Source organism: Actinoplanes sp. 13 (genome assembly GCF_056134165.1).
This window is the reverse complement of record NZ_JBVYOQ010000044.1, coordinates 1-56199: the sequence shown is the minus strand read 5'-3', so window position 1 is coordinate 56199 and position 56199 is coordinate 1. Positions and strand designations below refer to the sequence as shown.

The window sequence follows — 56199 nt, the reverse complement described above, 5'->3', positions numbered from 1 at the left end:
CGATCTCCCGCGCCGACCCGGTCAGCGCCGCCACCTCGGTGATCGCGCCGGCCGCGGAAGTGGAGATCGCCGAGATCTCGGTGACCGCCCCGGACGCCGCAGTGGTGATGGCTGAGATGTCGTTGACCGCCCCGGACGCCGAGGCGGTGATCCCGGCGACCTCGCTGATCGCCTCGGAGGCGGCCGCGGTGATCGCGGAGACCTCGGTGATCGCGGTGGTCGCCGCGGTGGTGATGGTCGTCACCTCGGCGACGGCCGACGCCGCGTCCCCGACCACCACGCCGGCCGCCTCGGCCGTCATCGAGGTGCGCCGGACCAGGTCGCCGGCGGACGCCGAGATGGAGCTCGCCTCCTCGACGGTGAGCGCCGCCGCAGTCGCGATGGCACGGGCCTCGGCGACCGTCGTCTCGGCCGCGGACGCCACCGCGGAAACCCGCTTGATCAAGTCCTCGGCCTGGGCGACGGCCAGGTTGACCCGGTTGATCAGCAGTTCGGCCTGCCCGATCAGGCCCACCGCGCGGACCGGCACGGTGGCGGCGGCCGCCGCCGTCTCGATCACCCGCCCGGCCGCCTCCCGGGTCAGGTCCACCGCCGCGGCGGGCACGGCCAGCGCGGCACGGGAGAGTCGGACGGCTTGGGTCAGCAGGAAGGCCATACCTCCATCATGCGCCCGGTCCGCACACATTTCCTGGTCACTCACCGTGCGCATAGCACAGCCGTCGGTCGAAAGTCTGAATTCCACGGCATTCCGGTCACCATCGGCGGGCGCCGACACGGCAGTATGCATGGGTGCGACGTACCCGGAATCTGATCCTCGCGATTGCCGCCGTGGGCATCCTCGGTGGTTCGATCCTCGTGGCCAAGGGGATGACCGACGACGCCTCGGGCAGCGGGACCGTGTTCACGGCCGGTTCCGCACAGACGTCTCAGCAGGCCTCGCCGGCCCCGACCGGCCCCAGCCCGGAAGAGCTGGCCGCGCGGGAGCGGACCAAGCGGGTGAAGGCCCTCGACGCGGCGCTGAAGAAGTACGCGGCGAGCCGGCCCGAGTTCTCCGTCGCGGTGTTCGACCGCAAGACCGGTCAGACCTATGCGTTCCGGGGCAACGAGCGTTACGAGACCGCGAGCGTGGTCAAGGTGCAGGTGCTGGCCTGTCTGCTGCTCGAGGCGCAGGACGAGGACCGCAGGCTCACCGCGAACGAGCGGGCACTGGCCGACAAGATGATCAGGTACAGCGACAACGACTCCACCACGTCGCTGTTCAGCAGCCTCGGCCGGGCGGGCGCGATCTCGGCCTGCAACAAGCGGCTCGGCCTGACCCAGACCCGGGTGAACAGCGCGTGGGGTCTCACCCAGACCACGGTGAAGGACCAGGTGAAGCTGCTCAATCAGCTGGTCGACGACCGGAGCAGACTGAGCAAGGCCTCCCGGGCGTACGCGGCGGAGCTGATGGGCACCGTCGCGCAGGACCAGGACTGGGGTGTCCCGGCGGCGGCGAAGACCGGCGAGGAGGCGACCGTGAAGAACGGCTGGCTTCAGCGCTCGACCGAGAACAATCTCTGGATCATCAACACGGTCGGCCGGATCACCGGCGGTGACACGGACGTGTCGGTGGCGGTGCTCTCACACACCAACCAGACGATGGACGGTGGGATCGCGATGGTGGAGAAGGTCGCCGAGCTCACCCGGACGCACCTGAAGTACTGACCGCCGCCCGGCGCTTGTTCCACCAGGACAGCGCCTGGTTGACGATCAGGATCACAACGATCGCGGCGATCACGCCCTGCCACGGCTTCGGGAAGATCGAGCCGCCGAGCAGCCCGATCCCGGCGTAAACGCAGGACCACAGCGCGCACGCCGGGAGGTTGGCGACCACGAAGGTGCGCCACGGCAGCCCGGCGAACGCGGCCGCCAGCAGGACCGGCACCCGCCCGCCCGGGATCAGCCGGGACACCAGCAGCACCGAGACCTGCTTCTGCTTCAGCCGCTCCCGGACCGCGCCGAGGTGCTCCTCGTCGCGCAGCCAGCGCAGCCGGCGGGCCAGCTGCTCGCCGCCGACCCGGCACAGCGCGTACATCACCAGGTCGCCGGCGTATGCCCCGGCCGCGCCGGCGGCCACCACGAACCCGATGGTGTACGGATGCTCGTGGAACGCCAGGGCTGCCGCCCCGCTGACCGCCGCGCCGGTCGGCACGATCGGCACGACGGCGCCGAAGGCCACGACCAGCAGAAGCCAGCCGAGGGTGGCCAGTTCGTCGGTCACGCCGGTGGTCCCACGGTGAGCGACTCACCGTGCGCCAGCACCCGGACCCGGGTGTCCGGCGAGAGCCGGGCGGCGTGCTCGGCGAACCGGATACCGGGCTCGGAGAACATGTACCGCCGGACCCGGCCCATGCCGATCGGCCAGAGCGTGCCGTAGTGCACCGGCACCGCCAGCGAGGACTTCACCCGGCGCAGCGCCTCGGCGCCGTCCTCCGGGCCGAGATGGCCGTGCGCCTTCAGGGTGGGACCCCACCCGCCGACCGGGATCAGTGCCAGGTCCAGCGGGCCGAGCTCGCTCATCCCGTCGAACAGCCCGGTGTCGCCGGCGTACCACGTGCGGGAGGCGCCCTCCACGACGAACCCGATGGCGTCCGCCCGTTCCCGCGACCAGGGCCCGCGATTGCCGTCATGTGCGGCGGGGACGGCGCGTACGCGTACCCCCGAGATGTTCGTCTCCTCGCCCGGCGCCAGCTCGACGCAGCGCTCAGCCACGGCCTTGCCGAGGGCTCTGACCGTGAATGATCGCGCTCCGCGCGGCACCACCAGCAGCGGCTCGCCGGGCACCGCCTTGATCGAGCCGACGTGGAAGTGGTCGGCGTGCAGGTGCGAGAGCAGGATCGCGTCGGGCGCGCCGGGCAGCTCCGGTGCGGGACCGGCCATCCGGCGCAGATGTGCCAGGCGTCCCACCAGCAACGGGTCGGTGAGCAGGGTGACGCCGGAGTCGGCGAGCCAGATCGTGCTGTGTCCCCACCAGGTGACCGAGGTCGTGCTCACCGGTCAACGGTACCGAGCTTGCGCACCGCGCGACCGCAGAGACGCGCGTAGAGGTGCTGGAGAAGAACCGCGCCGGGGCCGCCGAGCCGCATCAGTGTGCCGGCCGGGCGGCTGAACGCGGTGACCGAGAACCACACCTGGTCCCGGTCGTCGAGCTCGACCAGGAAGGCCTCCTCGCCTTTCGCCGGGTGGCCCGCGCGTGTGCCGTACCCGAATCCGATCCGCTCGGTCTCCTCGGCGACCCAGACCACCTCGCAGGGGGCGCGCAACGGCCCGAGCCCGACGGTGACCCGCGTGCCGGGCGCCGCCCGATGATCGGCGGTGATCCGCGCGCCGGTGGCCCGGTGCATCCGGAAGGTGAGGATCGCCTCGCCGGCCCGGGCCAGCACCTCCCGGCCGGCGCCGATCCGGGTGCGGTAACGGAGGTGGCGGTAGCCGGCCGGCAGGGGCCCGGTACGGGTGAATCCCACTTCGGGGTACGTCAGTTCGGTCACTCGGCAAGTGTGCACTTCGCCGCTCCGGCACTTTCCCGGGTCGCCTGGCCGGGCGGCCTCCGGCACACTGAGTCACGTGACAGGACCGCGCTCCGCCATCGTGTTCAATCCCGCCAAGGTGCCCGATCTCGATCAGCTGCGCGAGATCGTCGGCGAGGGCCTGGCCAAGGCGGGATGGCCGGCGCCGCAGTGGTACGAGACGACGCCGCAGGACCCGGGCCGCGGTCAGGCCCGCCAGGCGATGAAGGACGGCGCCGAGCTGGTCTTCGCGTGCGGCGGCGACGGCACCGTGACCTCGGTGGTCACCGCGCTGGCCGGCACCGACGTGGCGCTCGCCGTGCTGCCCGCCGGCACCGGCAACCTGCTCGCCGCCAACCTCGGGCTGGGCACCGACCCGGCGACCGGCCTGCAGGTGGCGCTGGACGGTGGGCGGCGGCGCATCGACGTCGGTGTGATCGAGGACCGGTGCTTCGTGGTGATGGCCGGGATGGGGTTCGACGCCCAGATGCTGGAGGACACCTCCGAGACGGCGAAGAAGCACATCGGCTGGCTGGCCTACGTCGGCGGTGCCGCCAAGAACCTGCTGGACCGCCCGATGCGGGTCCGGATCCGGCTGGACGGCGGCCCGCCGATGCCGCGCCGGCCGCGCTCGGTGATCGTCGGCAACGTGGGCCGGCTGCAGGGCGGGGTGCGCCTGCTCAGCAAGGCCGAGCCGTCCGACGGCAAACTCAACGTGGCGATCCTCAGCCCGGCGAATCTGGCGCACTGGGCGGCCCTCGCCTGGGCCGTGGTGCGCAAGCAGGACCGGGTGCCGCTGATGGAGACCTACACCGCGGAGCGCGTGGAGATCTACAGCAACCGGGCGCAGCCGCGCCAGCTCGACGGTGACCTGATCGCGCCGGGCAAGGCCATGCGGATCTCCGTCCGGCCGCGGGCGCTGCTGCTCTGCGTGCCGCAGCCGGACTCCGACCCCGACCTGAAGCACGACATCGACGCCGTCGAGGAACGCGCGGAGCACCTGAGTGAGTGACCGAAGGGAGCTCACCATCGAGCACAGCGTCACTCCTCATGCCGAAGCGAAGCGCCGCGGAGCGTCGGCATGAGTAGTACTGAACGGGTCCCCGAGACCGTGATGATGCCGGGGGACACCCTCTCGGCCGACGACGCCTGGCTCGCGCTGCGGCACTACGGCCGCTGGCCGCTGCTGCACGACGCGTTCGTCCGCTTCCGGTACGGCGACGGCTTCAGCCACGCCCGCGCCTTCGCCCTGCAGCTGTGCCTCGCGATCGTGCCGTTCCTGATCGCGCTCTCCGGTCTCGCCACCGACCTGGGCGTCGAGGAGGGCGGGCAGATCGTCGCCGACACCGTGATCGCGCTGACCCCGGGCGCCAGCCAGGACGTGGTCCGGGACCTGCTGATGGAGGACGAGCGGACCGAGGAGGCGGGTGAGGTCGCGCTGGCCCTGGGCATGATCACCGGCCTGTTCGCGCTGACCACCGCGATGGCCCAGATCGAGCGCGGCGCCAACCGCATCTACGGCGTGGAGCGCGACCGGCCGGCTCTGCAGAAATACGTCCGTGCCGCCACCCTGGCGATCGTCGCCGGCCTGCCCGCGCTGTTCGGCTTCCTGATCCTGGTGGCCGGTCGTGCGACCGGGGATTCGGCGCAGAAGCACTGGGAGCTCAGCCACGAGGTGCGGGTCGGCTGGGACGTGGTGCGCTGGCCGCTCAGCCTCGCCCTGATCGTGTTCGCGGTCGGGCTGCTCTTCCGCTACTCGGTGCGCCGCCGGCAGCCCGCCCTCTCCTGGCTGCTGTTCGGCGCGGTGGTCTCCACCGTCCTGTGGTGGCTGGCCAGCCTGTCCCTCGCCGGGTACGTCCGGTTCAGCGACAGCTTCGGCGCCACCTACGGCGCGCTCACCGCGATCATGGCCCTGCTGATCTGGGCCAACCTCACCGGCATCGCGCTCTTCCTGGGTCTCGCCTTCGCCGCCCAGCTGGAGGCCCGCCGGGTCGGGGCCCCGCCCGCCAAGGAGGACCACTGGGAACCCCGGCCGGACATCCCCGCTCCGCGTGAGCCCGGTGTACCGGCCGAACCGTCCGGGTAAGAACGGCGCACCCCCCGACGCATGGGAGCAACCGTGACGACCGATGACAACCGTGTGGTGGAACGTACCGGCTGGGCGCCGGTCCGGCACTTCGCCGGGCGCAGCGTGCTGGGCCTGCTGGTGGTGGCCGCGATCGGCCTCACCTTCGGCGTGCTTCTGCTGCTCGTCCGCTTCCGCTGGCAGCCGCTGCAGGACCTGGACCGTTCGGTGGCCGACGGCCTGAACAGCTGGGCGTCCGGCTCCGACGTCGTGGTCGGCGTGCTGAAACAGATCTCGTCGTTCGGCGGGCGCGGCTTCATGATCCCGCTGGTCGCGCTGCTCGTCGCGCTGCTGCTGATCCGCCGCCGGCCCCGCCCGGCCATCTACATGGTGGTCACCGGTGCCGGCGCGCTGCTGCTCGACCCCTCGCTGAAAGCCCTGATCGGCCGGCTGCGCCCGGTCGTCGAGGTGCCGGTGGCGCAGGCGCCCGGCAACAGCTTCCCGAGCGGGCACGCGCTCGGCTCGATGGTCGTCTACGGCATGATCGTGCTGGTCTTCCTGGCCGCGATCCGGCGCCGGTGGCGGCCGGTGTTCATCGGCACGGCGGTCGTGCTGGTCGCGGCGGTTGGGTTCACCCGGATGGCCCTGGGCGTGCACTTCCTCTCCGACGTGATCGGCGGCTGGCTGCTCGGGCTGGCGTGGATCAGTGTCACGGCGTACGCGTTCCGCATCTGGCGCCGCGAAGCGGGCCACACCACCCCGCCGCTCACCGAGGGCCTGGAACCGGAGTCCGGCCCGGACCTGCGGATCGCACCCGCCGAGGGCCCCGTCCTGCCGCATCCGTGGGCCAAGGGCGCCGAGATCCTGGTCGGCTGGGTGCTGGTGTTCGGCCTGCTCTACGTCGTCGGTTACTCCGTCACCCGCTGGACCCCGCCGTTCGACGTCGCGGTCGTGGAGTGGCTGCAGAGCTTCCGCACCGCCTCCCTCGACGACCTGAGCCACTTCTGGAGCAAGGCCGGCGACACCCACACCATCCTCGCCGTCTCGCTGGTCTTCTGCGCGCTCGCGCTGGCGTTCTGGCGGCAGTGGCGCCCGGTCGTCTTCCTCGCCCTCACGATGGTCGGCGAACTGACCCTGTTCCTCTGCGCCTCGGCCGCCGTCGGCCGCCCCCGCCCGCCGGTCGAGCAGATGGACGGCCAGATGCCGACCTCCTCGTTCCCGTCCGGCCACATCGCCGCGACCATGTGCCTCTGGGCCGCCATCGCGATCATCACGATGGCCCGGATCCGGCAGCCGTGGCGCTGGGTCTTCCCGGCCCTGGCCGTCCTCATGCCGCTCGGCGTCGCGCTCTCCCGGATGTACCGCGGGATGCACCACCCCACCGACTTCATGGGCGCCGCCCTGCTCACCGCGACCTGGCTGACCATCCTGTGGTTCACCGTCCGCCCGAACGCCCACGCCGAGACGGCCTCCGAGGCCGCCGCCGAGGCGGAGGCCGTGACCGAGAAGGAAGCGCCGCGCCGTCTGGAGACCATCGGGTGACCCTGCGGCTGATGACCTGGAACATCCGCAACGGCGGCGGCGACCGCCTCCCGGCGATCACCGAGGTGATCGCCGGGGAGCGCCCGGACATCCTGTTCCTCCAGGAACTGCGCGGCTTCCACCGCCGCATGCCCGACTTCGCCGCGGCAGTGGGCATGACGCCGCACCTGGCGCGCTCCGCCCTCGGCCAGCCGGTCGCCGTGCTGATCCGACCCCCGCTGCGCTTCCTGCGCCGCACCAGCGTCACCTGGCGCCTCCATCACGCCGCGGCGGTCGCCCGGGTCGCCCTCCCTTCCCCCACCTCATCCATGCCTGACGTGGCTTCTTCTGCGACGTCCGGGGGAGTCTCGCTGACCTTGATCAGCACGCATCTCAACCCGCACAACCCGCACCGCCGGGCCCGGGAGGCCCGCTGGCTCGCCGCCCGTTACTTCGGCGACCGAGCCGTCATCGCCGGCGACCTCAACGGCCTGGACCCGCACACCGACCACACCGACACCCTGGCCGGGATGGCCTCCCTCTACCGCCAACGCCACCTGCTCCGCGACGGCGGTGGCGCCGACACCAGGGCGATAGCCGCCTTCGAAGCCGCCGGCTTCACCGACCTCGCCCGCACAGCCGGCACCGGCGACCTCCGCTCCGTACCCACCCGCGGCCTGGTCGGCAAGGAGTTCGGCCGCACCCGCCTGGACTACGTCTTCGCCGGCCCTGCCCTCGCCCTGTCGGCCGCCAACCTGCACGTGGTCCGCGGCGGCGCGGCGGATTCGGCCTCCGACCATTACCCGGTCCGCGTCGATCTCGCCCTTTGAGCAGACCTTGGTGGTACGCCCGATCACAGTCCCGTCAGAGCCGCGCGAGGCAGGCGGGCGGTCGCGCCCGTGCCGCGACCGCCGGGCTGAGCTGCCCACTCACCCTGGGCCGCGACCGCCGGGCCGAGTTGCCCACTCACCCAGGTCCCGCCGCTGCTGGAGCACCGCCGCGGCGCCGCTCCCGGTGGGACTCTGGCCGGCCGGCACTCACGCATGTTCCGCGGCGAAGGATCATGTTTGTGTGCCGCCGGTGGCGGCGGGCTGCCACTCACGCATGCTCCCGGAGCGCTTTGCGTGCGTGAGTGCCGGCCGGGCGTGACGGTGGGTGGAGGTGCGGCGGGCGCGGGGCTCCGGGACGCCGCATACTCGCGGCATGACGCTCGAGTTCCCGTCCCCGATGTCGCCGGCGGCCGATCGTGCCCACGTGTTCGTGAACTATCTGGACTTCTTCCGCGAGACCCTGCTCGAGAAGGTGGCCGCGCTGCCGGAGAAGGAGCTTCGCGAGAGCCGGCTCCCGTCCGGCTGGACGCCGCTGGAGCTGGTCAAGCACCTGCGCTGGGTCGAGCTCCGCTGGATCGAGTGGGGCTTCGAGGGCCGGCCGGTCCCGGAGCCCTGGGGTGACCGGCGCGACGACCGCTGGTACGTCGCGCCCGACGAGACGCCGGCCGGGCTGGCCGGGGAGCTGCGGGCGCAGGGCCGGCACACCACCGAGGTTCTCACCGGCAGCGATCTGGCCGCGATCGGCAAGCCGGGCCCGCGCTGGGACGGCGCCGCGCCGCCGCCGCTGGAGCGGATCTGTTTCCACCTGCTGCAGGAGTACGCCCGGCACGCCGGACACCTCGACATTCTCGCGGAGCTGGCAGGCGGCCCGACCGGCGAGTGACACACCACGATTCCGGCGAGCGGTGACCGGGCGGCCGCTGCGGCGGCTGGACGACAGCTGCGGCGGCTGACATCGGCGGCCGATCCCGCCCGCGTCGGCGGCCGGAGCGCCGGCCGGGCGGCGACAGCAGCGCTTCGCCGCGGGGCGGGCTCCACGGAGCGCCGGTGAGCGGCGCCGGGAGCGACAGAACGCCGGCGGTTACAGGGTCAGGTCGGCGATTACGCGGTCGCGTCCGCTGCGCTTGGCGGCGTACAGATTGCGGTCGGCCTGGGAGAGCAGCGCGGTAAGACCTTCCGGCCCGTCCGGGGTGGTGCTGGTGATGCCGATGCTGGCGGTCACCGGCAGGCTGCCGGTGATCGGCTGCCAGCTGTGCCCCCGGATCCGCTGCCGGAGCCGGTCGCAGCGCAGCGCCGCCTCCCGGGCGTCCAGGCCGGGGAAGGCCAGCAGGAATTCCTCGCCGCCCATCCGCGCCGCGACGGCCGGGCCGGTGGCGGTCTCCTCCAGCAGTTCGGCGACGTGCTGGAGCACGGTGTCGCCGGTGGAGTGGGAGAGCGTGTCGTTGATCCGCTTGAAGTGGTCCAGGTCGATGATCGCCAGGGCGAACGGCCGGTGCTCGGCCGTGGTCTCGGCGAGCAGGGCCGGGATCCGCTCGTTGATGTAGCGGCGGTTGTAGAGCCCGGTCAACGCGTCCCGGTGGGCCATCTCGCGGAAGTGTTCGCTGTCCCGGCGGGCCTCGGTGGCCTCGAAGACGGCCTGCATGGCCCGGGCGCGGGCGTCGCGCTGGGCGGAGTGCTGCGCGGTGGCGGCGGCGTGGAAGGCGCGGTGCTCCTCGTACGCCTCCGCGTACCGCCCGGTGGCGGCGTAGAGCGCGGCCTGCTCCTCCCGCACGCGGGCGCCGACCGCGGCCAGTTCCCGGTCGGCGCAGACCTGACGGCACATGTCGAGAGCGTCCTGGGCGGCGTCGAACCGGTTGTCCAGCCGGCGGGCCAGGGCGAGGGTGAGCAGGCACTCGGCCACCGCGTCGCCCTCGAAGGCGACGACCCGGGCGTCCAGCACCGGGGCGAGGGTCTCCTCGACGGCGGCGTACCGGCCGCTCATCATCTCGACGCGGGCAATGGTGTCGAGCTGGTTGGCGCCGATCGGGGTGCCCTGGCGGGCGTGCACGTCCCGCATCTGGTCGACCAGGTCCCGCGCGGTGGGTTCGTCGCCGATCTCGAACGCGCTGTACGCCAGGTTGTTGAGCACCAGCATGACCACTTCGTGGTCGCCGGCGGTCGCGGCCAGGGCGAGCGCCTCCCGGGCGTGCCGTTCGCCGTCCTGGGCGGCGCCGGCCTCCTCCATGGCCACCGACAGTGACATCAGGTGCCGGGCGCGGATCGTCGGTGACACGTCGTCGGGCAGTATCGCCACGCTCTGCACAGCGTGGGTGAGCGCGTCGGAGAAGTCACCGACCGCGCGATAGAAGATGGAGAGTTCCCGGTGTGCCCGGGCCAGGACGTACGGCGCGTGGTTCTCCTCGGCCCAGGCGCGCACCCGCAGGGCGAGTTGTCCGGCCTCGCCGGTGCGGCCGTCGCGCAACAGGGAGCCGGCGCGCACCAGCACCGCCCGCTGGACCAGGTCCGGGGCGCCGAGTTCCGCGGCGCGCTGCTGCAGTTCGGCGGAGGGCAGGAGCAGGCTCCGGAACTGCGAGAGGGGCCGGGTCTCGAGCTCCGCGATCGCGGCTTCGAGGGCCTCGGCTTCCGGACACAGCCCGGTGGGGACACAGCTCGCCGTCTCCGTCGTCACTGTCCCTACTTCCTGTAGTGGCCGTGACGCTTCAGCGTGTGGCTCGTCGGTAGCGGCACGGGTCGGGCCGGGTTGCGATGTGGTTGCCTCCGCACTCATCGGCGGGTGCAGACCGGAGCTGAGGTCGCGATGCGATTCGGCGCGTATTCGACCGCCACCGTGAAGCAGTAGTCGAGTTGTTCGTTGAGGCTGTAGACGACGAAGTCGGCCGCGCCGGACGGCAGCTCCTGGAACTTGCGGGGTGGGTCACCGGTGCGCCCGCCGGAGATCAGCACCGCCCCGTCGGCGCCGCGGGGGTACGCCCATTGCAACGTGACGTTGCCGCCGTCGTCACGGAGCCGGACGTTCTGTGGCGCTCCGGGGTCACCGGCGGCGGTGGGTGACGCCGCGGTGGTGGCCGGCGCGGACGGCGGCGCCGCGGCGGCGGTCGGCGCCCCGGTCGGCGGCCCGGTCGACCCGCCCGCGTCGGGCAGCGTCACGATCACCACTGCTGCCGCGGCGGCCACTCCGCCCGCCAGCAGCGCGGCCAGCAGCAGCGGGTTCGTGCCGCGCCGCTTCTCCGGCTGTTCGGTGCGCACCGGCAGCCGCCGGGAGTTGGGCGGGTCCGCCAGCGTGCTGGCCCGTGCCTTGCCGACCGGCTCAGTGCCGTAGTCGGGCGCGCGGTGCCCGGGCAGCGGCGGCGGGGTGTCCGCGCGCGCGTGCCGGCCGGTCAGGTCACCGGGCAGCCGGTGCACGTCGCTCAGATAGAGCGGCTGCTGATAAACGGTGCCGTTGGGGTCGGTAGGGCGGTTGTCCGGCGGCGGCATGTCCGGGTCGGACACCGAGCCGGGTGGGTAGACGGTGCCGTTCGGGTCGGTGGGCCGGTCGTCCGGCGGAGGCTGGCCCGGGGCCTCCGCCGGAAACGGCACGGGGCGGGCGGGCCCCGGGTCCGGAACGGTGGGACGGCGGGGGAACGGGCGGAACGGGGTGTCGCCGGTCGGCTCGCGGTTGCCGCAGGTGTGCCGGCCGGACGGCTTGGTGGCGACCAGCTTGGCGGTCTGCAGCGCCAGCGGGTGGTCCGGCGGCAGATGCCGGGCGGCCAACTCCTGGGCCAGGGCCAGGTGCTCGCCGGCCTCGGCGTCGCGGCCGCACTCGCGTTCCATCGCGCCGAGTCGCGCCAGCATCTTGATGCCGGCCGGGGCCGCGTCCCCGTAGACGTCGCGGTGGTGCCGCCAGGCGCGGGCCAGCCGGGCCCGGGCCGTGGCGCAGTGGCCCGCGGCGTGTTCGGCGGTGGCCAGGTCGGCGTCGGCGGCCAGAACCCGGGGCGAGTCGGGTCCGTCCACCCGGGCCAGTTCGGCGACCAGGCCGTGATAGACCAGCGCGGCCCGCCCGTGCTGGCCGATGCGCTGCAGGACGGCCGCGTGGGTGGCCGCGGCGGCGATGGTCCGCTCGTCCTGCGGACCGTGCAGGCGTTCCTCCGCGGCGTGCGCGAAGGCGGCCCACAGGCGGGCGGACTCCGGGTCGCCGAGTGCGATGAGGACACGGGCGAACAGCGCGGCGGCGACCGCGAGATCAGCGGTCGCGCGGCGGGGGTCGGAGTCCGCCGCGCGCAGCACGTCGTCGAGAACGTCTCGTGCGCCCACGAGATCGCCGGCCGACGTCAACGTCTGCGCCTGGGCGGTCAGTTCAGCGAGCGGAGGAGCCATGTGTCTCATAGTGCTCGGCTGAATACCGTAGGTACAAGTTTTCCGTGACGAACAGGACAGGGTAGAACTGCGGTATGTCCCCGATCGGCACGGTCAAACGCGAGCTCCTGGTCCGCCATCTGCAGGCGTGGACGGCGGGCGCGCTGCACCGTGCCCGCCGGGCGATCTATGTGCACGGTTATGCCGACGCGGACGGCGGTGCGGCCGCCGAGGCGGCGGTCCGGGTGCTGGCCGATCTGCCGGACCTGGCCCGGGGCCGGGAACTGTCCATGGTGGCGCTCGGCGACGACCTGACGGCGGTGATCCCGCGTCTGACCGCGGCGCGGCAGGAGACGGGCACGGCGGCCGGGCTCGCGGTGCTGCCGATCGGCGGAGGGACGGACGAGCGGCTTCCGGTGGCCCTGCGGGCGGCCGGTGCTTCACGCGTACCCATGCTCGCGTTTCTTGATGCGACGGCCGCGAGTGAGCCGCCGGCCGTGCCCGCCGTCGCGGCTGTCGCGGCCGGGAAGCCGGCGGAGGTGCTGCTGGCGCTGCCGCCCGGCACGCCGGTGGATCCCTATCGGGGCGCGGGATTTCCGCTGGTCACGGCGGCGGAGCTGGCGATCGGGCCGGAGCCCGGCGAGGTGGTGGCTTTCGCCACCACCTCCGCGAAGAGCCTGGAGAGCTTCAAGGAGGCACTCTGGGCGGTCGACGAGTTCGCGGGGGTACGCCTACGCGATCCCGCCGATCCGGAGCGGCACCTGATCGACATCTCGCTCCGCCCGCACCCGGGTCCGCTGCGTCGTGAGCTGCTCGCCCACCTGGCCACGGTCGGCACCGCGACGGTGACGCAGTTGCGGACGTTCGCGTTGACCGACACTGTCTATCGCGCGGCGGACGCGACCCGGGTGCTGCACACGCTCGTCGACTCCGGCGCGGTGAAGCGGCGTCCGGAGCACGGGCGGCTCGGCGGTGACGTCGAGATCAGCCTATGAACGGGAGCGGGACTTGTCCTGCTTCCAGGAGACCGGGCCGGGCAGGTCGTACCGGTGCGCGCGGGTCTTGGAGTTCCAGGACCAGCGACCGATCTTGAAAGTCCACGAGGAGTAACCGTTCTCCGTGAAGTTCAGGATCAGCGGGCCGAACTTCTTGCGACTGCGGAACACGAGGCCCATCGGAACGTCTCCCATCTCGTTGCTTGATGGGCCGACGATTCCCGATCGCTTCGATTCACAAACGTCAGCGTGGCTGCCAAGCGTCCGGGCGGGTGGTCAGCTTGCGCACGTGGGCCGGCATCCGGCCGCTGATCAGCTCGGCCAGGCTCACCTCGTCGACCACCTCGCGGACCGCCGCGCGCACCGCCACCCACAGGTTCGGCAGATTTTCGGCCGCACCCGCGTACTGCGTCTCCTCGGGGCGCAGGCCGCGCACGCCGGCGAGGGGTCCGTCCACTGCGCGCAGGATCTGGCCGATCGTCACGTCGCGTGGTGGGTGCGACAGCGTGTAACCGCCCTCGGCGCCGCGCTGGGCCCGCACCACCCCGGCCCGGCGCAGGTCGGCGAGCACCGCCTCGAGGAACTTGCGGGGCATTTCCTGGTCCTGGGCAATGGCCTGGGCGGACATCAGTGCGGGGTAGGCCTGCGCCAGACTGAGGGAGGCCCGGACCGCGTAGTCGCCGCGCGCGGAGATTTGCACGTGCCTATCATGCCTCCCCGGCGCACCCCCTGATGCACATACCCCAGGGTTTTGTGGGAATTACGCTCAGTCCGGGGCCGGTCGCTGTGCGGGAATCCCACTCGGACGGTCGCCGGTGAAGCCGGACCGGAACTGGCCAGGGCTGAGACCGGTCTCGCGGTGGAAGAACCGGCCGAAGTTGGTCGGCTCGCCGAAACCGAGACTGCGGCCCACCTCGGCGACCGAGAGCGGGGTCGCCGCCAGCAGCCGTCGCGCCTGCAGGGCGACCCGGTCGTCGACCACCTGCTTCGCCGTCCGCCCGGTGATGGCCAGGCTCGCGCGGGTCAGGGTGCGGACCGAGCAGCCGAGCTCGGCCGCGTAGTCCTCGACCCGCCGGGTGTGCGGGTAACCCTCCTCCAGCCGGCGGCGGAACCGCTCGAACGTGCGACCCTCCACATGGCCGGGTGGCGGCGTGCCCGGATCGAGCAGGGCGACGCGCAACAGCAGCGCGGCCAGCTCGTGCCGGAGCAGGGCCGCGGCGGCCGGGCCGGGCGGGCCGGCGGCGTCGCGCGCCAGATGCTCGAAGGTGACCCGGAAGATCGCCGGCTCGGGGAGCGGGATCGGGGTCCGTGCCGGGCCGCCCGGATCGTCCGGCGCCAGGCCGGGCAACTCGTCCGGGCCGAAGAGGCCGGGCCGGAAGGTGACGGTCAGGGGGCGCTCGCCGTCGCGATCGGCCCCCGTGCCGGTGAAGCGGACCGCCTGGCCCGGGCGGAGCCAGAGCAGCGAGCCCGGCTCACAGTGGTGCGGGGCGAAATCGATCTCGGCATGCAGCGCCCCGGCCGCGGTCAGGACGAGCGCGTGGGCCTCCAGAAGCGCGGTGGGCGCGCCGGCGGCGACCGGAAGGGAACAGCTTCCGATGCCCGCCCCGTCGGACGTGACAGGGGAGGTCGCGGGCGTCGTGAGATGAGTAAGTACTCGCATCGCTGCTGAAAGTAACCGTCGACGACCATCAACGCGACCACTAGCGCACTTACTGAGCTTTTTGTCCGTTTTCCGGCTCGGTATTCGCTATACCTCCGATTCCCATTGCTTTTCGGAGATCACTTGCTTATCCGGATAAAGGGCGACCCGCCCGGACCGGCAGTGTCCGCGCGGGTCGCCCCTGAATCAGGTGATACTGCGGTTGCTCGCCTAACGGCCGGCCAGCAACCGGTTGACCGCCGCGTCGACGTCCAGGTGGTCGGATTCCCGCCCCCGCGGCACCACCACATAGGTGCGCCTCAGGAATCGGACCAGGACGCTGCGGGGTACCTCGAACAGCGCGTTGCCGTCGGGTGACGACAAGGCCAGGGCGACGAAGTCGCCGCGCGGCGTGGCCCAGGGCCACACCCGCACGTCGCCGATCCCGGCCGGCTCATCGAGCCCGGTGACGAGCAGCTCCCGCGCAAAGGACCAGCTCACGGCTTCCCCACCGGCTGATTCTGCGTGGAACAACACGTGCACCGCATAAGGGTCGGCTGGGTCGTAGCGCAGACTGGCGCGCACCGGCAGTGCCGTCGCGTCTGGTGCTACGAGCCGCAGCGAGGTTTCGACCTCGACGGTCGTTGGACGAATGGTACTCATGGACGAACTCCCCCCGGCACCGCTGCGAGGCTGGTGAACCCCGCGTTTCCCATACTCAGGTGATCCCTGTCGTTACGCTCCGCCATACGCTGATCTCACCCAGTAGTGGGAAGACGGTTCCGAAAACGCCACCGCACAGGACGCAATGCGATATCTTGTCCCGTTCTGCCCAGGTACTCGGTTCCGCCCGGCGTCGGGTGGTCCAGCAGTTGACTTACTCCGGTAACGTCCATTCCTCCCGGGCGGTGACGGGGCTCCGGGACACTGGGGGATGAAATGGGTGTAAAAACGGACGACGGGGTTACGAACGTGCGTGTGCTCGACCGTATCCGCGCCAACCCCACCGGGCGCCTCGCCCTGAAGATCGGCATCGGCGTCTTCGGTGGCCTGGTGGTGGCGATCGGCATCGTGCTGATCCCGTTCCCCGGCCCCGGCTGGGCGATCGTGATCCTCGGCCTGGCCATCCTGGCCATCGAATTCGTGTGGGCCAAGAACCTGCTCCACTTCACCAAACGCCACGTACAGAACTGGACCCACTGGGTCGGCCGGCAGAGCCTCGGCCTGCGAGCTGTCATCGGCATCGTCGGGATGATCTTCATCAGCGCGGTGGTCTGGACGGCGGTCTACCTCAGCATGGACGTCAACCTGGTGACCTGGGGGCTGAATCTGCTGGAGAAGTGGTTCTGACCCCTGGTTCGCAAACCGGTGGCGGCGTCCGGTAGAGTCTGGATCCGTTGAGGGCGATTAGCTCAGCGGGAGAGCGCTCCGTTCACACCGGAGAGGTCACTGGTTCGATCCCAGTATCGCCCACGAGTCGGAGGCGGTTGGTGTCAGCGGAAAGCGCTGACCTGGCCGCCTCGTCCTTTTAGCGCGACTTCGTCGCGCGGAGCGGGGGCTTCGCCACCCGCACCCCCTCTGCCGAAGTCCTTCTGGGTGAGTGGTCCCTGTGAAGGTGCCTCGACGGCTTGTCTGGTGGAGGCTCGCTACGCGCGCCTCTCTGACGGCTCTTTCTTCCTGTGCCCCGTCTGAGGGCTGGTGATTGGTGTTCGCGGGTTTGCTTTCAGGGCTTCCTTCGGGTTCCTGGTCTCTGTGAAGGTGGGGGTCTCTCAGGTTGGGCGGGGCGTGTCCGATGGGGGGTGAGCGGAGGCTCGGGGTGGCCGGGTGACGGGGTAGTGGGGGATGGGGCGATGGGGGCTGCCGGTGATGGTCCGCGGTGGGCCATGGGGCGGGTGCCGTTCGTTCCGGGGATGATCGGCTACGCGGCGGTCATGTGGTTGCTGATGGGCTGGTTCCACGAGCACCGGACGATGCTCGGGTCGCCGCTGGTGGTGACCGTCATGTTGGCGCTGTTCCTGGCGGGTAGCCATGAGCGGTGGCAGCGGTTCCTCGGGGGCGGGCGGACGGACAATCGCATCGCGCTGCGCCTGGCGGTGGCCAACGGTGGCGCCGCTCTGATCGTCACTTATGCGGGCTGGAGCTTCCTGACGCCGGTGTGGGCAGTCCTGATCTCGTCGATGCACATCGGCTGGTCGGGCCCGAGGACCGGGCGCGTGGCGGCGGTCGTCACGACGGTCGCCACCGTGCTGAGCCAGGTGGCGGTTCATGCCGGTGTCGCTCCGACGATCATCGCGCCGGTCTACTCCGACGGCGCCGCGATCTGGGGGCTGCTGCTCGCGCTCACCTCGGTGAACAACATCGCGGTGTCGGCGGCTCGGGGGGAGGCTGCCACCGCGAGGCTGCATCAGGCGGAGGCGCGGTTCCGGGCACTGGTGGAGAAGTCGTCAGACGTCGTCACGGTGCTGGATCCTGACGGCCGGATGCTTTCGGTCAGTCCGGCGGTCCGGCATGTCACGGGATGGGATCCCGACGAGATGCTCGGCGCGGACCGGCTGGCGTACGTGCACCCGGAGGACGAGCCCGCGGCCCGGGCCGCGCTCAGAAAGGTGGTGGCCGCGGAGGAGGGCGCGCAGGTGCGGTTCGAGGCCCGGTCCCGGCACGCCGACGGCACCTGGCAGTGGTATGAGACGACCATGCGCAACCTGCTGGGGGAGCCGGCTGTCCAGGGGATCGTCTGCAACGAGCGGGACGTCACCGAGCGCCGCCGGCACCAGGACGAACTTGCGCATGCGGCGGCCCACGACGGCTTGACCGGGCTGCCCAACCGCACGGAGATGTTCCGGCGCCTGACGGCGGCGCTGCCCCACGCGGGCGCGGACCGGCTCACGGCGCTGCTCTTCATCGACCTGGACGGGTTCAAGAAGGTCAACGACACCTACGGGCATGCGATCGGTGACGCGTTGCTGGTCGCGGCCGCGGAACGGCTCTGTGCGCAGCTCGGCCCGGCGGACGTGCTGTGCCGGCTGGGCGGGGACGAGTTCGCCGCGATCCTGTGCGGCGTACCGGACCTACCGGCCGTCGAGGACCGGGTGGCCGCGTTGACCGTGGCCATGCGCCGGCCCTTCCCGCTCAGCGGGCTGTCCGTGCGGGTGGGCGCCAGCATCGGTGCGGCCACGGCCGACGCCGAAGCCGATGCCGCCACCCTGCTGGAGCGTGCCGACCGGGCGATGTACGCGGTGAAGCACGGCCTGCACGCCCACTGAACGGCCAGGCGGCCGCTGCGCCTGGACGCTCCGGTGATCAGGCGCCCTCGGCGGTCCGGGCGAAGTCGTCAAGGATGCGCTTCCAGCCGGCGGAGTACCCGCCGCGCACGGCGGTTGCGGTGGCCAGTTCCTCGGCGGACAGCCGGTCCCAGCCGCGATGCTCGACCGCCACCTTGGTGAGGGACGGGGTCACCGCGGTGAAGGAGAGTTCCACCTCGGTCGTGGTCGGCAGCGCCGTCCAGGTCATGGCGAACCGGTCCGGCGGCTGCCAGGTGATGACCTCGCCCCAGCTGTGCCGGGTGCCGTCGCTCCAGGTCTCGTAGACCTGGCCGCCGAGCCGGCGCTCGAAGGTCACGGCGGCGACCTTGTCCTGGCCGAGGGAGAACGGGCGGGTGGGCCACCAGACGCCGATGTCGCGGACGAAGACCTCGAAGGTGTGCGCCTGGTCGCTGCGGACCAGCGTCGACTGCCGGATGGGCGGGCGCGTCAACGGCCGGATGTTGTCGGTCACGTCAGTTTCCCCGAGGTCAGGCGACGTCCGTGGAGACGTCTGGTTCACCGTCCGCCCGGTCGGCCTCGACCAGGCGTCGCCCCACGTCGAGGGCGTCACTCCACATGGTGTCCAGGAACTCGCGCAGGCCGGCGAGGCCCTCCGGCCGGGCCCGGTAGAGCCGCCGGGTCCCGGCCCGTCGTTCGTTCACCAGCCCGGCGTCCTTCAGCACGGTCAGGTGCTGGCTGATCGCGGTACGAGTCACGTCGAACGCCGCGGCGATCTCGCCGGCCGCCAGCTCGTCGGCGGCGACCAGGCGCAGGATCGCCCGGCGGCGGGGTTCGGCCAACGCCCGGAGGATGTCGTCGACCCGCGACTCGTCCTCGAGCATCAGCTCACCCCCAGAGACCCACCGGGTTGCCGTCCGGATCGGCGAACACCGCGAACTGACCGTAGTCGCCGGGCAGCGGGGTGGGTTCGACCAGGGTGGCCCCGCCCAGCTCGGTGGCCCGCTTCAGGGCCTGCTCCAGGTCCTCCACCTGCACATAGATCTTCACGCCGGCGTCGTCCGGGCCCTGCGCCGGCCCGATCCCGCCGCCGATCGCGGAGTCGCCGGCGCCGGTGTCGACCAGGGCGTACCCGTCCTCGTCGGGCTGCGCCGACCAGCCGAACAGGTCGCAGTAGAAGGTGCGTGCCCGCACGGCGTCGGCACTGGTGATCTCGAAGAACGCTACCGGACGGCCCATTGCCGTCTCCTCCCGTCGAGGGTTGCCCGGCCGTCCGGCCGGGCAGCCAATAGGTTAGTTATCGCTAACGTTAGTGTCAACTGACAAAAGAGGTCCGAAAGAAGCCCGTCCGGGGACGGGCTGCGGGTGGGGTTACCGGTTACCGGGCTGCCAGCGCCTCGACGCCGCTGATCAGCAGGTCGACATGGAACGCGTAATAGCGGTCGACATCAGGCTCCACCAGGTAGGAAGCGGCCAACTCGATCATCATCGGGTAGCGGTCGGCCGGCATCGCCTCGAACTGCAGCCGCTTCTGCCGGCGCCACTCCGGCTCCTGTTCGGCCGACATCCCCGGCGGGCATCCGGGCTGGCCGCTGACCATGCCGATGCAGCCGTTCAAGAGGTACGTCGCGACCCAGAACCCCTCCTCGACGGTGAAGCCCGCGTCGCAGAGCAGGGTCAGGGTGTCGTTGGTAGCCCGGTTGAAGCTCTCCGTCTGCATCTTGTCGACCGCGTGCAGCAGGCCGGGCAGTGACGGGTGCTCGCGCAGGACGCCCACCACGGTTCCGATGAGCGTGCGGAGCCGGTCCTGCCAGGAGTCGCCGGTGTCCTGATCGGCACGGACGCCCGACAGCGCGTGGTCGACCATGCCGAGGAGCAGCTCGTCCTTGTTCTTGAAGTGCCAGTAGAGGGCCATCGGTGTGACGCCCTGCTCCTTGGCGAGCCGGCGGATGGTGACGGCCTCCAGGCCCTCGGCGTCGGCAAGGCGGAGGGCGCAGCCGGCCACCGTCGCTCTGGTCAGTCGTTCTTGCGTCACTTGACAACCATACAACGTACAGGTCTCATGTACGAGGTACATGTACGCCGTACAAGTACCTCGTATAGGGGGATTGATGGGAAACAACCGGCGGTGGTGGGCGCTCGTGGCGGTGGCGCTCGGCACCTTCATGACCTACCTCGACAACAACGTCGTCAACGTGGCGCTGCCGAGCATCCAGCGCGATCTGGGCCTGACTATCGCCGGCCTGGAATGGATCACCAGCGCGTACATCCTGGTGTTCGCCGGCCTGTTGCTGGCCGGTGGCCGCGTCGCCGACGTCCTGGGCACCCGGCTCGCGTTCCTGTCCGGCCTGGCGATCTTCACGGTGGCGTCGGTGGCGGCCGGCCTGGCCGACGGTCAGGGGTTGCTGATCGGCGCACGGGCGGCGCAGGGCGTCGGCGCGGCGCTGCTGGCCCCGGCCTCCCTGGCGCTGTTGCAACAGCTCTTCCCGGATCCGAAGGAGCGCGGCGCGGCCATCGGCGTCTGGGGTGGCGTCGGTGCGCTGGCGCTCGCGGTCGGGCCGTTCACCGGCGGGGTGCTGAGTGAGCACGTCTCCTGGGGCTGGATCTTCCTGATCAACCTGCCGATCGGCGTGGCGACACTGGTGCTGACGCTGATCAGCGTGCCGCCCGGGGCGGCACGGACCGCGTCGGGGCTCGGCCGTGCCCTGCGGCGCCTCGACCCGGCCGGACTTGTCACGTCGTCGCTGTCGCTGTTCGCGTTGACCTTCGCGCTGATCGAGGGGGACGCGGAGGGCTGGACCTCGCCGCTCATCCTCACGTCGTTCGCGGTCGCCGCGATCGCCGCCGTGGCGTTCGTGGTCGTCCAGAGTCGCACCGCGGACTCGATGGTGGACCTCGGCTTCTTCCGCTCCCGGATGTTCACCGGCGGGCTGCTGGCGATGGGCCTGTGGGCGTTCGGCGTCTTCGGCATCTACTTCTACATGGCCATCTACCTGCAGAACGTGCTCGGTTTCTCGCCCACCGGCGCGGGCGCCGCGTTCATCCCGATGGCCATCATCACGGCCGCCGGTGCGGTGCTGGCGCCGCGCCTGGAGCTGCGGTTCGGGGTGGCCCGGGTGACCGCTTTCGGTCTCGCGGTGATGGCCGCCGCGATCGCCGGCATCGCCGGGTACGGCGCCGGCACCAGCTACGCCGACCTGCTGCCCTGGTTCGCGCTCTACGGCGTGGGCGGCGGCCTGCTGATCCCGTTGAACACGGTCGTGGTGGACGCCCTCCCGAGCGAGCGGGCCGGTGTGGCCGCCGGCATGCTCAACGTCTCCCGGGAGGTGTTCGGCCTGCTCGGCGTGACCGTGCTCGGCGCCATCCTCTCCAACCGGGCCGGGGCCGCGAGCGGCGCCGAACTGGACCGGTTCCTGGCGGGCTATCAGTTCTCGCTGGTGGTGGCGGCGATCCTGGTCGCAGTCGGCGTCCCGGTCAGCCTGTGGATGTTGCGCCGCACCCGGACCCCGGAGCCGGCACCCGCCGAGCCGGTGCTCGAGGCGGTCTGACCCTAGTGTGGGGCGGTGACCGCACCATCATGTCCCGTCCGTAGCCGGCTCTACGAGGGCGGCCGGGTGATCGCGGAGGACTTCGGCGCCGAGGAGACGGCGGCCCGGCTCCGCGATCATCCGGACGCGCTGGCCTGGGTCGACCTGTACGCGCCGGCGCTGTCCGACCTGGAGGCCATCGCCGCCGACTTCGGGCTGCACCCGCTCGCCGTGGAGGACGCGGTCGAGGAGCACCAGCGCCCCAAGCTGGACCGTTACGCCGACCACCTCTTCGTGAGCCTCTATGCCGTCGACTTCCACGGGGGCGGGGCGCACAAGGTCGAGATCGGCGCCTTCATCACGAAGCGCGCGCTGATAACCGTACGCAAGCAGGACTTTGATCTTGATCTGCTGCTGGCCCGGTGGAACTCCGCCGCCGAGGACGGCCTGGCGGTCGGCTGCGGGGTCAATTTCCTGGTGTACGGCCTGCTCGACGTCGTGGTCGACAGCCAGTACCTGACCGCCCGGTCGATCGACGAGGCGATGGACGCGGTCGAGGACCAGATGCTGGAGGAGGGCGGCGCGCCGCGGGACGTCCGCATGCACGCCTTCGAGCTGCGCAAGGCGGTGGCCAACCTGCGCCGGGCGGCCGCCCCGATGGCCGAGGTCGTGGACGCCGTCAGCCAGGGCGCGCTCGAGCCGGTGGGTGACCGGCTCCGGCCGTACTTCCGGGACGTGACCGACCATGCCCACCGCGCGAGCGAGGTCAGCGAGCACGCCCATGCGCGGATCACCGAGCTGCTCGACGCCGATCGCGCCGAGCAGAGCAACCAGCTGAACCAGGTCACCCGCAAGCTCGCCGCCTGGGCCGCGATCATCGCGGTGCCGACCGCGCTCACCGGTTACTTCGGGCAGAACCTTCCTTACCCGGGTTATGAGACTCGGTGGGGCTTCCTGATCAGCAGCGCGCTGATCGTTACGTCGGCTTCCGGCCTGTATGTCTTCCTGAAACGCCGAGGCTGGCTATGAACCGGTTAAGCGGCCTCCCGGGCGATCACCGGATCGCGTAACCTCCCGGGCAACCGGGGGAGGAGAAATGCTCGCGCTCGTCTTCGGCGCGGTGCGGACGCGGGCCGCGCAGGTGCTCACCATTCTGGTGCTCACCGCGCTGGCGGCAGCCGTCGCCGCGGCCGGCCCGTGGTACGGGTTCGCTGCCGCGGGCCGGGCCGCCACCTCCTATCTGGAGGCTGCCCCGGCGATCCAGAAGACCGTCACGGTGGCCGGCCGGGTGGACACCCGCGGCGACCCGGACAGCGCCCTGCGCAGGTTCAGCGACGAGGTCCGGTCCGGGCTGCCCGCGGGCGTCAGCGAAGGCGTCGGCGGGATGACCGGGCCGCTGAACATCCGCTCCGGTCCGGCGAGTGTCAGCATCGCGGTGGCTTACCGGGACCGGCTCTGCGAGCACCTGCACCTGGACGGGAGCTGCCCGACGGCCCGTGGCGACGTCGCGATCAGCCAGGAGACGGCCCAGCGGCTGGGCGCCGAGGTGGGCGACGTCCTGCCCGTGCTCACCTTCTCCACGAGCGGGCCGCTGAACCTGCGGGTGGTGGCGGTCTACACGCTGGCCGACCCGGCGGGGACGTACTGGAGCAACCGGTTGTACCGGTCCGGCGCCGCCCAGGCGGTGATGTTCACCGGGCTGGGCACCTTCACGCACGGCTCGGTGCGATCACCGACGATGGCGTACGACGTGGTCCTCCCCGACGCCATGCTGCGCGGCGACGAGGGGTTCGACCTGAACGCCGCGATCCTCGCCGCCGACCGCCGGCTGGGCCAGACCCAGCTACGGCTGAACACCCTGTCCCGGCCGCTGCACGACGCCATCGTGCGCGACCGCCAGACCATCCTGCGGGGCGTCACGACGGCCGGCGCGCAGATGGTGATCCTCACCTGGTTCGCGGTGGGTCTGGCCGGATGGTTCACCCTGCGTGACCGGCGCGGTGACGCCGCCCTGCTCAAACTGCGCGGCGTCAGCCGGCTCGGCATGCTGCGGCTGGCCTGGGGGCAGCACCTCGTGCCGCTGGTCCTGGGCGTGCTCGCCGGAGCGCCGGTGGGTTTCCTGGTGGCCCGGCTGCTGACCGGCCCGGTGATGGTCGCGCCGGACCGGGAAGCCGCGCTGGTCTCCTTCGCGGTGGCGATGACGGCGGTGCTCGCCGGCAGCCTGGCGGTGCTGGCCGCGGTCGAGGCGGCGGTGCTGGGCCGGCCGGTGTCGGCGCTGCTGGCCAGGTCCGGGTCGCTGCGCGGCAACTGGCGCCCGGCCCTGGTGGACGTGCTCCTGCTCGCCGTGGCGGGCGCCGCCATCCTGCAGGCCCGGTCGGCCGGCCCGGCGGACGGGCTGGGCCCGGCCGCGCCCGCGCTGGTCGCCCTCGCCGTCGGCCTGCTGACCGCCCGCCTGCTCAGCCGGGCGGCCGACCGGGCCGGCGGCGCTGCCCTGCGGGCCGGCCGGTTGCGCACCGGCCTGACCGTCCTGCGGTTCTCCCGCTCACCCGGCACCGACCGGGTGTTCGCCCTGCTCGTGGTGGCGGTCGCGTTGTTCATCACGGCGGCCGGCGGCTGGACGGCGGAACGCGGCGGGCGAGCCGAGCGCAGTCTGGCGGACCTCGGCGCCGAGCGGGTGCTGAACGTCGTGGCGATCAACCGCACGGTGCTGCTGCACGCCGTCCGCGGCGCCGATCCGGAAGGCCGCGAGGCGATGGCCGTCGTCCGGAACCGCGGCGGCGACCAGGAGACCCTCGAGGTGGACACCACCCGGCTCGCCGCGGTTGCCGCCTGGCGCGGGGAGTACGGCCCGGAGGCCGGCCTGCCGGACGCGGTGGCCGCGGTGACCCGCCCGGCGTTGCCGATGGTCACCGGCGACCGGCTCACCCTGGACGCCCGGCGTGACGGCCCGGCGCCGGTGGCGCTCAGGCTGCGGTTGCAGCACGAGGCCACCGGGGCGCCGGTGTCCGTCGCGTTCGGCACGCTGCGGCCCGGTGAGCAGACCGTCACCGTGCCGCTCACCGGCTGCACCGCCGCGCCGGGATGCCGGATCGTGCGCTGGGAGCTGACCACGCCGCCGGACGAGAACGGCCGGGCCGATCCGCCGCCGTCCGGCGCCTCGGTCACCGTGCGCGAGCTGAACCAGGGCGATGCGGAGACCGTGGTGCTGGACGCCGCGACGCTCGGCGACATCAGCCGGTGGCGCGCCGGCACCACCGGCGCGGCCCTGGACCTGACCGCCACGGACGGCGCGCTCCGGCTGGCCGCCGACCCCAACAGCACCAGAGAACGGGACCAGGGGACCGAGGCGTGGGCGGCCGAGGCGCTGCCCCTGCCCGCGCTGCTGGCCGGCCCGGTCCCGGAGGACTGGGCGAGCGGTGAGCCGGCCCTCGCCGCGCTCGGTGACCCGGCACCGGTGCGGGTGCTCGGCATCGTGACCGCGCTGCCGGCGCTGGGCCGCAACGGCCTGCTCCTCGACCTCGACACGACCCGCCGGTTCGCCGCCGAGGTGGATCCCGGCGGCGACTATCAGGTGTGGCTGGCGCCCGGTGCCCGGCCCGGCATCGTCGCCGACCTGACCGCCGCCGGGCTGACCGTGACCGGGGACGCCACCGCGGAGCGCTACGCGAGCCGGCTCGGCATCCAGGGCCCGGCGGTCGTGGTCGGGTTCGCGCTGGTGGCCGGCATCGCGGCGCTGCTGATCGCGGCGGCCACCCTCGCGGTCGCCATCGCCGTGGACCGGCGCTCGCTCGGTGAACACCTTGCGGCGCTGCGTGCCCAGGGCCTGTCCCGGCGGGTCGCGGTGAGCACCGGCTACGCGGGCACCGCGGCGCTGATCGTGTCCGGCCTGATCGGCGGAGTCCTGGCCGGGCTGCTGGCGATGGTGGTCACCGGCCGCACCGCGCCCGCGTTCGCCGACGGCTGGGCGGTGCTGGCACCGCCCGCCCCGCTGCACGCCGGCACCGTGGCGCTGGCGTCGGTCGCCGCGCTGGTGCTGCTGGGGCTGGTCGGCCGGCTGTCGCTGCTGCCGCTGATCCGGGCGCTGCGTGCCGACCGGGTGCCGGGCGCACGGGAGCGTGACCGATGATCTCCCTGGTCCTCGCCATGGTCTGGACCCGCCGGGGACAGGCGCTCACGCTCGCGCTGCTGGCCCTGCTGGCGGTCTCGTCCGCGGTCGCGGCGCCGGCCTACCTGATCGCCGCCGAGCGGGCCATCGCCGACGGGCAGATCGCCACCGCGTCCTACTACGAACTCAGCCTGGTGGCCCGGCAGACCACCGACGTCCGCGGGGAAGAGGGCACCAACGGCGACGTCCGGTTCCCGGAACTGGCCCGGGTCCTGCTCGACCTCGACGGGTTCACCTATCACCACTCCGCCGAGGTGCCCACGGTCGGCCTGGAGAAGACCACGGCGTACCCGTCCCGGCTCGTCTTCCGGCAGGAGATCTGCGCCCACGTACGACTGGTCAGCGGTCGATGTCTCGCCGGCGAGGGCGACGTGCTGCTCGGCGCCACCACGGCGCAACGGCTCGGGCTGACCGCCGGAGACCCGATCGTGCTCGAGGCGGCCCGGCAGAACACCGCCACCCAGCCGATCACCTGGGTGCCCGACGCCCAGCCGAAAACGCTCACGGTGGCCGGCACCTACCAGCCGGTGGACGCCGCCGAGCCGTACTGGGGGCTGCACGGATATTTCCTCGCCGGACCGGGCGTCGGATCCGGCGAGCCGGTGTTCACCAGCCTGGTCACGCTCAACACGATGAACCGCACCACCACGTCGATGGCGATCGACGGCGTCGCCCGGCCCGGCACCATCGACGTCGACCGGCTCCCCGGGCTGCGGAACGACCTGGACGCGATCAACCGCGCCTCGGCCGAGCTGGAGGGCTCCCTGCTGATCGACAGCGGGATCCCGCGCCTGCTGGACCGCATCGACGAGGGGCGCGCGGCGGCCCGCCTGCTGGTGCCGGTGCTCGCCGTGCCGCTGGTGCTGCTCGCGTGTTTCACCATCTACCTGACCGTGGGATACGGCGCTCAGGGCCGGCAGAGCGAGCTGGCCGTGGTCGCGTTGCGGGGCGCGCGCTGGTGGACCCGCTGGTGGCTGGCGACCGGCGAGAGCCTCACCGCGGTCCTGGCCGGCGCCGTCGTGGGTTGCCTGGCCGGGCAGCTGCTGGTCAACGCGGTGGCCGCCGCCCTGTTCCCCGGCGTGGGCGCCGAGCCGGCCCTCTCCTCGCTGCGGTACGCGCCGCTCGCCGCGCTGGCTGCCCTGACCGCCGCGGTCGCGGCCCAGCGCCGGCAGCTGCTCAGCCCGGTGGCCGGCCTGCTGCGCCGCACCCCGGCCGCGGACCGGCGCCGGCTCGCCGTCACCGAGGCCGTGGTGGCGGTGCTCGCCGTCGTGACCGGCCTTCAGTTCGTCCTCGCGGACGACCCGCTCACCGGCGTCGGCCTCTACGCGCCCGCGCTGATGATCCTCGCCTTCGCCCTGCTCGCGGCCCGGGCTCTGCTCCCGCTGGTCAACCGCTACGCGATCCGGGCGCTGCGCCGCGGCCGGCTCGGCGTGGCGCTGGCCGGCGTCCAGCTCTCCCGCCGGCCCGGCGCCGGGCAGCTCTTCGCGCTGCTGGTCGCCGCGGCCGCCGTCGCGGGATATGCGGCGGCCGCCGTGGACACCGCCGCCCGTGGCCGCGGCGTCGAGTCACACCTGGGCACCGGCGCCGACCGGGTCCTCACCATGGAGGCCACCACCCGGCAACAGCTTCTCGCCGCGGTCCGGGCCGTCGACCCGCAGGGCTCGTACGCGATGGCCGTCATCCGGCTGTCCGGCGGCACCGACTCGGCCTCCGGACTCGCCGTGGACAGCGACCGGCTGGCCAAGGTCGCCGCCTGGCCGGACGGCGCCGACAATCCCGCCGAGGTCGCCGAACGGCTGCACCCGGCGGCGCCCGAGCCGCTGATCCTGCCGGGCGAGGAGATCGCCCTCGACGTCACCACCTCCGGCCCGAACCTGCGGCTCGCCGTCTCGGTGTCGTCGCTGAGCGGACTCGGCGCCGGCATCGTCGAACTCGGCGACCTGCGGCCGGGCACGCACCCCTACACCGCACGCGAGTCGATCTGCCGGGACAAGTGCCGGATCAACGGGATCCGGATCTCCGGGTCCGGCACGGCGTCCGGCATCACCGGCCAGGTGGTGTTCCGCGGACTGAACACCGGCACGCCGGCCCCGCTCACCGACCCGGCCAGGTGGCGGTCGAACGACAAGATCCGGCTCTCGGCGGGGCCGGACGGGCTGCGCGCCGACGTCACGGTCTCCGCCAGCCTGGCCGACACCGGCTGGATCCAGCCGGTCAGCACACCGGTGCCGATGCCGGTGGCCTACGCCGGCGACGACCCGGCCGGGCGGGTGATCGGCGGCCTGAGCTTCGACGGCATCCCGGTCGCGCCCATCGCCTCGCTCCCGGCGGTGCCCGGCCTCGGCCGGCAGGCGGTGATGTACGACCTGGAGTACGTCGACCGGCTCGCCGTCGAGGTGAAACCGGTCGCGGACCCCCAGGTGTGGCTCAACTCCGCCGCACCCGGCGACATCGTGGAACGGCTGCAACAGCAAGGGCTCCGGGTCGTCGCCGACACCTCGGCCGCCCAGGTCCGAGCCGTGCTGGACACCCAGGGCCCGGCCGTCGCCCTCTGGTTCTATCTGCTGGCCGCGGTCCTCGCCGGCCTGCTCGGCGCGGGTGCGCTGGCCCTGACCGTCGCGGTGGACCGGCTGCGCCGCACCGAAGACCTCACCGCCCTGCGCGATCAGGGCCTGCGCGCCCGCCCGGCCGGCCAGGCGACCCTGTGGACCTATCCGGTGCTGGTGGTCATCGCCACCACGGTCGGCCTGGCGGTGGCGATGGCGGCCTGGCGACTGACCGGCGAGGCGCTGCCGCTGGCCGGCATCGACCCGCCGGACCTGCCGCTGCCGCAGTGGCCCCGGCCCACCGCGCTGCTGGCCGCCGGCGGCGCGGTCCTCGCCGTCCAGTTCCTCGTCGCCGTCCTCGGCGGCCGCGACCTGCGCCGCCGGATCGAAGCCGGGCGGAACCCGCGCCGCCCACCCGGGACCGGGCCGGGACGGCCGGAAGCCGGCCGCCCGCTGGAAAGCACCCGGAGCGGCAGTTGATGACCGCTCGGAAGCACGGCGGCCGGGGATCGCCGCCGGACCTCGTCGCGACCGGCGGCGGCATGTATTCGTCGGCGGCATGATGATCGGGAGAGGCAGGATGCGATGGCGACGCTGACGGTGGAGGCGGCGGAACTCGCCTACGGTGCCGCCGCGCCGGTGCTGAGCGGGGTCGACGTGACTGTGCGGGCGGGCGAGCTGCTCGCCGTGACCGGCACGTCCGGAGCGGGCAAGACCACGCTGCTCAGCGCCATGGCCGGCCTGCTGCCCCCGCGCACCGGCAAGGTCACCCTGGACGGCGTGCCGCTGACCGGGCGCGACCACGCGGTCTCCCTCGGCGTGGTGCTGGTCCCGCAGGAGAACGGCCTGGCCGCGATACTCACCGCGGCCGAGAACATCTCCGTCGCGGTGATCGCCACCGGTGGCTCGCCCGCCGACGCGCGGCGGCGGACAGCCGAGTCCCTCGACGCGCTCGGGCTCTCCGGCCAGGCGAACCAGTTGATCGACGAACTCTCCGGCGGCCAGCAACAGCGCACGGCCCTGGCGCGGGGGCTCGCGCTCGGCGGCCACGTGGTGCTCGCCGACGAGGTCACCAGCGAACTCGACGCCGCCAACCGGCAGCGTGTCCTCGAGCTGCTGCGCGCGGAGGCGGCGCGCGGGGCAGCGGTCGTCTTCGCCACGCACGACCCGGAGGCGGCCGCCGCCTGCGACCGCGAGCTGCACCTGGCCGACGGCGCCGCCCTCTGGACCCGCCACTCGTCCTGAACCACCACTCCCAACGTGTCGACTTGGGGCGCACCGCACCCAAAATCCCCACGCCGGGGTGAGCGCGACGGCTTGCGCGCGTCGCCGGGCGGGGTGGGCGTGCGTGTGAACTTCGGGTGCGGAGCGCACCTAAAGTCCCCACACTGAGCCCACGCGGGGCGTGTGTGGGGAGTTGGGGTGCGGAGCGCACCCGAGGTTCACACGCTGAACCCCCGCACGGCGAGGGAGGGGAGTGGGGGCGGGACGTCTGGGGCGGGACCACTGATTCGCGCCGGTGGCCGCGCTGCGGCCGGGACCAGGCAGCCGGCCGCGTGGAGCCCGGGACGGCCCAGATCTGGCGGGACGGTCTGACGCGTACCCCCTAGATCGGCGTCTCGCTTCCGCCCGGCACCAGGGTGACCTCGCCGTCCAGATGTTGCACCGTGAAGAGCGTGCCCGGCGGATAGGAACCCAGCACCTCCGGCGGCAACTGCACGGTGCCGTCCCCGGCGACCACCGCGAAGTCCTGGCCGTCGCGGCCCTCGGCGCCGACCCGGCCGTCGCGGATGGTGACCGCGCGGCCCAGCCGGGCGCCCACCTCGTTGTCGTGGGTGACCACCACGATGGTGGTCCGGCGTTCCTGGTTCACGGTTTCGAGGGCATCGAGCACCTCGTCGCGGCCCGCCGTGTCGAGCCGGCTGGTCGGCTCGTCGACGAGCAGCAGGCCCGGCCCGGCGGCGATGCCGACCGCCAGGGCCGCGCGCTGGCGGCCGCCGGGGGTGAGGTCGGCGAGTTTGCGGCGGCCCTGGCCGGGGAGGCCGACCAGGTCGAGGATGCGGTCCGGGTCGTCGAGTTCGATGCCGCGGGTGTGCGCGGCGCGGCGCTGGGCGAGCCAGATGTTGCGGTGCAGCGACGCGTAGGGCAGCAGGTTGCGCGCCGCGCCCTGCAGGACGACGCCGATCTCGGTGCCGCGCAGCCGGGAGATCTCCGAGTCGGAGAGCTTGCCCATGTCGTAGGTGCCCAGGTTGATCCGGCCCGCGGAGGGCCGCATCAGGCCTGCGAGCAGGGCGATCAGCGTGGATTTGCCGGAGCCGGAGGGCCCGACGAGGGCGAGCGTCTCACCCGGTGCGATCGACAGATCGACACCGGCCAGTGCGACCACGTCACCCGCCTCGGCGCGGTAGATGTGGACCACTCGGCGGCACGCCACGGCAAGCCCGTTCATGTCTGACAAGCTAGCGAAGCCGGGACCGTCCTGACGACCCGGCGATCGGGCCTTCTAGGGTGGTGCCCGTGCGTGACATCGCCGTTTTCACCGGATCTGCCCATCCTGAGCTGGCCGCCGAGATCTGCGAGCACCTTGCGGTGCCTCTGCTGCCCACCCGGACGTCCCGGTTCGCCAACGACTGCATCGAGGTGCAGTTGCAGGGGAACTGCCGGGAGCGGGACGTGTTCCTGATCCAGCCGCTCGTCCCCCCGACCCAGGAGCACCTCGCTGAGCTGCTCTTCATGCTCGACGCCGCCCGTGGCGCGTCGGCCGGCCGGATCACCGTGGTCCTGCCGCACTACGCCTATGCCCGGTCCGACAAGAAGGACGCCCCGCGCATCTCGATCGGCGGGCGTCTCGTCGCCGACCTGCTGACCACCGCCGGCGCCGACCGGGTGCTGGCGATGACGCTGCACTCCCCGCAGGTGCACGGTTTCTTCAACATCCCGGTCGATCATCTGCATGCGCTGCGCGAGCTGGCCCATCACTTCCGGGGGTACGACCTGAGCAACACCGTGGTCGTCTCACCGGACCTGGGTAACGCGAAGGAGGCGGCGGCGTTCGCCCGGATGCTCGGGGTGGAGGTGGCCGCCGGCGCGAAGCAGCGGTTCGCGGACGACAAGGTGGTGATCAGCTCGGTGATCGGCGAGGTGGCCGACCGGGACGTGATCGTGCTGGACGACGAGATCGCGAAGGGCAGCACCGTCTTCGAGCTGCTGGCCCGGCTGCGGGAGCGCAACGTGCGCAGCGTGCGGGTGGCGTGTACGCACGGGTTGTTCAGCAACGACGCGGTGCAGCGGCTCTCCGCGGAGAAGGAGATCGAGGAGATCGTCTGCACCAACACGGTGCCGATCCCGCCGAGCAAGCGGACCGAGAAGCTGACGATCCTGTCGGTCGCGGCGCCGCTGGCCGAGGCGATGCGGCGGATCCACAACGGCGAGTCGGTAAGCGCCCTTTTTTCTTAATAAAACTCGATTCAGGCAACACAGGCCTCACCAAACGCGAAAAATGCGTTCATGGGTGTCATGGCTTACCCCCTCCGGTTCGCACTTGCCGACCTCGCCCTCGCGCTCAGCAGAGCAGTGGGCGACACGGCCGAGGTGTGCTCGACGGCCGCCCGCGCCGCTGCCGACATGATCGGCGACGGCGCGGGCGTCCAACTGCTGCGCGACGACGGCCGGTACGAGGCTCTCGCGTACCACCATGTCGACAACGAACGCTCGGGCACGCTGGCCCGGGTCCTGGACCGCGCCGGCCAGATGCCGGACAACGAGTACTCGACCACGCTGGCCGCCAGCCGCCGCCCGATCGTGCTGGCCGGCGACGCGGCGGCCGCTCTCGGCGCCCCGGAGCTGGGGATCCAGGCGGCCGTGCTGTGCCCGGTGATCGTGGACAACACGTACGCCGGCTATCTGATCCTGACCCGGCACACCCAGGGCGCCCTCTATTCGACCCCCGAGGTCGAGCTGGCCCGCGACATCGCCGGCGAGCTGTCGCTGGCGGTCTCGTCGGCCCGGGCGCAGGAACGTCTGCGCAATGCCGAGGAGCGGTACCGGCGGGTGCTCGAGACAATCCCGGAGGGCGTGCTCCAGCTCGACCCCGAGGGTGTCGCGACCTACGCCAACGAGCCGATCGGCGTGGTGCTGGGTATGCCCCGGGCCGAGCTGCTGGGGGTGTCGCTGCGCGGCTTCCTGGACAACGTCGGGCAGAAGGAGCTGGACCGGCGGATCGCCGAGTGCCGGACCGGCCGCTCCACGGTCGGCGCCACCCGGCTGATGCGGGCCGACGGGTCGCGGCGCAGCGTGCGGATCAGCATGATGCCGGTGTACGACGAGAACGGCCAGTTCGGCGGCGTGCTCTGCATGATCACCGACACCACCGACCACATCGACGCGCGGGGGCTGAAGCGGCAGCTCGACCATCTGCGCCGGCTGGACAGCCTGGGCCAGCTGATCGGTGGCCTGTCGCACGACTTCAACAACCTGATGACCGTGGTGGCCGGTTCCGCCGACATGATCCTGTCCAGCTCCGAGGACGGGTCGACGCACCAGCAGCTCGCGCAGGACATCCTGGACGCGGTGGGCGCCGGGCGTACGCTCACCCACCAGCTCCTGGCGTTCGGCCGCAGCGAGGGCAACCGGCCCGAGGTCATCCCGATCCCGGACCTGCTCACCGACGTGCAGGCCCTGTTCAGCCGGACGCTCGGCGAGCGGATCGGGCTGGACCTGGCGTTCGGGCCGGACGTGTGGCCGGTCAAGGCCGAGCGCGGCCCCCTGGAGCAGGCTCTGGTCAATCTCGCCGCGAACGCCCGGGACGCGATGCTGCACGGCGGCATGGTCCGGGTGGCCGCCACCAACGAGGTGATCGAGCCCGGCCAGCTGGCCGAGGGTGCGCCCACCGGCAAGCTGGTGCACCTGGTGGTCACCGACACCGGCGCCGGGATGGATGACGAGACCCGGCGGCGGGCGCTGGAGCCGTTCTTCACCACCCGCCCCACGGCCGCCGGTCTGGGGCTGGCCACCACCGCCGGTATCGTGCACAACCTGGGCGGGCACATCGAGCTGGAGTCGAAGCCGCGGATCGGCACGACGGTGCACATCTATCTGCCGGCCGCCGAGCAGCAGAAGACGCCGTCGGGGGAGCGCAAGGAGAAGAACGCGGTGATCGGCCGGGTCCTCATCGTCGAGGACCAGCCGGACGTGGCGCAGCTGGTGCAGCGGCTGATCGCGCCGGCCGGGTACGAGATCACGGTGGCCACCGACGCGCTGACGGCGGTCACCCAGGTCGCCTCCGGGGCGCGGCCGGACCTGCTGATCACCGACGTGGTGATGCCGACGATGACCGGGCCGGAGCTGGCCGGTGCGTTGCGGACGCATCAGCCTGACCTGCCGGTGCTGTACATGTCGGGATACACCGCGGCGTCGCTCGGGCCGCAGCTGCATCTGGACGAGAACAGCATGCTGCTGGAGAAGCCGTTCACCCGGTCCACGCTGCTCGGCGCGATCCGGTCGCTGTGCGGGCCGCAGCCGCCGCGCCCGCCGGTCGACTCCTCGAACGACGGGGGACCGACGGCGGTGACGGGGAAGGGCTGAGTCCTACCGAAGGGTGCGAAACCGGGCCGCAACGCTTGCCAGTCGATCCGGACAAACCGCAGTATTCCGTGGCATTGCCGTCATCGGAAGGACCGCGGAGTTGAACCAGGATCCCACGGATAGCGGCTCGGATGCGCGACTGGCCGGGCGGTGTGTCGGGAATTCGTACCTTTTGGTCCGACCAATCGGGCAGGGGGCGACCGGCACCGTCTGGCGAGGCGAGGAGCGCGCCGGCGGCAAGCCGGTGGCCATCAAGCTGCTGCACGAGAGCCTGCTGCGGCAGCCCCGGCTGGTCACCCGCTTCGTGCAGGAGCGGACCATCCTGCTGATGCTGCGGCACCGGCACGTGGTGCGGGTGCACGACCTGTTCAGCGTCGGGGAGACCCTCGGACTGGTGATGGACCTGGTGGACGGCGGCAGCCTGCGCGACCACCTGAACTCGCACGGGACGGTGCCGCCCGGCGAGGCGGTCCGGCTGGCCGGGCAGGTCGCGTCGGCGCTGGCCCAGGCGCACGAGCTGGGCATCATCCACCGCGACCTGAAACCGGACAACATCCTGCTCTGCCGGCAGGACGGGCAGCTGCAGACCCGGCTGACCGACTTCGGCATCGCCCGGATCCTCAACCTGCCGAGCATGACCACGCCGAACGCGGTCGTCGGGACGCCGCACTACATGGCGCCCGAGGCGTTCCACGGGGTCACCCCGAGCCCGGCCACCGACGTGTACGCGCTCGGGGTGCTGCTCTACGAGCTGGTCTCCGGGCGCCCGCCGTACCGCAGCGACGCCATCGAGGAGCTGATGCGGATGCACGCCGACGGCGACCCGGTGCGCCGTCCCGGCATCCCCGATCCGCTCTGGCGGATCATCATGCTGTGCCTGGCCGGCAAGCCGCGCCTACGGCCAAGCGCCGCCGAGCTCGTCGCCGACCTGAAGAACCTTGCCGAGCTGCTGGTCGACGTGCCCGCGCTCGCCGCCCCCAGCCTGGTCCCCGCGGAGGCGCCGGCCTCCCTGCCGAGCCGGGTGCCGGCCCAGGTGCCGGGCCCGCGCCGGTCCGGGTCGCGTCGCCGCCGGCTGCGCAACGACGTGCCGCCGAGCCGGTGGGCCCGCCCGGGCGCGACGGCCGCGCTGGTCGCCGGCACCATGCTCGCCTCCGGCATCGCCACCACGGCCTGGCATCTGGGCCGTTCGCGCGGTGAACCGGCCGAGCAGACCACGGTGATCACCGCGCCGAGCGCACCGGGGGTGGCCTTCGGCGGACCCGCTGTCTCTCGCGGCGCGCCGGCCCAGCGAGCTGCCACCCGGCCTCCGAAGAGCCGCAAGACAGCTCGGGGCGTCGCGCTTCCGGCTCCCAAGACCCATGCGGAGGTACGCCCTACGCCCCCCGCTCCCAGAAGGACGGCCAAGAGGTCCCCTGTTCCGGAACGGAAACCGTACGGCCCGTGGCAGTGCTCGCAGAACTTCGTCTACGACCTGCCCAGCCGCACCCCGCTCGGCCCGCGCTCCTGCCACTCCGTCGGCCGCGACGTGCAGTTCCAGGCGTCGCTGACCGCGCCCGCGGGAGGCCGCGGCCGCCTGGAGGTGAGCCTGCAGGACGCCGGCAGCGGCCGGATGGTCGCCGGCCCGATGGCGTGCGACGGCCTGATCTTCACGAGGGACTCGTTCACCAAGGAGTGCGGCCCGTCCGGGGCCACGCCGCAGCGCGGGCGCACCTACGCGGTGGTGCTGTCGTACCGCTACGTCCGGGAGGGCCGGATGGCCTCGAGCACCACCCGGGGCGCCCCGTTCACCTGGTGACCGTTGCTCAGATCCCGCGGATCGACTCGGCGAGCATCCGGACGAACTCCGGGTCGTCCTCCGGGCCGATCGGGCCGCGCGGCGCCGGCACGCAGGCTTCCGCGGCCGACGTGGCGCGACCGCTCCGGAACCAGGCGATCGCCCCGGCCACCGGGCAGAGCAGGATCAGCACGATCCAGGCGGCCCGCGGAAACGACCGCGTCCGCGACCGCTCCGTGAGCAGGCAGTCGATCAGCGCCACCACACTGAAAGCGACGACAGCGAAGAAGAGCAGCATGTTCACTCGAGCCATGCGGAGCATCCTGGTCCGCCCCGACAGCCGTTCCGTTCCCCTCCCGGTGCAACCCGGTTGTGTGTGAATGCAGGGCTCGAATCGAGCCCTGCATTCACACAGGTCGGGCGTCAGGCGGCTGAGCCGCTGAAGGCCGGCAGGTATCCGCTGGTGTAGCCGCTCGTGTTCGGGTGGTACGAGTTCTGCGGCGGCACGATGGTCAGCCCGTTGATGAAGGGCCGGGACGAGCACACCCCGCGCCCCGAGAACTCGTCGCGGACCTCGGAGTACACGAACCCGGCGGCCTCCGCGCGCTGTTTGATCATCGCGTCGAGGGCCTCCGCCCCGCTGTTGATCGACCGCCGCTTGGCGAGGCTCATCTCGCAGAGCAGCCGCGACGTGTCGAAGATCAGCGGGTACGACAGCACGACCACCCGGGCGCCCGGAGCCTTGGCCCGGATCGCCTGATAGGTCGCGTCCAGCTTGCCGGGAAGCGTGCTGCTGACGTACGCCTTCCCTTCCGCCACCTTCGCCGCGCAGGCCGAGTCGCTCGAGGTCAGACAGGTGACGATGGTGGGTGCGAAGCCGGCGTCGTTGCCGCCGATCGTGATGCTGACCAGGTCGGCGCCGCTCCGCATGGCGGGCACCTGGGTGTTGACGACGTCGTCGGTCTTGGCGCCGCCGCAGGCGAGGAACTGGAACGAGGCCGGATCGTTCCGGCTCGCCCACTGTGCGGCGTAACTGGAGTTGCTGCGCAGGCAGGTCCCGGACTGCCCGGGCGCGCCGACGCCGCTGGAGTAGGAGTCGCCGAGGGCTACGTAGTCGATGCTCGCCGCCTGGGCGGGTGCGGCGATGGCGAGGCTGAGGACGGTCGAGGTGACGAGAGTGGCTAGGACGTTGGCCGTTCTCATCGATGGCCTCCGGTATCCGCGTGGGGATCTGGGGCCGAAGCGCTTCGGTTACCGCACAGTAAGCCGCGCTTCCGAGAAATGGAATCCGGTGACTTTCTTATTACGTTGTAGTAACATCCATCGATGTGACCTGGGATTATCACACCGGGTGATGTTACGTGTGCGGTGCTCGACGGCCCCCGAGCGGATCTTCAGCGTGTTTCCAGATCAGCGGATTACGGTCATGTCATGGACGAGAAACGAGCCCGCCGGGTCGTCGACAGCCTGCGCACCCGCAACGTGTTCGCTCATCTGAAGCTGCCGCGCGCCGGCGTCACGCAGTACGGGATCCGTGTCGTCCTGCCCGACGGTCGCGAGGCGGTCTGGGACAACGACGGCACCGCCGGGCTCGAGGCGCAGGTCATGCGCAACGGTGTCCTGGTCGGCTTCGTCCCGTCCATCCCCGGCTCGGAGGGCTTCGACGAGCAGGAGATCATCGAGGCGATCGCCACGGCCGACTACGACAAGCCGATCGGCAGGTCCGCCCCGTCGCCCGGCCGGCGCCCGGTGCCGCCACCGCCGCCGCCCACGCTGGCCCAGCGCCTGCGCAGCTTCCGCGGCGCCTGACAAGCGTGTGAAGTTCGGGTGCGATTCGCACCCGAACTTCACACAGTCAGGCTGACTCGCGCCAGACGATCGGGGTGGGGAGGAGCTGCCCGCCCGGCTCCACGTGCTCGCCGTCGAGTTGGCGCAGCACGAGCTGAGCCGCGTACGACCCCAGCTCCTTGGCCGGCTGATGCACGGTGGACAGCGGCGGCTGGCACCGGACCGCCCACGTGCTGTCGTCGAAGCCGACCACGCCCACGTCGCCCGGCACGCTCCGCCCGGCTTCGCGCAGCGCCTCCAGCGCCCCGGCCGCGACAGCGTCCGACGCGGCGAACACCCCGTCGATCGCCGGGTCGCGTTCCAGCAGCGCCCGCATCCCCTTGATGCCGGAGTTGTAGTCGTAGAGCGGCACCTCCACGACCCGGTCGGCGGAGAACCGGTCGCCCAGGGCCGTACGGAATCCGGTCAGCCGGTCTATCCCGGAGTCCCGGTCGAGCGCCGCCGCGATCATGCCGATCCGCTGCCGCCCGCCGTCCCGCAGCCGAGTGGTGATCGCCCGGGCCGAGCCGACGTTGTCTATCCCGACGAAGGGGAGGCTGAGGTCGGGCGGGTGGCCGACGAAGGCGGCCGGCAGGGACAGGTCCGAGAGCACCCGGATGATCGGGTCCCGGGTCCGGGCCGACACCACGATCGCCCCGTCCACGAAGCCGCCGCTCAGGTAGCGGGCGACCCGGGCGGTGTCGCGGGCCGACTCGACGACGAGGCTGACCATCTGGTGGTCGGCCAGCGAGAGCGCCGCGTTCGCCCCCAGCATGATCGAGCCGATGTTGGGGTCGTCGAGGAAGAGTGAGTGCGGTTCGAGCGCCACGAACGCCACCGCCTGCGATCGGCGCATCTTCAGCGCGCGTGCGGCGTTGTTCGGTACGTACCCGACTTCTTCGATGGCGGCCTCGATCGCGGCACGGGCCTCGGCGGAGACGTATCCGCCGTTCAGCACGCGACTGACGGTGCCGCGGGAGACGCCCGCGGCGGCCGCGATGTCGTGCACCGTGGCGCGCTTCTGCGGTTTCGGCCGGGGCATGCGATCACGATAACGCCGCGACTATTGACGGCGTGCCAGGCCAGTCCTACTGTGTGCACGTTCACACATTCGTAACCGGCATCACAGCCGGACGAAATGTGTGCACGTGCACACACTCGTGACCAGGAGTTTTATGAGCACGTTCCCTCTTGCTGGCATCAGCCTCGGCTGTGACTACAACCCGGAGCAGTGGTCGCCGGACGTCTGGCGTGAGGACGTGGCGCTGATGCGCCGGGCCGGCGTCGACCTGGTGGCCGTCAACATCTTCGGCTGGTCGAACCTCGAACCGCGCCCGGGCGACTACCACTTCACCGACCTGGACGAGGTCGTCGAGCTGCTGCACGCCAACGGGATCCGGGTGAACCTGGGCACCGGCACCTCCTCGCCGCCGCCCTGGCTCAGCACGCTGTACCCGGAGATCCTCCCGGTCGCGGCGGACGGCACGGCCCGGTTCCCGGGCGGCCGGCAGGCCTGGTGCCCCAGCTCGCCGGTGTTCCGGGACCGGGCACTGGACCTGGTGGCGCGGGTGGCCCACCGGTACGGCAACCACCCGGCGGTCGCCCTCTGGCACGTCTCCAACGAGCTGGGCTGCCACAACGCGCTCTGCTACTGCGACGTGAGCGCCGAGGCGTTCCGCGAGTGGCTGCGCAGCCGGTACCGGAAGATCGAGACTCTGAACGAGGCCTGGGGCACATCGTTCTGGAGCCAGCGGTACGGCGACTGGTCCGAGATCCAGACGCCGCGCGAAGCCCTCTCGCTGCGCAACCCGGCCCAGATCGTCGACTTCCACCGGTTCAGCTCCGACGAGCTGCTCGGCCACTACCGCGCCGAGGCCGACGTGCTGCGCCTGCACTCGCGGATACCGGTCACCACGAACTTCATGGTCACCGCCCACATCCGCAACCTGGACTACTGGTCCTGGGCGCCGGAGATGGACGTGATCGCCAACGACCACTACCTGGACCACCGCCTCGGTGACCCGGTCGCGGAGCTCTCCTTCGCCGCCGACCTGACCCGTGGCCTGGCCGGTGGCGCGCCCTGGATGCTCATGGAACAGTCGGCCGGCGCGGTCAACTGGCAGCCGCACAACCTGACCAAGGCGCCCGGCGAGATGCTGCGCAACTCGCTGACGCACGTGGCCCGCGGCGCCGACTCGATCTGCTTCTTCCAGTGGCGGGCCTCGGCGCAGGGTGCCGAGAAGTTCCACTCGGCGCTGCTGCCGCACGCCGGCACCGACACCGTCGCCTGGCGCGAGGTGCTGCGGCTCTCCGCGACCCTGGACCGGATCGAGGAGGTGGCCGGCACCCGGGTGGACGCCGACGTCGCGCTGCTCTTCAGCTGGGAATCGTGGTGGTCGGCCGAGGGCGAGGCCCGCCCGTCGCAGGCGGTGCGATATCTCGACCAGGTGCACGCCGCCCACCGGGCGCTGCGCGCACTGGGCGTGACCTGCGACGTGGTCTCCCCGGAGGCCGATCTCAGCGGGTACAAGCTGGTCGTCGTCCCGTGCCTCTACATGGTGCCGGACCCGGCCGCCGAGCGGATCACCGAGTTCGTGCGGGACGGCGGCACCCTGCTGGTCACGTTCTTCAGCGGGATCGTCGACGAGCGGGACCGGATCCGGCTGGGCGGTTACCCGGGCGCGTTCCGTGAGGTGCTGGGCGTGCTGGCCGAGGAATTCGCGCCGCTGCTGCCCGATCACGAGGTCGGGCTCAGCAACGGCGCCCGCGCGCGGCTCTGGACCGAGCGGCTGCGGACCACGACGGCGGAGACGGTGGCGACCTACACCGACGGCCCACTGCCCGGGGTTCCGGCGATCACCCGCAACCGCCACGGCGACGGCACCGCCTGGTACGTGGCCACCGAACTGGACCCGATCGGCCTGCGCGAGCTGGTCGCGGAGGCAGCCGGGACGGCCGGCGTCCGGCCGGCGGGTCCCGCGAACGACGGGTCGGTCGAGGTGGTCCGCCGCCGCGGCGACGACCGCAGCTACCTGTTCGTCGTCAATCACGGGGCCGAACCCGTCGAGATCCCCACCAGCGGGTACGACCTCGTCACCAGCGAGCGGGTGGACGGGTTGCTCCGCGTCGAGGGCGGCGGTGTGGGCGTCGTCCGGGAGGAGACACCGTGAGCACCAGCACCGTCAGCAGAAAGCCGGGCAGCAAGAAGAGGGTGCCGGTCGGCGCGCTGCTCTTCTTCATCCTGCCCTTCGCCCTGCTGTTCGCCGCCTTCTATCTGGCGCCGATCGGGTACGCGATCAAGCAGTCCCTGTACAAGGTGGAGCGCTCCGGCACGTTCGGCCCGGCCCAGGAGGTCTTCGGCGGGCTGGCCCAATATCAGCGCGTCTTCACCGACGGCCCGTTCTGGGAGTCGATCGGCCGGGTGCTGCTGTTCGGCATCGTGCAGGTGCCGGTGATGCTCGGCATCGCGCTGGTCCTGGCGCTGCTGCTCGACTCCGGCCTGGTCCGCGGCCGCCGCTTCTTCCGGCTCGCGTTCTTCGTGCCGTACGCGGTGCCCGGTGTGGTCGCGGCAATCATGTGGGGCTTCCTCTACTCGCCGAACCTGTCGCCGTTCACCGCGCTCACCAGCAACTGGGACCTGCTCTCCGCGGACCTGGTGCTGTGGGCCATGGCGAACGTGGTGACCTGGGTCTACGTCGGCTACAACATGCTGATCATCTACTCCTCGCTGCTGGCCATCCCGCAGGAGGTCTACGAGGCGGCCCGGATGGACGGCGCCGGGGCGATCCGCACGGCCTGGTCCATCAAGATCCCGCTGGTGATGCCGGCGATCGTGCTGACCACCGTCTTCTCGATCATCGGCACGCTGCAGCTGCTGGCCGAGCCGCAGGTCTTCCGGACCTTCAGCTCCGCGGTCTCCAGCACGTACACGCCGAACCTGACCGTGTACTCCACCTCGTCGATCCCCAACTTCAACCTGGCCGCGGCGTTCTCGGTGGTGCTGGCCCTGGCCACGTGCGCCCTGTCCTTCGCGTTCCTCAAGTTGACCCAGCGGCGGGGAGGCGACCAGTGAGGAACCGCATCCTGCCCATGGTGGTGATGGGCGCCGGCACGCTGTATTTCCTGGTGCCGATCTGGTGGCTGGTCGTCGCGTCGTCGAAGACCCGGTCCGAGTTCTCCAGCACCGACCCGCTCTGGTTCGCCGACTTCGCGCTGCTGGACAACCTGGGCGAGCTGTTCGCGTACCGCGACGGCGTCTTCCTGCGCTGGCTGGGCAACAGCCTCGTCTACACCGGCGGGGCCGCGCTGCTCGGCACCGTGCTGGCCGCCATGTGCGGATACGCGCTGGCCAAGTACCGGTTCCCCGGCCGCGAGGCGATCTTCAACGTGGTGCTCAGCGGGGTCCTCGTGCCGGCCACCGCGCTCGCCCTCCCGCTCTTCCTGATCTTCAGCCAGTTCGAGGCGACGAACACCTTCTGGTCGGTCTTCCTGCCCAGCCTGGTGAATCCGTTCGGCGTCTACCTGGCCCGGATCTACGCCACCGCGAGCGTTCCCGACGAGCTGCTCGAGGCGGCCCGGCTGGACGGCTCCGGCGAGGTCCGCACGTTCTTCAAGGTCTCCACGCGACTGATGTTCCCGGCCCTCGTGACGATCTTCCTGTTCCATTTCGTGGCCGTCTGGAACAACTTCCTGCTGCCGCTGATCATGCTCGGCAACGAGCGGCTCTTCCCGGTCACCCTCGGCCTCTACACCTGGAACACCCAGGTCAACCAGATCCCCGAGCTCCGCATGCTGGTGCTCGTCGGCGCGCTCGTCTCGATCGTGCCCCTGGTCGTCGCCTTCCTGCTCCTGCAGCGCTTCTGGCGCAACGGCCTCGGCGCCGGCGCCGTCAAGTAACCCCCTTAATTCCGAAGAAGTGAGGATGAAATGCGTCTTCCGATGCGCTCCTTGAGCATCGCGCTGGTTTCCGCGCTTGCTCTGACCGCCTGTTCCTCGGGCGGCGACGACGAGGCCGGCACCACGGCCGGCGCGGCGAGCTGTGCCCCGTCCTCGGGCCCGGTCACGCTGAACTACACCACCTGGATTCCCGGTATCGAGAACGTGGTGAAGGTCTGGAACGACAAGAACCCGAACATCCAGGTCAAGGTGCAGACCGGCCCGAACGGCAACGGCGGCACCTACCAGAACTTCTTCAACCAGCTGAAGGCCGGCAACGCCCCGGACCTGGGCCACATCGAGTACGACGCGCTGCCCAGCTTCCGCGTCCAGGACGGCCTGACGAACCTGGCCGACTGCTCCGAGGTCACCGCGGCGAAGGACCAGTTCGTCGACTGGACCTGGGGTCAGGTCACCTTCGGCGAGGAGAACTCGGTCTTCGGCGTCCCGCAGGACGCCGGCCCGATGGCGATGTTCTACCGCAAGGACCTGTTCGAGAAGAACAACATCCCGCTGCCCACCACCTGGGAGGAGTACGCCGCGGCCGCGGAGAAGGTGAAGGCCGCCGGCGGCTTCATCACCAACTTCTCGCAGAGCGACATCAACCAGTTCGCCGGGCTCGCCTGGCAGGCCGGCGGCCGCTGGTTCGCCAACGACGGCAGCAAGTGGTCGGTGACCATGGCCGACGACAACACCAAGAAGGTCGCCGACTACTGGCAGGGACTGCTCGACTCCAAGCTGGTCTCCACGGTGCCGCCGTGGACCACCGAGTGGGACAACGCGTACAACACCAGCAAGGCGTGGACCTGGGTGTCCGCGGTGTGGGGCGCCAACTCGATCATGTCCGGCGCGCCGTCGACCTCGGGCAAGTGGGCGGTCGCCCCGATGCCGCAGTGGACCTCCGGCGGCACCGTCGCCGGCAACTGGGGCGGCTCGGCCACCGCGGTCTTCAAGGGCTCGAAGCACCCGTACGAGGCGGCCAAGTTCGCGCTCTGGCTGAACACCTCCGAGGAGGCGCTCACCCTGCTGAACAAGGAGGCGCAGCTCTACCCGGCGACCAAGGCCGGCGCCTCGCTGCCCGCCCTCAAAGAGGGTGTGGACTTCTACGGCGGCCAGGCGATCTACGATGTCTTCGCGCAGGCTTCCACCCAGGTCGCGGCCGACTTCGTCTGGGGACCGACGATGACCTCCACGTACGCCACCGCTTCGGACGGCTTCAAGGCCGCCGTCTCCGGTAACGGCACGCTGACCGACGCGCTGACCAAGGCGCAGACGTCGACGATCGAGAACCTGAAGTCGCAGTCCATCCCGGTGGCCGAGTGACCGTGCTCCACCTGCGCGCCGCGGGCACCAGCCTCGTGCTGGACGCCCGCGGCGCTGCCGTGCCGGCCGTCGTCCACTGGGGCCCGGACCTGGGCGACCTCGACGAGCGCGGGCTCGAGGCGCTGGCCGGCGCCGTGGTGCCCGCCGTGCCGCCGAGCTCCATCGACGTACCGCTGCGATTCTCGCTCCTGCCGTCGCCGGCAGAAGGATGGAGCGGCAGGCCGGCGCTGCGGGGTCACCCGGCCGGGTCGTTCCGGCTGGCCGGTGCGCAGGCTCAGGACAACACGGCGTGGGTACGCTGCGCGAGCACCGACGACACGCTGGCGATCACGACGGAGCTGGAGTTGTCCCCGGAGGGTGTGCTGCGGGTGCGGCACGTCCTGGAGAACTGCGGTGACGCCGGCTTCGACCTGGCCGGGCTCGACGTGGTGCTGCCCGTCCCGGAGCACGCCGCCGAACTGCTCGACTTCACCGGGCTCTGGGCACACGAGCGGGAACCGCAGCGCGCGCCGCTGCGGCACGGGGTGTGGAGCCGGGAGAGCCGGCACGGTCGCCCCGGCCACGACGACGCCTTCCTGATGATGGCCGGTGAGCCGGGCTTCGGCTTCCGGCGCGGCCGGGTCTGGGCCGTACACCTGGCCTGGAGCGGCGACAAACGGGTCTGGGCGGAACGCAACGCGCTCGGTCCCGGCGCGCTCGGCGCCGGCGAACTGCTCGCACCGGGCGAGATCCGGCTGGCGCCCGGCGGCTCGTACCGCACGCCGTGGCTCGTCGCGGTCTTCTCCGACGACGGCATCGACGGGCTCTCCGACCGGCTGCACCCGTGGATCCGCTCCCGTTCCGCGCCGCGGCTGCCCCGGCCGGTCGTGCTGAACACCTGGGAGGCGGTCTACTTCGACCAGAACCTCGAGGTGCTCGGCGCGCTGGCCGACGCGGCCGCTGACGTCGGGGTCGAGCGGTTCGTGCTGGACGACGGCTGGTTCACCGGCCGCCGCGACGACAAGCGGGCCCTCGGCGACTGGACCGTGGACACCTCGGTCTGGCCGTCCGGGCTGCACCCGCTGATCGCCCGCGTGCGCGAGCGCGGGATGGACTTCGGGCTCTGGGTGGAACCGGAGATGATCAGCCCGGATTCGGACCTGGCCCGCGCCCACCCGGACTGGATGCTGAGCGGCGGCCTCACCTGGCGGTGGCAGCACGTCCTCGACCTGGGCAACCCACAGGCGTACGCCCATCTGCTCGACCGCCTGTCGGCGCTGCTCACCGAATATCCGATCGCGTTCCTCAAGTGGGATCACAACCGGGACCTGCTCGTCCCCGGCTCGCACCGGCAGACCACCGCGCTGTACCGGCTGCTCGCCGAGCTGCGGGCGGCATTCCCGCACGTGGAGATCGAGAGCTGCGCCTCCGGCGGCGCCCGGATCGACCTCGGCATCCTCGAACTGGTCGACCGGTTCTGGACCTCGGACACGAACGACCCGCTGGACCGGCAGCGGATCCAGCGGTGGACCGGGGTGCTGATCCCGCCGGAATATCTCGGCGGGCACCTCGGCGACGGGACGGCGCATGTCACCGGTCGTACCTCGGCGCTGGGCTTCCGGCTGGCCACCGCCCTGTTCGGCAGCGCCGGCATCGAATGGAACCTGACCGCGGCCTCGCCCACCGAACGCGCCGAGATCGCCGCGTGGATCGCCGAGTACAAGCGGCTGCGCCCGCTGCTGCACACCGGCGTGGTGGTCCGCGCCGACGCGGCGGACGCGGCACACCAGCTGCACGGGGTGGTCGGCCGCGACCGTTCTGAGGCGCTGTTCGCCCTGGTGGCGATGGGGTCCCCGCGGTCCGCCCTGCCGCCGCCGGTGCGATTCCCCGGGCTGGACCCGGACCGTCTCTACACGGTCCGCCCGCTGGGCACGCCGCCCCGCGTCATGCAGGACGCGCCGCCGGCCTGGCTCGCCGCCGGCTCTGTCACGTTGCCCGGCCGCGTCCTCGCGGAGGTCGGCCTCCCGGCGCCGCTGCTGACCCCCGAACAGGCCCTCCTGCTAACCGTCACCGCCTGAGCCCGCGTGTGAACTTCGGGTGCGTATCGAGCCGGAAGTTCACACGCTGGCTTGCCGCTCGGGGGTGTGTGAAGTTGGGGTGCGTATCGAGCCGGAAGTTCACACGCTGGCTTGCCGCTCGGGGGTGTGTGAAGTTGGGGTGCGTATCGAGCCGGAAGTTCACACGCTGGCTTGCCGGTCGGGGGTGTGTGAAGTTGAGGTGCGGAGCGAACCGCAGGTTCACACGCTGAATTCGAGGCGGGTGGTGCCGGGCAGGCTGAGGAGGACGCGGTCGGGGGTGCGGACCAGGAGCAGGATCACGTCGGCGCAGCCGGGGCAGCGGCCGACCAGTCCCGGCGCCGGCTCCCATACCCGAAGGGTGGCCACGGCACCGGCGTGACCGCAGCCCGCGCAGGTGAAGGTCGCGCTGGTCACGTCGGCGGCGAAGACCTCGCGCAGGTCACCGGCGAGCGCGTTGCCGTCCAGTTCCATGGGCCGCTCCTTCGTCAGGCTCCGCCGAACCTCTCGGTGCGGATGCGCTTGGGGTCGTGCCCGAGAGCGACCAGGATGTCCGCGGCCGTCTCGACGAACGAGGTGGGCCCGCAGACGAAGCAGTCCGGCTGGAAGTCCGGCGGCCAGCCGTGCGTGTTGAGGGTCGCCACGTCGATCCGTTTCGGCGGCGCCGGCCAGCCCGCGGGCGTCTTGCGGGTGTAGACGAGGTGCACGTCCAGGCCGGGGTCGTCGCGGACCCGCCGGCGCAGCTCCTCGGCGTAACAGGCGTCCTCGGGCGTACGCACCGAATAGATCAGCCGGAACGGCTGCCGCCCGCGGGCCAGGCCCCGGGCCCGGATCATCGACATCAGCGGCACCACCCCGGAGCCGCCGGCGACCAGCAGCACCGGCGCCGGCTGCGCCTGACGCCAGACGAACCAGCCGCCGACCGGGCCGCGCAGCTCGATCCGGTCACCCTTCTCCACCACGTCCGTGAGGTACGGCGACACCTCGCCGTCGTCCAGCCGCTGCACCGTCAGCTCGACCGGGCCGGACGGCTCCCACGCCGAGGCGATCGAGTAGCTGCGCTGGGCGGTGTAGCCGTCCTCGGCCGTGAGCCGGATGTCGACGTGCTGGCCGGGGAGGTGGCCCGGCCACTCCGGCACGTCCAGCACGAGCGTGCGCGCCGACGGTGTCTCCTGGCGCACGCCGGTGACGGTGGCCACCCGCCAGGTGATCCGGCCGCGCATCAGTCGCCGTGGTAACGCTGCTCGGACCAGGGGTCGCCGTACATGTGGTAGCCGGCGGCCTCCCAGAAGCCGGGTTCGTCCTCGGGCATCATCCGCAGCCCGTTGACCCATTTCGCCGACTTCCAGAAGTACAGGTGGGGGATCAGCAGCCGGGCCGGTCCGCCGTGCTCCGGGTGCAGCGGCTCGCCGTCGTACTCGTACGCGATCCACGCCTTGCCGTCCAGCAGGTCCTCGACCGGGACGTTGGTGGTGTAGCCGCCGAAGCTGTGGGCCATCGCGTAGTCGGCGGCCGACTCGACGTCCGCCAGCAGGGTGTCCAGCGAGACGCCCTTCCAGCCGGTGCCGAACTTCGACCACTTCGTCACGCAGTGGATGTCGACCGTGATCTCCTCGGCCGGCAGCGCGGTGAACTCGTCCCAGTTCCAGGTGTGCTTCTCGCCGGTCTCGGTGACGATCGAGAAACTCCACCGGTCCAGCGGGATCCGCGGGGTCGGCCCGGCGGAGAGCACCGGGAAGTCGTGCGTCTGGTACTGGCCGGGCGGCAGGTCGGGCGACGGGTCACGCCGCCGCCCGCCGAAGCCACGGGAGATGATGCCCATGGGGTATGAGTAAACCTCACCCACGTCACCTTGGGGACCATGCTGTCACGGTGCCGCTGGTCACCCGCTGGACCGCAGCACCCGGGAGACGCCGATCCGCTCTATGCTCGGGATCATGCCGCTGACTGGTGAGTACGCACCGAGCACGTCCGCCTGGGCCCGCGACCAGGCCGAGAAGTACGAGTCCACCGACGGTGCCGAGGCCAACACCATCGTGGGCAAGCCGATCATCGTGATGACGAGTGTCGGCGCGAAGACCGGCCTGCTGCGCAAGACCGCGCTGATGCGCGTCGAGCACGACGGGGAGTACGCGGTGGTCGGCTCCCTCGGGGGCGCGCCGAAGCACCCGGTCTGGGTCCACAACATCCGCAAGTACCCGCACGTCGAGCTGCAGGACGGCCCGGACAAGCGGGACTACGACGTGCGCGAGCTCTCCGGCGACGAGCGGGAGCTGTGGTGGGAGCGTTCGGTCGAGGCCTACCCGCCGTACGCGGAGTACCAGACCAAGACCGACCGGCTCATCCCGGTGTTCCTGCTCACGCCCCGGTGAACCACAGCACTCGACCGTGGGAAAACGAGATGCCGAAGGAGCCCCGCCCTCGGATCATGGGGTGATGCGCGTACCGCATCAGCCTGTGGACCGGACCGCGGCAGCCCGCCCGACCGGGCCGGGCGGTCTCAGCCTGCCGCTCGCCGGGTCGGTCGACGACGACGACCGGCTCGTCGACGTCGTGGACCTGATGGCGCTCGACGCCTTCGTGACCGGCCGCGAACCGTTCGGCCGCACGAAATATCTGGAGAACCTGCGTGCCGAGGCGCCGCTGTCGCTCGAAGGCGCGCGGCTGGTCCGTGACGCCAAGGACGACGACGGGCACGGCTGGCTGAGCGTCGGCGACGGCTGGTCGCTGCACGTGACCCGCTGGAAGCAGAGCCGCCGGGCCCGGGTCGCGGTCACCGCGGTCAGCGCCGAGCTGGCCGAGAAGGTGCTCGCCGAGGCCGTCGACGGCGCCTGCGAGGAGCCGGCCCCGAGCCCGGACAGCGTGCCGATCGGCTTCTGGCATCACAGCCAGCACGGCCCGCGCCGGACCGAGCGGGAGATCGGCGCCACCGGCTGGGAGCAGATCCGGGTGAACTACGCCCGGCCGGTCGCCGAGACCCTGGAACGGCTGATGGCGGTGGACGCCACCGCGGTCACCGGCCGTCTCCTGCTGCTGCACGGCGAGCCCGGCACCGGCAAGACCACCGCGTTGCGCGCCCTCGCCCAGCAGTGGCGGTCCTGGTGCCAGGTGGACTGCGTCCTCGACCCGGAACGCCTGTTCGCCGACCCGTCCTATCTGATGAACGTGGCGCTGGGCAGCGACGACGGCGAGCAGAAGTGGCGGCTGCTGATGCTGGAGGACTGCGACGAGCTGATCCGCGGCGAGGCCAAGGCGAGCGCCGGGCAGGCCTTGTCCCGGCTGCTCAACCTGACCGACGGGCTGCTCGGTCAGGGCCGCAACGCGCTGATCGCGATCACCACGAACGAGGACCTCTCGGCGCTGCACCCCGCGGTGGTCCGGCCGGGGCGGTGCCTGGCCAGCATCGAGGTCGGGCGCCTGCCGTACGCCGAGGCGGTCGCGTGGCTCGGCCGGTCCGCCGGGATCGGCCCGGACGGCGCGACGCTCGCCGAGCTCTACGCGCTGAAGACGGGCGCCGCCCCGGTGACCGTCCCGCAGCAGGAGCCGCAGATCGGTGGGATGTACCTCTAGGTCTGTCCCGCCGCTCACTCCGGGACGTTGCCCGCGTCGCCGCCGACCCGGAACGGCGTGCTGATCCCCTCGTAGGCGAGGTGGGCGACCAGCCCCTCGGGGACGTGTTCGAGGTTGTGGCAGTGGTCCGCCCAGATGCCCGGGTTGTCGGCCACGAAGGCGATCTCGTAACTGTCCCCGTCGGCGACGTCGAGCGAGTCGACCCACCACGGGCTGCCGGTGGCCGGGGTCCCGTTGCGGCTGAGCACCACCGCGTGGTGGCCGTGCAGGTGCATCGGGTGCACCTCGCCGCTGGAGTTGCGCACCGTCATGCGGACCACGTCGCCGGTGCGCACCATGAACATCGGGACGTCCGGGAACAGCCGGCCGTTGACCGTCCACCACAGACCCGGCACGCCGTCGAGGAACCCGGGCCGCCGGCCGATGCGGTAGTCGAACACCCGGGACGCGCTGCCCGGGTCCAGTCCCAACGGCGCCGGACGTCCGTACGACAGAAGGTCGACAAGCTCGCGCGGCTCCGCCGAGGCCTCGCCCGATCCGATGGCGGCGCCGCCGCCGACGTCCAGCCGGCCCGGCGCGGTGAACGCCAGATCGACCCGCCCGCCGGCCGTGACCAGCACCGCCTTCCCGCTGATCTCGGCCGGCTGGTGCACGTCGCGGCCGTCGACGGCGACCACCCGGTACCCGGTCCCGCTGACCCGGACCCGGATCGGGCCGGCATCCGTGTTGATCACCCGGGCCCGCACCGGCTCGCCCGGCGCGGCGTCGAGCGCGGAGAGGCCGGGTGTCCCGTTGATCGTCCGCCGGCCGGCGTAGGTGTGCACCGCGACCACCGGGTCCCGGGCGGTGAGCTTCCGGGCAGGCGTCACGACCAGCGCGCCGAACAGGCCACCTCGCACCTGCTCGTGCGAGACCTGGTGCGAGTGGTACCAGTAGGTGCCGGCGTCCTCGGCGACGAACCGGTAGACGTGCCGCCCGCCGATGCCGACCGCGTCCTGGGTGAGCCCGGCGACCCCGTCCTCCCCGTTCGGCACGTCGACGCCGTGCCAGTGCAGGGTCACGCCGTCCGGTATCGACTCGTTGATCAGGGTCACCTCCACGAGCTGACCCTGGCCCGCGCGGATCTCCGGGCCGGGCGAGGTGCCGTTCAGCGTGTAGCTGTCGCCGTCCCGGCGTGCGGTGAGGGTGACGGCCACCTCCGGTGTGCCGGACGGGCCGCGCAGGCCGGCGACGCTGAGGGCGCCGGTGTGGTGATGAGCTGTGACCGGGCCGCCGCCGTGGTCGGCGTGGCCCATCGCGGCCATGTCGTAGGTGCCGGGGACCAGGCTGTCGTACCAGAACCAGCCCAGCGGCCCGAGCACCGTGAGGGCCGCCACCGAGGCGATGGCGGCCCGGGCACCGGTGCGCACGGCGGGTCAGACGGCGGCCGGCTGGGCCGGCGCCGTGGTGGTGACCTTGGCCTTGCGGGCGGCGATCTCGGCGACCATGGCGACGGCGGCCGCGTTGAGTCCGTGCAGCAGGCCCAGCATCGGGGCGGCGAAGCCGGCGAACGCCAGGAAGACCTGCAGGACGACCACGCCCAGCACGATCAGCGCCCAGGTGATGCCGCCGGGGATCCGGGCGAAGAACGACACGATCAGCAGGCTGAGCGCGAGCAGCGGGATCACGGCCATGCCGACCTGGCGGTGCACGACGTGCGCCCAGTTGTCCACAGTGTTCTTGTCCAGGACCGTCCCGGCGTCGAGGTCGTTCAGGACGATGAACCAGGCGCCGGCGATCACCGCGAGCTGCAGAAGCACCAGGAACGGTATGGATGACGCGATGATTCGATATGTCGTACGCATCGGATTATCCCCCTTCGAGCCGACCTTCTCAGCATCGAGGTGGGTCGACGAAGGAGCAATACGCCGGGGGGCGTATCCCCTGGTAGGGCCAGGGGCGTACGGATACGGAAAGGGCCCGCCGGCACGGCGGGCCCTGCGAGGTCGGGTCGATCAGGCGTGCTCGTAGGTCAGGCAGTCGGCCCGGTCGGTGGAGGCGCCCACGGTGATCGCCGGGGCCCGGCACTCCAGGTTCGCGTTGTACTTGCAGTCGGCCCGCTTGCAGGCGCCGACCTGAGCGGTCGCCACACCCATGCCGCCCTGGTCGCCGGTGTCGATGAAGGTGTCGCACTCGGCGCTGCTCAGGCTTCCGATCGTGATCGCGAAGGCGGTGCAGCCGTCGTGGTTGTAGCCGCATTCGGCGACCGTACAGGTCTGCACCCGCGGCATGTTCATCATCTGCGTCATGGTTACCAGCTCCCTGTTGGTCAATGGCCTCTCGACGACACTAACCCGCATCGGGGACTGTTTCCACTTATCCCATTGATGTTGTCATAAAGATTCGCAGCCTTAGGTAAGGCAAGCCTACGAGCCATGAGGTAAGCCTTCCCTCAGCCCTTGTTAGGCAAGTCTTTCCTGTTCCGGGCGCTTCTGGTTTGGGGTCCCGGTCACCGGGTAATTGTCACACGCTTATCCGAGGACCGGGGCCCGTGAGATTCCAGAAATACCGGTGAACCCAGCAGATCGGCGATCTCGGCGGCCCAGTCGTCAGGTCGGTAAAGCGAATCCGGGCGGGCCCGCAGCAATTTTTCCGCCATTTTCTCCTGATGACGCAGGTCGCGGTGCGGCCCTGGCGTGATCCGGTCCCAGCGCTCGCCGTCGACCCGGTAGGAGCCGCAGATCCGCAGCCCCGGACAGCGCTCCGGCACGTCGAGGTGCGTGACGGCGAGCCCGTCGACACCGCCGGCCACCTCCACCGCGTACCGGTGGGCGACCGCGTCGAAGTGCCCGGTCCGGAACGTGCCCTGCCACTCGTCCCGGCCGTTGTGCGCCTCCGGCAGATCCAGCTCCGGCGCCTCGGAGACGAACGGCCCGGCGCCGTGCCGGGTGGTGTAGGTGCGCACCACGCCCAGCCGGCGGAACGAACCGCAGAGCGCGGCCACGTTGTCGAAAGTGGTGGTCGACCAGGTGGTGTGCGGGTGCCAGCCGCGCCACTCGTCCAGCAGCACGCCCTGCGCGCCCTCGAAGACGCAGGGACCCTCGGCCAGCAGACGGCCGGTGTGATCCGGGCCGACGACACGGACGGTGGCGGCGAAAGCGGTGAAGGCGTCCACCACGGCCTCGACCGGCACGTCGTGGTCGGCGCCGAGCGCGTCCCGGACCGCGGTCAGGCGGCGGCGCAGGCGGGTGGGGGAGAGGGTGTCGGCGACCCGGGGAGCATCGGAGTGCTCCAGCGCGTACGCCATCGTCTCGCCGATGCCCATGCCGCACGAACCGTGCCGCCGACCGCCCCGCGCAAGCTCCCGGCGCCGATTCGCGGCGCGATGCCACGGAGTGGCGAGCAGTGCGTCCCCATCGATGGTCAGCAGGTGGAACGGGTTCCCGAGGGCCCGTGCCTCGGCAGCCAGCGCCGTCGGATCGACCACCGTGAAGCGGGTCAGGTGAGTCGGCACGCCCCGCAGCGTCCCCGACCCGAACTGGGCGAACGTGTGGTGCCTGCCGTCCTCGGTGACCACGTTGTGGGCGGCCTGCGCGCCCCCGTTGAACCTCAGGACGGCCCGGGTCCTGCCGGCGGCGCAGATCGCGTCCACGACGGTGCCCTTGCCGGCGTCCCCGTAACCCAGATCGACGACGGCGAGGTGCTCGTCGATCACAGCCGCTTGTTCCCGCTCGGCCCCGAGGTGATCTCGAACGGCGCGTCCCGGACCACGACGGCGCGTTGCAACGGCGCCAGCGCCCGGCCGACCGAGCTGCTCGCCGTCGAACCGACGTCGGCCAGGTCGGTGAGGCCCTCGTCCAGCTCGATGGCGTCCTCGCCGAGGCCCACGGTCAGCGCGATGGTCTCGCACACCGCGTCCAGGTCGTCGAGCTCCAGCACGTTCTGCCCGAGCAGCCCGCGCCAGCGGTCCAGGACCTCCTTGTCGCCGCCCCAGCCGGCCGCGGTGGGCAGGATGAAGTAGACGTCGTACTTGCGCTGGAGCTCCTTGATGATCTCCTCGGTCTTCAGCGGCCGGGGGAGCTCGTCGCCGATCACCGCCTTGACCTCGGCGGGCTTGACCTGCGGGTACGGCATCTCGTCGCCGATGATGAACAGGTAGCCCCGCCGGCCGCGATTGATCATCGAGTCCAGGATCGTGTGCCGGGCCAGGAAGTACAGGGCCAGCTCGTAGGACTCCCGCTTCTGACCGCCGCCGCCGCCCTCCAGCACGATCTTCGCCAGGTCCTCGTCCATCCGGTTGTCCGACTCGAACTGCCCGACCTGCAGCGGCGCCCGGTCACAGGTCGCGTCCCCGACCGCGCCGAACATGATCTGCGGGTCGATCGCGTAGCCCCGCCTGGTCAGCAGGCCGAGCAGCTGCGGCAGCTTGGTCTGCAGGGCCCGCGGGACGGTGCCCATCGAGCCGGTCACATCGAACAGGACCGCGATCGGCGTGCTGAACGGGTGCTCGTCGCTGTCCCGGCTCTCCCGCATGAACACCCCGTGCGGGTCCAGATCCGGGTGCACCCGGCGGGCGCCGCTGTCGCTGTACGCGAAGGCGCTCTGCCCGGAGGCGGCGCGGTAGTCGGCCGCCGCGGTGTAGACGTCAGTGGACCATCGTCCGCTTCCCATGTCTTCCTCCTCAGTTCCGGTACCGCTGGGGGATGATCGCGTCGAGCTCGGCCAGCAGCGCCCAGGCGTCCTGCGGGCGCATCCGTTCGTTCTGATAGGCACAGCCGGCCGCGAAACGCTGCAACGTCCGCGGCATCTGCTCGCCGATCAGCCGGGTCATCAATCCGGTAGCCATGTAGATGTCGGTGGCCGGTCCGGCGGTCTTCGCCAGCAGCACCTCCGGGGGATAGGCAGACTCCTCTGCTTTCACTATCGCTCCAGGTCGATGTCCCGCATAGCACCAATCCACCAGAACCAGTCCGCGATCCCGCCGGTTGATCAGCACATGCGACCCCAGAACGGCGCCGTGCACCACACCGGCGCGGTGCGCCCACCCGAGCGCCACCAGCAGTCTTCGCCAGATCCAGATCCCGGTTTCCAGCGTCACGCGGGTTTCGCCGACCGGCTCGGTGTACTTCTGCCGCTTGACCACATTGACGTGCCGTCTTCGCCGCGCGTCATCCTCATGGACGAAACTGTCGATCAGTTTCGGCGCGTAGGCGCGGAACCGCGGGTCACCCTTGGAGTGCAGCCGGCGCAGAGAATCGGCCTCGGCCCGCATGAGATCGTTGTCGGCCGGATCGCGAGGGACCTTGAGCAGGACGTCGCCGTCGCTGGTGAAAAGGTCGGCGATGTCGCCCCTCCGGAAGACCCCGGCGCGGTGACTCCGGTAAAGATCGGACAGCTTCGCGCAGGCCTGCGTCGCGGTCGCGCGCCGCGGCGCGGCGACGGTGTCCGGATGGACCAGCTTGACCCATCTGCGGTACGCCTTCGTCAGGTCGCTCTCGCCCGCACTGAGATCCTGGAAGGTGCTCGCCGCCATGATCCGCGGAACCGCCTCGTCGAAGGTGATCACCTGATCCACCTCCGTCGCTGCCGGCGGTGCCGTCCGCGGTAACGGGCCGGCCTGGGCGGACGCTCCTTCTTCGTCATCGCACCCGGTCCTCTCTGGTCGGCCGCAACAGCGCGGGGTGCAGCAGTTTGGCGTCGCCGGCCCGGTAGAGCTTGGCCCGCGGCCCGCCGCGCTCCCCGCCGCGCGCCGTGGTCCCGCCGGTGCCCTCCACGAAGCCCGGCACCGAGAGCACCTTGCGGTGGAAGTTGCCGGCGTGCAGCTCCTCGCCCCAGACGGCGGCGTAGACCTGCCGGAGCTCGCTGATCGTGAACTCGGGGTTGGTGAAGGCGGTCGCGAGAGGGGTGTACTCCAGCTTGGCGCGAGCCCGTTCCAGGCCGTCGGCGAGGATCTCGTCGTGGTCGAAGGCCAGGTCCTTGGCCTCGTCGACCGGCACCCAGTAGGCGCGGGCGGCGTCGGAGCCGGCAGTGGGCTCGGGCAGCTCGGGGGCGAAGGCCAGGTAGGCGACGGAGATGACGCGCATCCGGGGGTCACGGTCGGGGGTGCCGTAGGACTTGAGCTGCTCCAGGTGGACGCGGTCGAGGTCGCCGGTGCCGGGGTTGAGGCCGGTTTCCTCGGCGAACTCCCGCCTCGCGGCCTCGTCGAGGGTCTCCGCCTTGACGAAGCCGCCGGGGAGGGCGCGGTGGCCGGCGTAGGGCGGGGCGCCGCGCTCGACGAGCAGGACGCAGAGCTTGGCGTCCCGGATCGTCAGAGCCACGACGTCCACGGTGACCGCGACGGATGGGTATCTCGCAGGGTCGTAGCCGGCGAGGAAGCTCGTTTCGTCCATGGTGGCTGCCTTCGCTTCATTCTCTCCATGAGTATTACTCGATATGAGAAGAACTTAGCGTGCATTGGCGAGCTTCGTCAAGCTCGGAGACGGCAGTTGTAGATCCGCCTGATCTGGAATCACACCGGCTTTTGATGCCGGTCCCCAAGGTGTTGGCTCGTGAGGCTGGTCGGGGTGCCTGGGAGGCTGGAGACCGGTCAATATCCTCCATGGCATAGGTCCGACATATGAGGATCTTTCCTGCTCTGGGGGTCCGAAACGCTACGAATAGTTACGCTTCCCGCGAGACGGCCCGCGACGGTGCACCCGTACGGCTGGGCCCAGCAATCCAGCGACGTGG

53 protein-coding genes and 1 tRNA gene (1 of these 54 only partly in view) are annotated in these 56199 nt (G+C 71.6%); 26 read left to right on the top strand and 28 right to left on the bottom strand.

Translation table 11 applies throughout. The annotated features are described in order from the left end of the window. A protein-coding gene (locus AC0NH5_RS40985; RefSeq protein ID WP_474413480.1) for a hypothetical protein crosses the window boundary here: on the bottom strand, positions 1-655 show its 5' portion. The gene continues 371 nt to the left of window position 1, outside the view; 655 of the gene's 1026 nt are visible here — the first part of the coding sequence; its start codon is at positions 653-655; its stop codon lies beyond the left edge, outside the window. Between the two features lie 134 nt (positions 656-789). On the opposite strand from AC0NH5_RS40985, the gene AC0NH5_RS40980 reads away from it, so the two are divergent. After that, the gene (locus AC0NH5_RS40980; RefSeq protein ID WP_474413477.1) at positions 790-1704 is read left to right on the top strand and encodes a serine hydrolase; all 915 of its coding nucleotides are present in this window, start codon (positions 790-792) and stop codon (positions 1702-1704) included. On the opposite strand, the gene AC0NH5_RS40975 is transcribed toward AC0NH5_RS40980, so the two are convergent. From AC0NH5_RS40975 to AC0NH5_RS40965, 3 genes are read right to left on the bottom strand one after another with little or no spacing between them, the layout of a single operon-like run. Further along, a complete protein-coding gene (locus AC0NH5_RS40975) occupies positions 1679-2260 on the bottom strand; it encodes a DedA family protein (RefSeq protein ID WP_474413475.1) in 582 nt (193 codons plus the stop codon). The two genes, AC0NH5_RS40980 and AC0NH5_RS40975, sit on opposite strands and share 26 nt — an antisense overlap. Further along, positions 2257-3033, bottom strand: coding sequence for an MBL fold metallo-hydrolase (locus tag AC0NH5_RS40970; RefSeq protein ID WP_474413473.1), 777 nt, complete (start codon positions 3031-3033; stop codon positions 2257-2259). The genes AC0NH5_RS40975 and AC0NH5_RS40970 overlap by 4 nt, the downstream gene beginning before the upstream one ends. Then, positions 3030-3527: a DUF1990 family protein gene (locus AC0NH5_RS40965; protein WP_474413471.1), complete on the bottom strand. Its 498-nt coding sequence runs from the start codon at positions 3525-3527 to the stop codon at positions 3030-3032. Before AC0NH5_RS40965 ends, AC0NH5_RS40970 begins: the two co-directional genes overlap by 4 nt. 76 nt (positions 3528-3603) lie before the next feature. On the opposite strand from AC0NH5_RS40965, the gene AC0NH5_RS40960 reads away from it, so the two are divergent. The 5 genes from AC0NH5_RS40960 to AC0NH5_RS40940 all read left to right on the top strand — a co-directional run bounded on the left by AC0NH5_RS40960 (position 3604) and on the right by AC0NH5_RS40940 (position 8844). Further along, positions 3604-4557, top strand: a complete 954-nt coding sequence (locus tag AC0NH5_RS40960; protein WP_474413469.1) for a diacylglycerol/lipid kinase family protein — start codon at positions 3604-3606, stop codon at positions 4555-4557. Positions 4558-4626: 69 nt separating this feature from the next. Next, positions 4627-5631 (top strand): YihY/virulence factor BrkB family protein, encoded by a 1005-nt coding sequence (locus AC0NH5_RS40955; RefSeq protein ID WP_474413467.1) that lies wholly within the window; start codon positions 4627-4629, stop codon positions 5629-5631. 21 nt (positions 5632-5652) lie between these two features. Continuing rightward, positions 5653-7152 (top strand): phosphatase PAP2 family protein, encoded by a 1500-nt coding sequence (locus AC0NH5_RS40950; protein WP_474413465.1) that lies wholly within the window; start codon positions 5653-5655, stop codon positions 7150-7152. Positions 7153-7163: 11 nt separating this feature from the next. Next, the gene (locus AC0NH5_RS40945; RefSeq protein WP_474413463.1) at positions 7164-7961 is read left to right on the top strand and encodes an endonuclease/exonuclease/phosphatase family protein; all 798 of its coding nucleotides are present in this window, start codon (positions 7164-7166) and stop codon (positions 7959-7961) included. A gap of 373 nt (positions 7962-8334) precedes the next feature. Continuing rightward, complete coding sequence (locus AC0NH5_RS40940) at positions 8335-8844, top strand: DinB family protein (RefSeq protein ID WP_474413461.1); 510 nt, start codon at positions 8335-8337, stop codon at positions 8842-8844. 198 nt (positions 8845-9042) lie between these two features. On the opposite strand, the gene AC0NH5_RS40935 is transcribed toward AC0NH5_RS40940, so the two are convergent. Together AC0NH5_RS40935 and AC0NH5_RS40930 are read right to left on the bottom strand one after the other, a co-directional pair. After that, positions 9043-10629 (bottom strand): tetratricopeptide repeat-containing diguanylate cyclase, encoded by a 1587-nt coding sequence (locus AC0NH5_RS40935; RefSeq protein WP_474413459.1) that lies wholly within the window; start codon positions 10627-10629, stop codon positions 9043-9045. 95 nt (positions 10630-10724) lie between these two features. Then, positions 10725-12314: a tetratricopeptide repeat protein gene (locus AC0NH5_RS40930; RefSeq protein WP_474413457.1), complete on the bottom strand. Its 1590-nt coding sequence runs from the start codon at positions 12312-12314 to the stop codon at positions 10725-10727. Between the two features lie 74 nt (positions 12315-12388). Here AC0NH5_RS40930 and AC0NH5_RS40925 point away from each other — a divergent pair, with 74 nt between their 5' ends. Next, positions 12389-13288 carry a hypothetical protein gene (locus AC0NH5_RS40925; RefSeq protein ID WP_474413455.1) on the top strand — a complete coding sequence of 300 codons (900 nt, stop codon included), beginning with the start codon at positions 12389-12391 and terminating at the stop codon, positions 13286-13288. On the opposite strand, the gene AC0NH5_RS40920 is transcribed toward AC0NH5_RS40925, so the two are convergent. From AC0NH5_RS40920 to AC0NH5_RS40905, 4 genes are all read right to left on the bottom strand, one after another. Further along, positions 13283-13468: a DUF4236 domain-containing protein gene (locus AC0NH5_RS40920; protein WP_474413453.1), complete on the bottom strand. Its 186-nt coding sequence runs from the start codon at positions 13466-13468 to the stop codon at positions 13283-13285. The two genes, AC0NH5_RS40925 and AC0NH5_RS40920, sit on opposite strands and share 6 nt — an antisense overlap. 64 nt (positions 13469-13532) lie before the next feature. Next, positions 13533-13988 carry an RrF2 family transcriptional regulator gene (locus AC0NH5_RS40915; protein ID WP_474413451.1) on the bottom strand — a complete coding sequence of 152 codons (456 nt, stop codon included), beginning with the start codon at positions 13986-13988 and terminating at the stop codon, positions 13533-13535. Between the two features lie 66 nt (positions 13989-14054). Then, positions 14055-14948, bottom strand: coding sequence for a helix-turn-helix transcriptional regulator (locus AC0NH5_RS40910; protein ID WP_474413449.1), 894 nt, complete (start codon positions 14946-14948; stop codon positions 14055-14057). A gap of 210 nt (positions 14949-15158) precedes the next feature. Further along, complete coding sequence (locus AC0NH5_RS40905; protein WP_014446635.1) at positions 15159-15590, bottom strand: SsgA family sporulation/cell division regulator; 432 nt, start codon at positions 15588-15590, stop codon at positions 15159-15161. 309 nt (positions 15591-15899) lie between these two features. Here AC0NH5_RS40905 and AC0NH5_RS40900 point away from each other — a divergent pair, with 309 nt between their 5' ends. From AC0NH5_RS40900 to AC0NH5_RS40890, 3 genes are all read left to right on the top strand, one after another. Then, positions 15900-16277 (top strand): TIGR02611 family protein, encoded by a 378-nt coding sequence (locus AC0NH5_RS40900; protein ID WP_474413447.1) that lies wholly within the window; start codon positions 15900-15902, stop codon positions 16275-16277. 51 nt (positions 16278-16328) lie between these two features. After that, positions 16329-16400, top strand: a tRNA-Val gene (locus AC0NH5_RS40895). A gap of 419 nt (positions 16401-16819) precedes the next feature. After that, a complete protein-coding gene (locus AC0NH5_RS40890; protein ID WP_474413445.1) occupies positions 16820-18190 on the top strand; it encodes a diguanylate cyclase domain-containing protein in 1371 nt (456 codons plus the stop codon). Positions 18191-18227: 37 nt separating this feature from the next. On the opposite strand, the gene AC0NH5_RS40885 is transcribed toward AC0NH5_RS40890, so the two are convergent. From AC0NH5_RS40885 to AC0NH5_RS40870, 4 genes are all read right to left on the bottom strand, one after another. Next, positions 18228-18701 (bottom strand): SRPBCC domain-containing protein, encoded by a 474-nt coding sequence (locus tag AC0NH5_RS40885; protein ID WP_474413443.1) that lies wholly within the window; start codon positions 18699-18701, stop codon positions 18228-18230. A gap of 16 nt (positions 18702-18717) precedes the next feature. Then, a complete protein-coding gene (locus tag AC0NH5_RS40880) occupies positions 18718-19071 on the bottom strand; it encodes an ArsR/SmtB family transcription factor (RefSeq protein ID WP_474413441.1) in 354 nt (117 codons plus the stop codon). A gap of 4 nt (positions 19072-19075) precedes the next feature. Beyond that, positions 19076-19426 (bottom strand): VOC family protein, encoded by a 351-nt coding sequence (locus tag AC0NH5_RS40875; protein WP_474413440.1) that lies wholly within the window; start codon positions 19424-19426, stop codon positions 19076-19078. A 139-nt stretch (positions 19427-19565) separates the two neighbouring features. Next, positions 19566-20222 carry a TetR family transcriptional regulator gene (locus AC0NH5_RS40870; protein WP_474413439.1) on the bottom strand — a complete coding sequence of 219 codons (657 nt, stop codon included), beginning with the start codon at positions 20220-20222 and terminating at the stop codon, positions 19566-19568. Positions 20223-20298: 76 nt separating this feature from the next. On the opposite strand from AC0NH5_RS40870, the gene AC0NH5_RS40865 reads away from it, so the two are divergent. The 5 genes from AC0NH5_RS40865 (at position 20299) to AC0NH5_RS40845 (ending at position 29670) form a co-directional block, all read left to right on the top strand. Further along, positions 20299-21735 carry an MFS transporter gene (locus AC0NH5_RS40865; RefSeq protein WP_474413437.1) on the top strand — a complete coding sequence of 479 codons (1437 nt, stop codon included), beginning with the start codon at positions 20299-20301 and terminating at the stop codon, positions 21733-21735. A gap of 15 nt (positions 21736-21750) precedes the next feature. Then, positions 21751-22743, top strand: coding sequence for a magnesium transporter CorA family protein (locus AC0NH5_RS40860; protein WP_474413436.1), 993 nt, complete (start codon positions 21751-21753; stop codon positions 22741-22743). 67 nt (positions 22744-22810) lie between these two features. After that, the gene (locus AC0NH5_RS40855) at positions 22811-25840 is read left to right on the top strand and encodes an ABC transporter permease (protein ID WP_474413435.1); all 3030 of its coding nucleotides are present in this window, start codon (positions 22811-22813) and stop codon (positions 25838-25840) included. Then, the gene (locus tag AC0NH5_RS40850) at positions 25837-28905 is read left to right on the top strand and encodes an FtsX-like permease family protein (RefSeq protein ID WP_474413434.1); all 3069 of its coding nucleotides are present in this window, start codon (positions 25837-25839) and stop codon (positions 28903-28905) included. The genes AC0NH5_RS40855 and AC0NH5_RS40850 overlap by 4 nt, the downstream gene beginning before the upstream one ends. A gap of 105 nt (positions 28906-29010) precedes the next feature. Continuing rightward, positions 29011-29670, top strand: coding sequence for an ABC transporter ATP-binding protein (locus tag AC0NH5_RS40845; RefSeq protein WP_474413433.1), 660 nt, complete (start codon positions 29011-29013; stop codon positions 29668-29670). Between the two features lie 361 nt (positions 29671-30031). Here AC0NH5_RS40845 and AC0NH5_RS40840 read toward each other — a convergent pair whose 3' ends face one another. After that, positions 30032-30874 (bottom strand): ABC transporter ATP-binding protein, encoded by an 843-nt coding sequence (locus AC0NH5_RS40840; protein WP_474413431.1) that lies wholly within the window; start codon positions 30872-30874, stop codon positions 30032-30034. Between the two features lie 68 nt (positions 30875-30942). Here AC0NH5_RS40840 and AC0NH5_RS40835 point away from each other — a divergent pair, with 68 nt between their 5' ends. From AC0NH5_RS40835 to AC0NH5_RS40825, 3 genes are all read left to right on the top strand, one after another. Next, positions 30943-31881 (top strand): ribose-phosphate diphosphokinase, encoded by a 939-nt coding sequence (locus AC0NH5_RS40835; protein WP_474413430.1) that lies wholly within the window; start codon positions 30943-30945, stop codon positions 31879-31881. Between the two features lie 60 nt (positions 31882-31941). Next, the gene (locus AC0NH5_RS40830) at positions 31942-34008 is read left to right on the top strand and encodes a hybrid sensor histidine kinase/response regulator (protein ID WP_474413429.1); all 2067 of its coding nucleotides are present in this window, start codon (positions 31942-31944) and stop codon (positions 34006-34008) included. Positions 34009-34180: 172 nt separating this feature from the next. Beyond that, positions 34181-35803, top strand: a complete 1623-nt coding sequence (locus tag AC0NH5_RS40825) for a serine/threonine-protein kinase (protein ID WP_474413427.1) — start codon at positions 34181-34183, stop codon at positions 35801-35803. Positions 35804-35810: 7 nt separating this feature from the next. Here AC0NH5_RS40825 and AC0NH5_RS40820 read toward each other — a convergent pair whose 3' ends face one another. Both AC0NH5_RS40820 and AC0NH5_RS40815 read right to left on the bottom strand, forming a co-directional pair. After that, positions 35811-36095, bottom strand: a complete 285-nt coding sequence (locus AC0NH5_RS40820; RefSeq protein WP_474413426.1) for a PLD nuclease N-terminal domain-containing protein — start codon at positions 36093-36095, stop codon at positions 35811-35813. A 110-nt stretch (positions 36096-36205) separates the two neighbouring features. After that, positions 36206-36985, bottom strand: a complete 780-nt coding sequence (locus AC0NH5_RS40815) for an SGNH/GDSL hydrolase family protein (RefSeq protein WP_474413425.1) — start codon at positions 36983-36985, stop codon at positions 36206-36208. A gap of 228 nt (positions 36986-37213) precedes the next feature. Here AC0NH5_RS40815 and AC0NH5_RS40810 point away from each other — a divergent pair, with 228 nt between their 5' ends. Next, positions 37214-37591 (top strand): hypothetical protein, encoded by a 378-nt coding sequence (locus AC0NH5_RS40810; protein WP_474413424.1) that lies wholly within the window; start codon positions 37214-37216, stop codon positions 37589-37591. A gap of 46 nt (positions 37592-37637) precedes the next feature. Here AC0NH5_RS40810 and AC0NH5_RS40805 read toward each other — a convergent pair whose 3' ends face one another. Next, positions 37638-38651: a LacI family DNA-binding transcriptional regulator gene (locus tag AC0NH5_RS40805; protein WP_474413423.1), complete on the bottom strand. Its 1014-nt coding sequence runs from the start codon at positions 38649-38651 to the stop codon at positions 37638-37640. Positions 38652-38784: 133 nt separating this feature from the next. Between AC0NH5_RS40805 and AC0NH5_RS40800 the strand changes: the two genes are divergently transcribed. From AC0NH5_RS40800 to AC0NH5_RS40780, 5 genes are read left to right on the top strand one after another with little or no spacing between them, the layout of a single operon-like run. Then, complete coding sequence (locus AC0NH5_RS40800; RefSeq protein WP_474413422.1) at positions 38785-40779, top strand: beta-galactosidase; 1995 nt, start codon at positions 38785-38787, stop codon at positions 40777-40779. Continuing rightward, complete coding sequence (locus tag AC0NH5_RS40795) at positions 40776-41681, top strand: carbohydrate ABC transporter permease (protein ID WP_474413421.1); 906 nt, start codon at positions 40776-40778, stop codon at positions 41679-41681. Before AC0NH5_RS40800 ends, AC0NH5_RS40795 begins: the two co-directional genes overlap by 4 nt. Further along, positions 41678-42505, top strand: a complete 828-nt coding sequence (locus AC0NH5_RS40790) for a carbohydrate ABC transporter permease (protein ID WP_474413420.1) — start codon at positions 41678-41680, stop codon at positions 42503-42505. The genes AC0NH5_RS40795 and AC0NH5_RS40790 overlap by 4 nt, the downstream gene beginning before the upstream one ends. A gap of 30 nt (positions 42506-42535) precedes the next feature. Then, complete coding sequence (locus tag AC0NH5_RS40785) at positions 42536-43867, top strand: ABC transporter substrate-binding protein (protein ID WP_474413419.1); 1332 nt, start codon at positions 42536-42538, stop codon at positions 43865-43867. Further along, positions 43864-45924: an alpha-galactosidase gene (locus AC0NH5_RS40780; protein ID WP_474413418.1), complete on the top strand. Its 2061-nt coding sequence runs from the start codon at positions 43864-43866 to the stop codon at positions 45922-45924. The genes AC0NH5_RS40785 and AC0NH5_RS40780 overlap by 4 nt, the downstream gene beginning before the upstream one ends. Before the next feature lie 219 nt (positions 45925-46143). On the opposite strand, the gene AC0NH5_RS40775 is transcribed toward AC0NH5_RS40780, so the two are convergent. The 3 genes from AC0NH5_RS40775 to AC0NH5_RS40765 are packed head-to-tail and all read right to left on the bottom strand — an operon-like array spanning position 46144 to position 47743. Then, positions 46144-46395 (bottom strand): DUF6510 family protein, encoded by a 252-nt coding sequence (locus AC0NH5_RS40775; protein ID WP_474413416.1) that lies wholly within the window; start codon positions 46393-46395, stop codon positions 46144-46146. A gap of 14 nt (positions 46396-46409) precedes the next feature. Then, complete coding sequence (locus AC0NH5_RS40770; RefSeq protein WP_474413415.1) at positions 46410-47144, bottom strand: ferredoxin reductase; 735 nt, start codon at positions 47142-47144, stop codon at positions 46410-46412. Further along, positions 47144-47743, bottom strand: a complete 600-nt coding sequence (locus AC0NH5_RS40765) for a sulfite oxidase-like oxidoreductase (RefSeq protein ID WP_474413414.1) — start codon at positions 47741-47743, stop codon at positions 47144-47146. The genes AC0NH5_RS40770 and AC0NH5_RS40765 overlap by 1 nt, the downstream gene beginning before the upstream one ends. A gap of 115 nt (positions 47744-47858) precedes the next feature. Here AC0NH5_RS40765 and AC0NH5_RS40760 point away from each other — a divergent pair, with 115 nt between their 5' ends. After that, positions 47859-48293 (top strand): nitroreductase family deazaflavin-dependent oxidoreductase, encoded by a 435-nt coding sequence (locus tag AC0NH5_RS40760; protein WP_474413412.1) that lies wholly within the window; start codon positions 47859-47861, stop codon positions 48291-48293. Between the two features lie 64 nt (positions 48294-48357). Then, complete coding sequence (locus tag AC0NH5_RS40755) at positions 48358-49491, top strand: DUF5925 domain-containing protein (RefSeq protein ID WP_474413410.1); 1134 nt, start codon at positions 48358-48360, stop codon at positions 49489-49491. Between the two features lie 14 nt (positions 49492-49505). Here the strand turns inward: AC0NH5_RS40755 and AC0NH5_RS40750 are convergent, their stop codons facing one another. From AC0NH5_RS40750 to AC0NH5_RS40720, 7 genes are all read right to left on the bottom strand, one after another. Continuing rightward, entirely contained in the window at positions 49506-50900 is a 1395-nt protein-coding gene (locus tag AC0NH5_RS40750; RefSeq protein WP_474413408.1) for a multicopper oxidase family protein, read from the bottom strand. 6 nt (positions 50901-50906) lie between these two features. Further along, positions 50907-51335 (bottom strand): hypothetical protein, encoded by a 429-nt coding sequence (locus AC0NH5_RS40745; protein WP_474413406.1) that lies wholly within the window; start codon positions 51333-51335, stop codon positions 50907-50909. Between the two features lie 150 nt (positions 51336-51485). After that, a complete protein-coding gene (locus AC0NH5_RS40740) occupies positions 51486-51779 on the bottom strand; it encodes a DUF1540 domain-containing protein (RefSeq protein ID WP_474413405.1) in 294 nt (97 codons plus the stop codon). 200 nt (positions 51780-51979) lie between these two features. Beyond that, positions 51980-53182 carry an adenylosuccinate synthetase gene (locus tag AC0NH5_RS40735; RefSeq protein WP_474413484.1) on the bottom strand — a complete coding sequence of 401 codons (1203 nt, stop codon included), beginning with the start codon at positions 53180-53182 and terminating at the stop codon, positions 51980-51982. After that, complete coding sequence (locus AC0NH5_RS40730) at positions 53182-54141, bottom strand: hypothetical protein (RefSeq protein WP_474413403.1); 960 nt, start codon at positions 54139-54141, stop codon at positions 53182-53184. The genes AC0NH5_RS40735 and AC0NH5_RS40730 overlap by 1 nt, the downstream gene beginning before the upstream one ends. A 10-nt stretch (positions 54142-54151) precedes the next feature. Next, positions 54152-55036 (bottom strand): hypothetical protein, encoded by an 885-nt coding sequence (locus tag AC0NH5_RS40725; protein ID WP_474413401.1) that lies wholly within the window; start codon positions 55034-55036, stop codon positions 54152-54154. A gap of 73 nt (positions 55037-55109) precedes the next feature. Further along, positions 55110-55859: an NUDIX hydrolase gene (locus tag AC0NH5_RS40720; protein ID WP_474413399.1), complete on the bottom strand. Its 750-nt coding sequence runs from the start codon at positions 55857-55859 to the stop codon at positions 55110-55112. Positions 55860-56199: the final 340 nt, after the last annotated feature.

Excerpts from the sequence above, each read along its gene's own strand:
- AC0NH5_RS40955 (WP_474413467.1), top strand. The coding sequence starts at position 4,627 with ATGAGTAGTACTGAACGGGTCCCCGAGACCGTGATGATGCCGGGGGAC.
- AC0NH5_RS40950 (WP_474413465.1), top strand. The coding sequence starts at position 5,653 with ATGGGAGCAACCGTGACGACCGATGACAACCGTGTGGTGGAACGTACC.
- AC0NH5_RS40945 (WP_474413463.1), top strand. The coding sequence starts at position 7,164 with ATGACCTGGAACATCCGCAACGGCGGCGGCGACCGCCTCCCGGCGATC.
- AC0NH5_RS40940 (WP_474413461.1), top strand. The coding sequence starts at position 8,335 with ATGACGCTCGAGTTCCCGTCCCCGATGTCGCCGGCGGCCGATCGTGCC.
- AC0NH5_RS40930 (WP_474413457.1), bottom strand. The coding sequence starts at position 12,314 with ATGGCTCCTCCGCTCGCTGAACTGACCGCCCAGGCGCAGACGTTGACG.
- AC0NH5_RS40925 (WP_474413455.1), top strand. The coding sequence starts at position 12,389 with ATGTCCCCGATCGGCACGGTCAAACGCGAGCTCCTGGTCCGCCATCTG.
- AC0NH5_RS40920 (WP_474413453.1), bottom strand. The coding sequence starts at position 13,468 with ATGGGCCTCGTGTTCCGCAGTCGCAAGAAGTTCGGCCCGCTGATCCTG.
- AC0NH5_RS40910 (WP_474413449.1), bottom strand. The coding sequence starts at position 14,948 with ATGCGAGTACTTACTCATCTCACGACGCCCGCGACCTCCCCTGTCACG.
- AC0NH5_RS40905 (WP_014446635.1), bottom strand. The coding sequence starts at position 15,590 with ATGAGTACCATTCGTCCAACGACCGTCGAGGTCGAAACCTCGCTGCGG.
- AC0NH5_RS40880 (WP_474413441.1), bottom strand. The coding sequence starts at position 19,071 with ATGCTCGAGGACGAGTCGCGGGTCGACGACATCCTCCGGGCGTTGGCC.
- AC0NH5_RS40875 (WP_474413440.1), bottom strand. The coding sequence starts at position 19,426 with ATGGGCCGTCCGGTAGCGTTCTTCGAGATCACCAGTGCCGACGCCGTG.
- AC0NH5_RS40865 (WP_474413437.1), top strand. The coding sequence starts at position 20,299 with ATGGGAAACAACCGGCGGTGGTGGGCGCTCGTGGCGGTGGCGCTCGGC.
- AC0NH5_RS40855 (WP_474413435.1), top strand. The coding sequence starts at position 22,811 with ATGCTCGCGCTCGTCTTCGGCGCGGTGCGGACGCGGGCCGCGCAGGTG.
- AC0NH5_RS40850 (WP_474413434.1), top strand. The coding sequence starts at position 25,837 with ATGATCTCCCTGGTCCTCGCCATGGTCTGGACCCGCCGGGGACAGGCG.
- AC0NH5_RS40845 (WP_474413433.1), top strand. The coding sequence starts at position 29,011 with ATGGCGACGCTGACGGTGGAGGCGGCGGAACTCGCCTACGGTGCCGCC.
- AC0NH5_RS40840 (WP_474413431.1), bottom strand. The coding sequence starts at position 30,874 with ATGAACGGGCTTGCCGTGGCGTGCCGCCGAGTGGTCCACATCTACCGC.
- AC0NH5_RS40830 (WP_474413429.1), top strand. The coding sequence starts at position 31,942 with ATGGCTTACCCCCTCCGGTTCGCACTTGCCGACCTCGCCCTCGCGCTC.
- AC0NH5_RS40820 (WP_474413426.1), bottom strand. The coding sequence starts at position 36,095 with ATGGCTCGAGTGAACATGCTGCTCTTCTTCGCTGTCGTCGCTTTCAGT.
- AC0NH5_RS40815 (WP_474413425.1), bottom strand. The coding sequence starts at position 36,985 with ATGAGAACGGCCAACGTCCTAGCCACTCTCGTCACCTCGACCGTCCTC.
- AC0NH5_RS40810 (WP_474413424.1), top strand. The coding sequence starts at position 37,214 with ATGGACGAGAAACGAGCCCGCCGGGTCGTCGACAGCCTGCGCACCCGC.
- AC0NH5_RS40805 (WP_474413423.1), bottom strand. The coding sequence starts at position 38,651 with ATGCCCCGGCCGAAACCGCAGAAGCGCGCCACGGTGCACGACATCGCG.
- AC0NH5_RS40800 (WP_474413422.1), top strand. The coding sequence starts at position 38,785 with ATGAGCACGTTCCCTCTTGCTGGCATCAGCCTCGGCTGTGACTACAAC.
- AC0NH5_RS40785 (WP_474413419.1), top strand. The coding sequence starts at position 42,536 with ATGCGTCTTCCGATGCGCTCCTTGAGCATCGCGCTGGTTTCCGCGCTT.
- AC0NH5_RS40775 (WP_474413416.1), bottom strand. The coding sequence starts at position 46,395 with ATGGAACTGGACGGCAACGCGCTCGCCGGTGACCTGCGCGAGGTCTTC.
- AC0NH5_RS40770 (WP_474413415.1), bottom strand. The coding sequence starts at position 47,144 with ATGCGCGGCCGGATCACCTGGCGGGTGGCCACCGTCACCGGCGTGCGC.
- AC0NH5_RS40765 (WP_474413414.1), bottom strand. The coding sequence starts at position 47,743 with ATGGGCATCATCTCCCGTGGCTTCGGCGGGCGGCGGCGTGACCCGTCG.
- AC0NH5_RS40760 (WP_474413412.1), top strand. The coding sequence starts at position 47,859 with ATGCCGCTGACTGGTGAGTACGCACCGAGCACGTCCGCCTGGGCCCGC.
- AC0NH5_RS40755 (WP_474413410.1), top strand. The coding sequence starts at position 48,358 with ATGCGCGTACCGCATCAGCCTGTGGACCGGACCGCGGCAGCCCGCCCG.
- AC0NH5_RS40745 (WP_474413406.1), bottom strand. The coding sequence starts at position 51,335 with ATGCGTACGACATATCGAATCATCGCGTCATCCATACCGTTCCTGGTG.
- AC0NH5_RS40740 (WP_474413405.1), bottom strand. The coding sequence starts at position 51,779 with ATGACGCAGATGATGAACATGCCGCGGGTGCAGACCTGTACGGTCGCC.
- AC0NH5_RS40730 (WP_474413403.1), bottom strand. The coding sequence starts at position 54,141 with ATGGGAAGCGGACGATGGTCCACTGACGTCTACACCGCGGCGGCCGAC.
- AC0NH5_RS40720 (WP_474413399.1), bottom strand. The coding sequence starts at position 55,859 with ATGGACGAAACGAGCTTCCTCGCCGGCTACGACCCTGCGAGATACCCA.